The following is a 57671-nucleotide window of genomic DNA, read 5'->3' as shown; positions in this document are numbered from 1 at the left end:
ACAATTTCCCTAAGTGTAATGTAGCCGAGATGATGGCATTATCAATTTCATTTTTGTAATGGATATTTTGAATAAATAGTTTATCTATTTTGATTGTGTCGGGTTTAAATTGACGTATCGAAGCAAGTGAGGCATAGCCTGTACCAAAATCGTCAATGGCAATTCGTATACCCATCTCTTTTAGCCGTTGAATAATGGAGTAAGTTCCTATTTCGGAATTTACTATCGTATTTTCAGTAATTTCAAATTCAAGAAATTGTGGTTCAATTTGATACTTCTCAATTTGAGCTTTAACAAAATCAAATAAATCGGTTTTCATAAATCGAATTGGTGGAATATTTATAGCAATCGGTTTAAGGGGCAATCCTTTTTCCTTCCACTCATGTAAATAAAGACAGACTTTTTCAATGACCCAATCGGTAATTATATTAATCATATGGTTTTCTTCCGCAAGTGGAATAAATTCTCCCGGAGAAATCATACCCCACTCTTTATGATTCCAGCGTATTAATGCTTCAGCTCCATATAGTTTTCCATGTTTCGGTTCAACTTGCGGCTGAAAGTATAATTCAAACTCTTCATTTATAATTGCTTTACGCATGTCACGATCTAAAACATATTTTTTATAAGAAGAAATGTCCGCTAAATGAGAGGAGAGTTGATAGGTGTTTCGGCCTTCTTTTTTGGCTTGATAGAGGGCTGTATGTGCATTTTCCAATAAAACATTTTTCTCTTTACCTTCCTCTGGGAAAAAGGTAATGCCAATACTGGTAGAAATATTTATTTCATAGCCTTGAATGATAAAAGGCTCGCAAATTTTATGGATAATGTTTTTGGCTAACTCGTACACGTTTTCTTTGTCGTCATAATTTTTAATAATCATTATGAAATCGTTACTGCTTAAACGTGCTAAATAGCCGTCTTTCGGCAACAGTTTGCCAAAGTTATTGGCAATAAACTTCAATGCCTGGTCACCGATTGAATAGCCTAATGAACCGTTAATAATATTAAAGCGATCTAAATCTAAACAGAGAACTGCAAAACCTTCATCATATTTACACATATTATCGAGTTGTTCAAAGAGTGATTTCTGATTGGGAAGTCCTGTTAGTGCATCGTAATTTGCTAAATAATCTAGTTGTGCTTTCAGTTCCATTTCTTGAGTAATATCTGTAATTAGTCCAAAAACATTTGAAATTTCCCCGTGTATATTGATTTCCGGGACCACTTCTTCCAAAAGCCATTTAATTTTGCCGCTTCCACTAATAAATTGGTATATAGTTTGTAAACTTTCTCCAGCCTCTACTTTTTTTATCGCACTATCTAGTTGGGAAACAGAATTTGGATGGACCATTTCATACCAAGTTTCCGGATTATCGTACAATTTAGAGATTGGAATATCGACTATAGTTTCCAATCCTTTAGAGGCAAATACAAAACTCCCGTCACTGGCATCGCGAACCCAAATACCCGATGAAAGATTATTGAAGATTTTTTTGTAGTTTTCGTTTTGTTTTACTATTTGATTTTCCAGTTCAATTTGCTGAGTTATATCCCTAATAACACCGATAATTTTATAAGGTTTTTGATCCTCAAATAATACTTCAGCACGAACTTTAATAAACTTTATCTCGTTAGTCTTACCGTGATAAATCCTAAATTGATTTGTATAGTTTTTTCCAAATTTAATTGCTTCATTAATTTTTTGATAGGCATGTTCGTAATCATCTGGATGAACTAACATATAAGGATCACCCATATGCATATATATATCAGGTTCTAGTCCAAAGATATGATAAAAGTTTTCTGAACAAAATAAATGATCGTTTTCAATTAAATACTCCCAGCTTCCTATTTTTGCAATCTGCTGGGCATGCTTTAAATGATTTTTATGTGATTCCAACTGTTCCGTTAAAATAATCTGATCCGAAACATCAATAGCGCTTAAATAAACTCCCTCTACTACTTGATCAATTGTTATAGGGATTAAAGTTAGGGCTAGCCTTGATTTTTGATTGTTATTATTTTTTATTTCAATCATGCACTTTTCGGAATTGCCACTTAATGTTTGTTTGAAAACATCCGATAAAATTTTAAATGTAGGTTCAGTTAAAACAGTTTGGAAATCCTTTAATGTATTTACCGTTTTCCCAAAAAAAGAACTTACTCTTTTATTATCTGAAGTGATTATTTCTGCATTATTTGAAAAGATAAAAATAAAGTCAGGATGATTATCTACAATAGACGTAAAGTAATTTAACAGCTCATTATTTTCCGTTTTGATATTAGCATAATTTTGGATAGACTCACTCTTAGTAAAAAATTGTTTAAATTTATTTATTTTATTATCATTATTCATAAAATCCCCCTTTAAATTCTTGATTTAACGATACGACCTGTATACAAATAGTATTGATAAAAAACTCTGTGATAAAACGAATTAATATGCCTGTTATTTATTAAGTATATGTACATATAAAAATTCAAAAATTCAACTGTCTAATAGGCTTTCATTGATAATTACGGGACTATTGTATTAAGACTATGTATTTAGAACAAAATATGTATATTTTAAATACCCGTTTTTTTTTATAAATAATCACATTTGGTAAAATTAAATTTGTTTTTAAATGATTCATTAGATTATTAAATCAATGACGATTCAAAAGAAGTTTTTCCAGTTTGAATAATTACCTGAAAGTTATGATAATGTACTAATAGGAAGAAATAGTGGGGTGATGTGGATGAAAAAAAATATTGGAATCGGTATTATTTTAGTGCTTGTCATCACAATGCTTGGCACTTACATAAAAGCTGAAATCAATCAAAGTACGGCAATCAACGAAAATGCAATAGGAAAAGAAGTTGAACTGGGCGAAGAAGTGGGCCTCCAAAAAGGTCAGTTTGCACCGGATTTTACATTATATAATTTACAAGGCGAGCCACTGACACTTTCTGAGCTGAGAGGAAAGCGGGTCGTGCTGAATTTCTGGGCAACGTGGTGTCCGCCTTGCGAAGCTGAAATGCCGCATATGCAAAAATACTACGAAAAATACCGTGAAGAAGACAATGTGGAAATTGTCGGTGTCAATATGACGTATGCAAACGAAAAACTGGAGCGTGTGGAGCAGTTTTTAAAAAGCTATGAGATCACATTCCCGATCGTACTAGAACAAACAGAAGCAGTCGCCTATCAATATGAAATTATAACAATGCCGACAACGTACATGATTGATACAGAAGGGAAAATACAAAAGCAAATCATTGGCCCGCTGGATTTGGATGCATTGCGTGAAAATGTCATGCAACTAGATTAAGCTTGGAGAATGCGCAGACCGGCATCTTAAATATCTTCATTTTGTGACGTTTAAATTCGACTTTATAAGTATGATTCTTTCATTCACTTCATAAATTTTATGGAACGGAGGAGAATTCGTGCGGAAAAGTCGGATTTTTTTATTAATTGTTGTAATGGTGTGTATCGGTGTAATTGTTTATGGTGTTATGAAAATCAAGGCGCAGCCAAAAGAGGAACAGGCGGGTTTTGCGGTAGTCAATGAACTGCATGAGTTAATTACGAGCGAATCAGTTTATGATGTCAACTCTGAAAAATTGGTGGAAGGTGCACTGCGAGGGATGGCAAATGCAATAAATGACCCCTACAGTACTTATTATTCGGAGCAAGAAGCAGCATTACATAAACAGACGCTCGCAAGTGAACGAATCGGCATTGGTGTGGAATTGGCAGAAGCAAATGGTAAGATTATCGTCGTAGCTCCTATTAAAGCATCGCCTGCAGAAAAAGCGGGTATTCGACCATTGGATGAGCTTATACAAATTAATGAAGTGCGACTTGACGGAAAATCTATGGGGGAAGTTCGTAAGCTGATGTATGGTAAGGAAGGGGAAGCTGTGGAGCTTGTCATTTATCGACCGGAAATGGATCAGCATTTAAAGTTAGTCATGAAAAGAGAACGTTTGAAAAATGATACGGTGGAAGCTGAAGTTCTCGAAGTAGAAGGGAGAAAACTTGGCTATATAACGATCAATCTTTTTGGTGAAAAAACAGCAGACGAATGGAAAGAGGCTCTCGATGAGGTAATTAAGGAGGAAGTGGAAGGGTTAATTATTGATGTGCGGGACAATCCAGGTGGCTATTTACATAGTGTTGCCCAAATGATGAGCATGTTCGAGCAAAAAGAAAAAATCTTTGCGTATATGCAAAATCATGATGGTGTAACAGAGCCACTGAAAACAAAGAAAGTGGAACAGTTCCAGCCTTACGCAAATTGGTTGCGTGACACGCCTTTAACTCTTATCCAAAATGAAGGAAGCGCATCAGCCAGTGAAGTGTTTGCAGGTGCCCTACAGGACTGGAAACGTTCGGTCATTATTGGAGTGACGAGCTTCGGTAAAGGAACGGTCCAACAAACATGGGATCTTCAAAACGGCGGAGAAGTAAAGTTATCAACGAACAAATGGCTTACCCCTTCTAAAAAGTGGATCCATGATGTAGGAATAGAGCCGGATGTCGAAGTGACACAGCATCCTCTATACAGTGTGGAAACAAAAATACTGAAAGGGCGCTATGAAGAGGGAGAATACAGTGAAGAAATTGCCTACAGCCAGCGTATTTTAAGTGAGCTGGGCTACGCTATCAGCCGGACAGATGGATTCTTTGATAAGGATACAGCTCAGGAAGTAGAAAGCTTCAGACACAAGCATGATATTGCAGAAGGAAGCTATATGGATGAAGTATTTTTCAATGAATTAACGAAAGAACTGCAAACATTCAAACAGTCTAAAGTTAACGACATGCAGCTGCAGATGGCGATTAGTTATATTATGCATCAGTTTGAATAAGGGATAGTGGAAAAGATATTGAAAGCTCGTTTCTTAACGAAATGGGCTTTTTTTATTTGATTAACATTTTATTTAAAAGCGAACTGAAAAAATTCCACCTTATTTACCTCCTCCATAAATCTCCGAATCTCTCACCATGCCTTTATTTCATTTCCGGTACAAATGGGACTACGCATTCCGTAAAGGATTTGGTACAATTATTCGTACGGTAGGTGAGAATATGGATGGAACAGTTTTGATTGAAATTTTAAAAGGGATTGGCCGATTTTTTATAAATCCTTTGTTTTATATCGCCATCATTTCCGCAGTTTATTTAGGATATCGCCGAGTGAAGCGCGAACGAAGGTATTTTAACCGACGGATACTAGGTGGCTGGTCCGAGCTGAAAAATATGCTTGCGATGGGCTTTATGCTGTCCGTTATTATTTCCTTATTTAGTCTTGTAATAGGCTTAACAGTATCACTCGAATTATTGACAATTGTATTTATTGTAAGTTTCGTAGGTTTGATCATTTATATGTATCAATTATTATCGCCGGCAATTGTTATGGCGGTTGCTTTTTGCGGGATCGTTTGGATGCAATGGCAAGATTGGTCATATACAATCGGAACTATTGAATTGGCAGGGAGAAATGTTACGGACGATCTTGTTATGACCGTTCCGATTATGACAGGACTCTTGCTGATGGCAGAAGGAATTTTAATTCGCCGGTATGGTGCCCGTTTTGCTTCACCGATTGTTGAGAAAACAAAGCGTGGATTAAATGGAATAGGCTATTTTAGTAAACAGCTTTGGATTTTGCCTGTCTTTACGATTATTCCAGGTGAAGGCATTCAAAATTTTGCGCCTTATTGGCCACAGTTTACGGTCGGAGCAGAACAGTTTTCGATCATCGTTTTCCCGTTTATTATCGGATTCCAGCAAATGGTGCGTCAAAAGCTGCCGATGAATGTTTATCCTCAAATGGGACGTTCAATTATTATGATCGGGCAATTTGTGCTGATCGTCGGATTGGCTGCATATTTTCTGCCGGTACTTGGTGCTGCTGCATTAGCATTAGGTGCGATTTCACGCACAATTATCGGCATTCATTATAGTCGTTCAGAAGACCGCAATAGTTATGCTGTTGTACGGAGTGATAAAGGTGTGATGATTGCCGGCATTTTACCGGATTCTCCTGCAGAGAAAATGGGACTTGTTGCAGGTGAGATTATTAAGCGTGTAAATGGACAAGATGTTTTTACAGAAGAAGATTTGTATAAAGCATTGCAGATCAATGCTGCCCATTGTCGTTTGGAAGTGCTTGATCATTCAGGCGAATTGCGTCTTGCCCAGCATGTTGTCCATCGTGATGATAATCACAAAATCGGGTTATTAGTTGTTAGTTAATTTCAAAAGAATCTCGGTAATGCGAGGTTCTTTTTTTTGGCTGAAACGGGTATAAACAAATTATGTTAAGATTAAATTGTACTAGACAGCATTGGATAACTTCAGGAATTTTTATCGTTTTTGGTAGGGGTGATTGATTTATGTTAGATTGGCTGACAATCGATAATTTAGAAACAATTGTAGAGAAATATAAGTTATTAGGTCCTTTTTTCGGAATTTTATTAACATTTTTAGAATCATTTATACCGATATTGCCGCTGTTCGTAATAATTATTGCCAATGCCGCAGCATACGGTTTATTTTGGGGATTTTTACTGTCCTGGCTTGGAACGGTAGCAGGATCATACATGTTCTTCCTCATGATTCGCATGTTCGGAAAGTACCGTCTCTTCCGCCGGATTAAAGAACAGAAACAAGTAAAAAAACTGATTAACTGGGTGGATATTAGAGGATTTACCCCATTGTTTGTGCTGCTGTGCCTGCCGTTTACACCTGTTGTCGTTGTCAATACGGTTGCTGGTTTATCCAATATAAAAAAGAAATATTACTTTTTGACACTCCTTATTTCAAAACCCATTTTAATCTTTTTAATTAGCTATTTAGGCAGTGATTTGCGTGATATTTTAACCTCTCCTGTAAAACTTATTATTTCAGCTGTCATTATTTTAATCATTTGGGGAATCGGAAAATTGATTGAACATATTTTAAATAAGCGTGTGGAAAGAGATTTGCGAGAGATTGGAAAGCTACGAAAACATAAATAAATTCTACGAGTCTTGTCTTTTAACAAATTGTGAAAAGACAGGGCTTTTTTGTATGATTGCAATTAATGCGCGAACATGTATTCTTATATTATAATAGAAGAAAGAAATAAAAGTGAGGTGGGATTTGTGACGTTACGAGTTATATCAGGACGGGCAGGCACGGGAAAAACAACATTGATTCACCGTGAGATTGTTGAAGATTTAAAAACAAATATATTTGGACATCCAATTTTTTTATTAGTTCCTGACCAAATGTCGTTTACAGCGGAATATGAGCTGACGACGAATTATGACATTGAAGGAATGATGCGTGCACAGGTAATGACATTCAAACGGCTTGCCTGGTTTGTGCTGCAAAATGAAGGCGGTATCGCCCACGAACGCATTGACGGCACAGGGTACCGCATGCTGTTGCGACGTATTTTGGAAGAACATCAGGAAGAATTCCTACTATTTAAACGAGCGGCAGGTAAACCTGGTTTTACGAAGGAAGTCGAGCAGATTTTAAAGGAATTCAGTCAATATCATATCGATGTGGAAACAATCGACCCGCTAATCGAATCATTAAAATTAAACGGTGCAAGTGAAGTACTGCTTCATAAATTGCATGATCTGAATATTATTTTAAAGCAGTTGCATGAGCGAATCGGGACAGATTATATTGATGGCGATGGCTATTTTCCACTGTTAATTGAGCGCATTCCGAAAATGGAAAGCTTGCGCGATACCCACATCTATTTGGATGGGTTTGTTTCATTTAACGGACAGGAATTTGCCATTTTAAAAGAGCTTCTTATTTATGCAAAGCGTGTCACAATTGTTCTCCCGATGGAAAACCCAGAAATGGATTTACTCGAAGGATCGGTATTTTACAGAGCTGCGGTGACGTACGACAAAATAAAGAATGAGCTGCAAAAATTACGTTTCGAACGAGGAATTGATATTGAAGAGGAGGCGCGTGTTCATTTAGAAGTAAACTACCGTGCGACAAATCGGGATTTACTGCATATTGAACATTGCTTCGACAAAATTACGGATACACCAGTCGAATCAACGGGACATACGAAAATATTGGAAGGTGTAAACCCGCGCGCAGAAGTGCAAGGTATTGCCCAGGAAATTAAACAGCTCGTTCTGGAAAAGGGGCTTCGCTATAAAGATATCGGGATAATGTACCGCCAGGCGGATGTATATGATGCGATTATTGGAACGACCTTTACCCAATACGAAATTCCGTTTTTCTCAAATGAGAAGCGTGCGATGCTTTACCATCCGCTTATCGAATTCAGTCGATCCGTACTGGAGATTATTACGACAAACTGGAAATACGAGCCGGTTTTCAGAAGTATTAAAACCGATTTGTTTTTCCCTTACGGAGCCAATTTAGTCGCAATGCGTGACAGAGCGGATATTTTAGAAAACTTCGTCATCGCAAAAGGAATTGTCCATGACCGCTGGATGAAAGATGAAGTATGGCATTATCGCCGTTTTAAATCACTGGAAAAAGTAAATGCCGTTCAGACAGAGGACGAGCTGGAGCATGAGCAACTTTTAAAATCCGTCCGTGACTTAATCCGGGAGCCGGTACTGGCATTGCAGAACCGGTTGAAAGGCAAAAAAACAGGCCGTGAAATTGTAGTGGCACTGTATGAGTTTATGGAGCGGCTTGATATTTATAAGAAGCTGCTAAAAATGCAGGAACAGGAAGAGCAGGCCGATTCACTCCATCAGTCATTGGAGCATGAACAGGCTTGGAATGGCTGGATCCATATTTTGGAGCAATTTGACCTTATGTTCGGTGATAAAATTATGCCGTTGGAAGAAGTAGCGCAAATTTTGGATGAAGGCTTTGAAACACTTGAGTTTGCAAGTGTCCCGCCGACATTGGATGAAGTGACTGTTTCGACTGTCGAGTTTGCACGTTTTGACAATAAAAAGGCAATTTTCGTAATCGGTGTTAACGACGGAGTATACCCGATGCGTATGGAAGCGGGAGGACTGCTGTCTGATGACGAGCGTGAAACATTTGAGAAAATCGATGTGGAATTGGCCCCGGGTATAAAAAGCAGGCTTCTGCAGGAAAGTTTCCTATTTTACCGGGCGATTTCTTCATCGACACAATATTTATATATTACGTATGCAAATGCAGACGAGGAAAGTAAAAGCAAGCTTCCATCGCTTTATATTAACCGCCTGCACAGCATGTTTGAGATTACCGAAAACCAGGGTACCCCCGAGGAAAAAACGGTTCGCACACTGCCACATCGGCAAATTGCAATGGACCCGCTTGATGAACTCCAAAAAGATAATGTGCTCAATTATTTACAGCATCCGTCACCGGCAATCGGCTTCTTAATGACCCAGCTGAAGCAGGCACAGCACGAGCGACGTCCGCTTACCGAAGAATGGGCGGCGTTAAAAGCATTTTATGAACGGGAACAGCGATGGAAAGATGTACTGAATATCGTGGAAAAACCTTTGTATACGACGAATGAAGCAGAACCGCTAACGGAAGACGTAGCGACAGCATTGTACGGGGAAGACTTTTTGGCAAGTGTATCGCGTATTGAGCGCTTTTACAGCTGTCCATATTCACATTTTGCATCCTATGGACTGAAACTGCAGGAGCGTACGGAATTCAAGCTGGAAACATTCGCGATGGGCGATCTGTTCCATGAGGCAATCCGGACAATTTTATCCGAGAAAGAGCCATCGATCCCGCTTACGACATATGTAGCGTGCTATAAAAAGGCGGATGAAACCATTTCAAAACTGGCGGATTATTTCTCGTACAGTATTTTAAAAAGCAGTCACCGCTTTGAATATATTAAAACGAAACTTGTGAAAATCGTGGCACGTACAATTTATGCGCTCATTAATCAAAGTGAGCTGTCGAAGTTTAAAGCGATTGCCCATGAAAAGCCGTTTGGGAAGCGCGACGACAAAAATACGGAACAGGATGACCGCAACCCGCTGGAAGCATTGAAAATCGATCTGGAACATAACCGGAAAATGTATGTACGCGGGCAAATTGACCGTATTGATGCATATAAAGATGCGGAAAATCTGTATTTGCGTGTTATTGATTATAAATCTAGCGGTCGCAAGCTTGATTTTACCGAAGTATATAACGGGATTTCGCTGCAGCTGTTGACATATTTAGATGTAGCGATGAAAAATATTCCGATTATCGCACGTGAAGGAAAGTTCATCCAGGACTTATCGGAGCTGGAGAATATCATTGTCCAGGCGGCTGGGATGTTCTATCTGCATGTGCATAATCCGCTAATTCCTACAGAAGATTATGAGCAGTATGATCGCGTGGAAAGTTTACGTCAGGAGAAGTTCAAGTTAAGCGGCTATATGGTAAAAGATGTGGAAGTGGCACAACTGATGGACAAGTCACTTGAGCCGAGTAAAACATCCATTATCGTACCGGCAGCGTTTAAAAGCGGAGAGAACCCTGAATTTAACAGCCGTTCCTCAAAAGTGATCGAACAAGACCAGATGGAAAACCTGCAGGAATTTGTACACTATAAATTCCGTCAGGCGGGCAATGAAATTTACCGTGGTAATACAGAAATTAAGCCGTACAGCCTGGGTAATCAAAAAGCTTGTACGTATTGCAGTTTTAAATCGGTTTGCCAGTTCGACCAGTCTGAAACAGGCAACAGCTTTAATGAAATCAAGAAACAGCCGGAACAGGAAGTATTTGAAAATATTAAAAAGGTGGTATGTGCAGATGACAATTCCAGAGAAGCCGAGTGATGTTCAATGGACAGATGTGCAGTGGAAAGCCATCTACGCAACCGGTCATGACATATTAGTATCCGCAGCGGCCGGTTCAGGAAAAACGGCGGTATTGATCGAGCGACTGATCCAAAAGATATTAGCGCCTGAAGACAAGCGCATAGATGTTGATGAGCTGCTCGTCGTAACGTTTACAAATGCCTCGGCTGCGGAAATGCGCAACCGTATGGCAGAAGCGCTTGAAAAGGAGCTTGCCCAAAATCCGAGCAACCAATTTTTGCGCCGTCAGTTAAGTTTATTGAACAAAGCGCAAATATCCACGCTTCATTCATTCTGTTTATCAATTTGCCGTGAATTTGCATACACCATTGATTTGGACCCGGGTTTCCGTCTGGCAAGTACAGAGGAAGCTTCGTTATTGCAGGATGATGTGCTGATGGATGTGCTTGAAAAGGCATACAGAGGCGATATGGATACTTTGTTCTCGAAAGAGGAACTTTACACATTAGTCGACAGCTTTGCATCTGACCGCAGTGACCAGGCAATTGAACTATTGCTGCAGGAAATGTATAAAGTATCGCGTGTACAGCCAAACCCGTATGAATGGCTGCGCGCATTGCCGGAGAAATACGATATTGATCCGGAAAGTCCGATTGATGCCCTGGTTATTGCGCAGGAAGTCCGACCGTTTATTATCGGAAGCCTGAAAGAAATCTCCACTCGTCTTGAAAAAGGGTTGCAAATTGTGTCTGTTACACCTGTTTTAGAGAAAAACAAGCCATTGTTTGAAGCTGAATATACAGGGGTTAAGCATGTACTTGAAGCAATGGAGGGAGGCTCATGGGAACAGGCATATGAGCTGATCCCTGCAGTTGAGTTTGGACGTATCAAGCCGTTGGCGAAAAAGGATACCGAGGAAGATAAGCAATATTATGCGTTAGCGAAAAATCATCGTGATACGGCAAAAGAAATGCTGACGGATTTGAAGGAAACATTTTTTGCGCGTCATCCGAAGTTGTATGTCCAGGAAATGGCGGCGACGAAGCCAATTTTGGAAACGCTCGTAAAACTGACGATTGAATACAGTGAAGCTTTTAAAAAGGCGAAGCAAGAGCGCGGCCTGCTTGATTTTTCGGATTTGGAGCATTATGCACTCGAAATTTTGACAGATGAAGAAAGCACCTCAACACCACCCCAGCCATCTGATGTGGCATTGAATTTCCAGAAGCGTTTCAAAGAAGTGCTTGTTGATGAATATCAGGATGTCAATTTCCTGCAGGAAACAATTTTGCAGCTTGTGAAAAACGGCGGTGAGCAGGACGGGAATATGTTTATGGTCGGTGATGTAAAGCAATCAATCTACGCGTTTCGTCTTGCAGAGCCACGTCTTTTCCTTGATAAATATAAGCGCTTTGAAGAGGACCCGTCCGGAACAGGGATGAAAATTGATTTGAATGCCAATTTCCGGAGTCGTTCGGAAGTTCTGGAAGGTACGAACTATGTATTTGAGCAAATAATGGACGAAGAAGTCGGCGAAATTGCGTACGATGAACAGGCAAAACTTAAATTCGGGGCGAGCTATGATGAGCAACAAGTACCGATTGAATTAGTTTTACTGGAAGGTGATTCAAAAGCGCAAATCATTCCGGGAAGCGAAGATGGTTCCGAGGAAGAAAGCATCAGCGCGGCACAGCAGGAAGCACGTTATATTATTCAGCGCATCCGTGATTTAGTCGATCATGGCGGACAAGTGTACAATCCGAAAACGAAATCGATGCGTCCTGTCAGCTACCGCGATATTGTCGTATTGATGCGTTCTCGCACATGGTATACGACGTTTGCAGAGGAATTCAAATTGGCCGGCCTGCCGCTCTATGCTGAAACGGACGGCGGTTATTTTGAATCTCTTGAAGTGATGATTATGATCAACACATTAAAAGTCATCGACAACCCGTATCAGGATATTCCGCTCGCTTCTGTACTGCGTGCACCGTTTATCGGTTTAACGGAAAACGAACTGGCGAAAATCCGTTTAATTAACGGAAAAGTACCTTTTTATGAGGCATTGAAGCAGTATAAAGAAGAAGCAGCGGGTGACATGCCAATCGAAACAGAGGCTAAGCTTGATAAGTTCTTTACGATGCATCAAAAATGGCGCCAGTTCTCCCGTCACGGGGCATTGGCCGATTTAGTATGGCAAGTGTATTTAGATACGAATTATTATGAAATGGTCGGTGCAATGGCGAACGGCAAGCAGCGCCAGGCGAACTTACGGGCACTGCATGACCGTGCATTAAGCTATGAAAAATCGTCATTCCGCGGATTATTCCGCTTCCTGCGATTTATCGACCGCATGAGTTCACGTGGAGATGATTTAGGAATTGCGAAGTCGACGAGTGAAGCAGACGATGTCGTCACATTGCTCACAATCCATAAATCAAAAGGATTAGAATATCCAGTCGTATTTGTAGCGGGCATGAGCCGTACATTCAATACGAAAGATTTAGGCAGCCGCTATATTTTCGATCAGGATTTCGGGTTGGCAATTAAATCGGTGAATCCGGATTTAAATATTATTTCGACTTCTTTACCGCATTTATATGTGAAGGAGAAAAAGCTTGCGAAGATGAAGGCAGAAGAAATGCGCGTCTTATATGTGGCGATGACCCGTGCAAAAGAGCGTCTCATTTTAGTCGGCTCGATTAAAGATTGGGAAAAGCAGAAGGAAGAATGGGCATTTTATCAGGAACTGGAGGATACAGTGCTCCCTGCATACATTCGTTCAAAAGCGAACAGCTATTTAAGCTGGGTCGGTCCAGCTGTTGCACGTCATAATGATTTCCTGTTTGCCAATTACGGCTATTCGAATGAAGCGGCAACAACGAAAGAATGGACTGTACGCATCATTCCAAATCGTGACTACTTGCTTGCCAATGAAGCGGAAACGGTGGAGCATGAAATGGTTGAACAGGCAGTGAATGAAGATATGGTTCAGCTGCTGGCGAAACGTTTCACGACACCGTATCCATATGCAAATGCGGTTACGAAGAAATCAAAAACGTCGGTATCGGAGCAGAAGCGTCTTGAAAGTTTGCAGCGGATGGAAGAAGAGCAGCTTTACAATATGGAAGCGAAGCGCTATGTAAAAACCGATGTACCAAGCTTTATGCTGAAAGGGAAAAAAGAACGCAAGCTTTCGGCAACCGAAGTCGGTACAGCTGTCCATGCCGTTATGCAGCATATCCCGCAACAAGGGTTTACAACGATTGAAGAGACGGAAAGTTATATCCAATCGCTTGTAAAACGTAAGCTGTTGCAGCAAATTGAAGCTGATGCAGTTTCAGCGGAAAAAGTATTTGCCTTTTTCCAAACAGAAGTCGGTGAGCGTTTTAAAAAGGCCAAGCAAGTACTAAGAGAAGAACCGTTTACCCTTAGTTTGAAAGATCAGGAAGGGGATGCCCAAATTGTACAGGGGGTCATCGACTGTATTTTTGAAGATGAACAGGGTAATTGGGTACTTCTGGATTATAAAACGGACTATATCGAAAAGTATTTATTAGGCGATTTTGAGAAAATTAAACAAAAAATGACAAAGTCGTACCAAATTCAATTAAACTATTATCAGCATGCTGTCCAATCAATTAAGCGTATTCAAATAAACGAACGCATTTTATATTTATACAGTATTGGACAAGAAGTGAAAATAGATTAGGGGGATGGACGGTGGATTTTCGCCCAGTAGGTACGAACGAGCGTGTTGCAACACTCGATATATTGCGCGGGGTAAGTTTACTCGGCATTTTATTAGTTAATATGTTTGGGTTTTATTTACCGATGCCGCATATAACCGATTTGAGCAGCTGGTTTAATGAAGTTCAGGATATAATACTCCAACAGCTTTTGGATATTTATGTACAAAGCAGCTTTTATCCGTTATTTTCTATGCTGTTCGGGTATGGATTAGCAATGCAATTTGTAAAAGCAAATGAGACGGGCGCCGATTTTTACCGATTTGCGCCAAAGCGTCTAATTTTATTATTTTGCATTGGAATGTTTCATGCGATTGTCATTTGGTGGGGCGATATTTTGGCCACGTACGCATTTTGCGGAGTATTTTTAATCGCGCTAATTCGTATTAAGGCAAAATGGCTCCTGCTTGTGGCGGTTGCGGTGAATGCTTTGTATCATGGTTTTAATTTAAGTTTATATGTCGCGGCAGGTTTTTTTTCGGCATCAATGGATAGTTTCTCTGTCGATATTGAAGCAATGCAAAGGGCCTTAACAGCATATGGTATCGGGAACTGGACGGATGCATTTATGCAGCGTCTTGATGATTTATCGATTCAGATGAGTGTCATGATGTGGATTTCGTCTTTATTTACAATATTACCTTATATGCTGTTTGGCGCAGCACTTGCAAAATGGCGTATGATCGAGCGGGCAAAAGAAAAAATCATAGTTTGGATCATTTTGGCTGTTGCTGGTATAGGCGGCGGACTTTATATGAAGAGCTTGCCGATATCAGGTGACCAAACATTGGGCAATGAATACTTGCAAGTTTATATCGGCGGACCGCTGCTTGCGATTGGCTATATGGCAGCCATAACATTGCTGACACAATTGCCGGTCATAGTAAAACTGCTGACGCCGATTGCAAAGGCTGGCCGTATGTCTCTCACGCTTTACCTGATGCAGTCCGTTATTTGTACGGTGCTGTTCTACAATTGGGGCTTCGGTTTATACGGAAAAGTGGATGTGCAAATGGGGATTTATATGGCGGTCGGAATTTTCGTTATCCAAGTACTATTTGCGGAAATCTATTTCTCGAAATATAAACAAGGACCGATTGAAGCATTACTGAAAAGATTTACTTACGGCAAACCTGCAGAACGTAAAACGTGAACAAAGATGCACCGAAAGCTTAGTTTTACGAATTAAGCCCCTTTTTGTCAGAAAAGTAAGGCAATTGTTTATATTTTAATGTATGATGTAAAAAAACAGAAGGAGTGCTCCACGTTATGAAATTGTTATCATTTAAAGTAAACGAACAAGTAAAGTTTGGCCCAAAAGTAAAAAAAGAAGAGGCAGTTTGGGATGTTATCGAAATCCAAAACCAACTTAATGTACTAAAAGACTTTCCGAAAACAATTATTGACGGGATTGCACATGGCTATGAATTTGTTGAGCAAGTTCGTAAATTAGTAGAGGCAGCTCAGAATCATGAAGGTGGAGCTCAGTTCAAACTGGCTTATTCTGATATTGAATGGCTGTCGCCAGTTCCTCGTACACCGAAAAATATTTTATGTGTTGGTAAAAATTACAGTGATCATGCCCGTGAAATGGGTGCAGAAAAGGCACCGAAACATATCGTTGTCTTCACAAAGTCACCAACTGCAATTGCCCCGGATGAATCAACATTACCTGTGCATGCAGAGGTGACGGATTTTCTTGATTATGAAGGAGAGTTGGCTGTTGTAATCGGCAAGCGCGGAAAAAATGTTCCAAAAGCAATGGCATTTGACTATGTGTTCGGCTATACAATTGCCAATGATCTTACAGCCCGTGATGCACAGGAGAAGCATAAACAGTTCTTCTTAGGCAAGAGCTTGGAAGGCAGCTGTCCAATGGGGCCGTATTTAGTAACAAAAGATGAAATTCCTGATCCGCATACCTTATCGATTGTGACGAAAGTAAATGGTGAAGTACGCCAAAATGGATCGACGAAAGATATGTTGTTCTCTGTTTCCGAAATTATTGAGACAGTTTCAAAATATGTAACGTTAGAGCCGGGTGATGTTATTTTAACAGGTACGCCTGCCGGAGTCGGAAAAGGGATGAACCCGCCGCAATTTTTAAAAGCAGGCGATGAAGTGAAAATCGCAATTGAAGGAATCGGGACTTTAGCAAATCGATTTGCTTAATTAAATTAGGATATTCATAGCTGCAGATTGCTAGATTCGCTTTTAATAGGCAGTAGATTTTCTGGTAGAAGGAAAATCTACTGCTTTTTTGCGGAAAAGTTTCGTTGTTTTATGACAACTCATAGAACACTTGGCAGATTCCATTGAATTTATAGGGCTTTACATGGTAGGATATTTCCTGTAGAGAATAAATAGAAGAGGTGGAAAATTCGTGGATTTCTTAACTAGTACGACGCATATGCACATCACGACTTGGGTAATAGCATTAATATTATTCTTTATCGCTGCATTATCCAGCAAAAAGATGAAAGCAGTACACATGATCTTACGTGTAATGTATATTTTAGTAATCGTAACAGGGTTGTCTTTATTCCTGGAATGGCGCGATAAGATTACTGAAAGCGGCATGAACTATGATATGAAAGTGTTATTTGGTATTTTAGTAATCGGCTTTATGGAAATGGTGCTAGTACGCAAAAACAAAGGCAAATCTGTCAATATGTTCTGGGTACTATTCGGTATCGTTCTATTAATCACATTATACTTAGGCTTAAGCATGGGTATCGGTGTAAACTTCTAATAAAGGTTGAAGCGTGTAAAAAGTGGAGGTGGCTTTTTACACGCTTTTTTGTATGGAGAAGGGAGGATTCTACTTTTAAGGGGATTCGTTCTACTTTTGTAGTGTTTTGTTCTACATTAGGGGAGAGGTGTTCTACTTTTTGGTTTCCTCTTTCCACATTACAACCTGAAAGTTCTAATATCTCCGGGTGTTCTACATTCAGATGCATATGTTCAACTTTTGAGGAGAGACGTTCTACATTAGGTCGTCAGTGTTCTACTTTCCTGACTCAACGTTTCACATCACCTACAATGTTCTAATATCCCAGAAGTTTCTATATTCGCCAATATTCGTTCAACTTTTGGAGTAAATTGTTCCACATTAGATTCAGGTTGTTCTACTTCATCCCCCTCAACGTTCCAGATTCCACCTGAAACCTTCTAATAAAACACAACGCGCCGTCAATACCTAACCATATCAAACACTCTATACACATTTCTGACACGTATTTGTTGAATTTCCTATAAATAACTATTTAAGCTAGCTACATTTATACCTTTTTTGGTAAAATGACGATGGACTGTATATGAAAGAGAGGGAAATGAATGGGATTTAATAAATGGTTTCGTACATTAGCTGCGGGTGTGCTGCTTTCGACTTCATTGTCAGTTGCTGCTGTTGCAAATGCGGAAGAGCGTACAATTGCAGATGAAAGTATATATGATGTTTTAGTGGACCGTTTCTTTAATGGTACCGGTAAAAATGATGATGATACAGTAAATGCGCAAGACCCGACGATGTTTGCTGGCGGGGATTTCAATGGATTGCTGAAGAAAATTGATTATGTTGCAAATATGGGCTATACGATACTGTCAATTGGCTCTGTATTTGAGACTGAAAAATATGATGGGTCGATGCCTACGAGCTATACAATGTTCGACCACCGTTTTGGAACAGCAGAGGAATTTAAAAACATGGTCGAGGCTTATCAAAAACGTGAAATCAAAATGATGGTTGATTTCCCGATTTCCAATGTTAGTCCAAACCATGAACTTGCTGAAAAACAAGGATTTGTGGCATCTGAAAATGATGGGAAAATACAGTGGGACTTAACGAATGAAGAAGTACAGAATGAGCTCATCAACAGTGCTGTACAATTTGTAAATACATATAAACTAGACGGGGTTCGATTGACGAATATTGAACAAGCCGATATTGCTTTTTTAAATCGCTTTATTGAGCAGTTAAAAGCAGCAGGTGCCTATGTTATTACGAATGCAGAAAGTGATGCAGATTTTGACGCGAAATTTTACAGTGATACTGCTGCCAACTTTACGAATGCATTTAAAAATGTTGATTTAAATACGACAGTACTGGAGCCTCATATCGAGGAAATGCTTTCAGGGACTCCGGTATTATCGATGACCGATACTATCTGGTCGAACCGCTTCACATTGTCGGCAACAGAGGAAGGCATGTATCCACCGACACGCAGTAAAATTTCCATTGCGAGCACGCTTTTACTTCCAGGTGTGCCAATCGTACAATATGGATCTGAAATTGCGATGAATGGGGAAGCGGGTGTTGAAGCACACCAGTACTACAATTTTAAAACAGACTCGGAATTAGCCGATTATGTCGGGAAGCTCCAGTCATTAAGAAATGATTCCGATACTTTGCGTAACGGGGAATTTAAATGGCTAGAAAATAAAGACGGCTATGTTGTATTTGAACGCAAATCCGATGAAGAAACATGGATCGTAGTCATTAATAATAGTAGTAAAACAAAACGTGTGCATATTCCTGTTGCTGAGCTGGGTGAGGGGAAAGAAGTTCGCGGAATGTTCAACAGTGAAATCATCCGTGAAAATAAGGACGGCAACTATGCGATTATTTTAGACCGTGAAATGGTCGAAGTGTACCAAGTAATTGAAGCGCGTGGCATTAACACCTCTTATATTGTGGCACTTGGATTGGTCGTTGTTTTATACACAGCATTTATGATTGTGATTATGAAGCGCGGAAAAAAACGCCGTGCGGAGAATTCAGCGCACTAAATAAAACAGCCTGAAGAAGCAGACAACATGCTTTTCCAGGCTGTTTATATTTTATTATAGTTTTAATCGGTCCTGCAAAAATTTCCCGATGCCGTCTTCGTTGTTCGATAGCGTAATTTCATTGGCGATTGTTTTCAAGTCGTCAATACCGTTACTCATCGCAACGCCAACGCCTGCGTATTCAATCATTTCCAAGTCGTTGTCCTCATCGCCAAATGCAATGATGCGTTCACGGGGAATGCCCATTTCTTTTGCAATATAGTCGATGCCTACTGCTTTACTTAAACCTTTATGGACAATTTCAATAATCGGGAATGGAGCTCCCCAACGTCGGTGCTCGATCAGTTCAGCGTGAACATCCTGCAAATGTTTGCGGATAATCGGTGTATTCACATCATCGGCTTGAATAAGCAAACTTGTCGGGTCTTCTTTTAATGTATTTTTCAGATCGCCTGTTAAAATATTCGGGTTGCCCATGTGCAGCAACTGAAGCACACCTTCATCTTCACGATGGAGATACACGTCATCCATTACTTCGGCGATTAAGTTGTCGTATTCATATTTATGAACAGATTCTACAACATCATGGACTACACTTAAATTGACTGTTGTATGAATCGTTTTCCACATCGGATTTTTAGGGTGGTGGATGAGGGCTCCGTTGAAATTGACAATCGGAGTTGTTAAACTCAGCTCCTGGTAATAAAGCTGACTCGCACGATACGGACGTCCTGTCGCGATCATCACCTGATGACCTGCTTCTTTTGCTTTCAACAAAGTTTCCTTTGTCAGCGCAGAAATTTTTTTCTCGTCCGTCAATAAAGTGCCGTCTAAATCTAATACAATTAAATGTTCGTTCATAAGAGTAAGCCTCCTTTAGCCTGGGTATAATTGTAACGTGCAAAAATAGCATTCGTCAAAGTTTTGAAACATTGACCAATTTTTGCTAATGTAAACAAAGAGGTGAGAAATTTGATAGTTGACAAAGAACAATGGAAGTCCATTCCATTACTGCATGTATATGATGAAACGATGGATGAGCAAACACCGGTCGTTATTTTTCTTCATGGTTTTTTAAGCGCAAAGGAACATAATTTACATTACGCTTATCAGTTTGTGCAACAGGGTGTTCGCGTTATACTACCGGATGCGTTAATGCATGGTGAGCGCTCGAATCAATTGACGGAAGACCAGATGAACTTTAACTTCTGGAAAATTGTATTAAAGTCAGTGGAAGAAGTACATACTATTTATGGAGAATTGAAGCTGAAAAACTTGGCAGGAAACAAGGTTGGGATTGCCGGAACTTCAATGGGCGGAATCGTCACTTCAGGCTGTTTAGCGATCTATCCATGGATTGAAACGGCAGGTATTTGTATGGGTACAACTAGCTATACGAAACTGGCCCTCCATCAAGTAGAGGATCTAAAGCAAAAAGGCGTAACATTTCCGTTGTCTGAAGAACAGCAAACAGGCTTGCTTCAAATGCTGCAAAAATTTGATATGGAGCAGCATGAGGAATTATGGGCAAACAAACCGATTATTTTCTGGCATGGTGAGCGCGATACGGTCGTTCCTTATCATATGAGCCGAGATTATGTTGAACAACTGGAAAAAGAAAAAAAAGCGGAACATATTACTTATTTGGCAGAACGAAAAGCTGGGCATGCGGTATCGAGAAACGGAATTTTGCAAGTCACGCAATTTATGGCGCATTGTTTGGCATAAATCATGCGTTCTGCTATGATTAACATTAACACCATGGCGAAAGGGGAAATTTAAAATGGCAATTGATCACGATATGAAAGAAAGTATGTTAGGTGCATTGGAAAACGTAATTGACCCTGAGTTAGGCATTGATATCGTCAACTTAGGCTTAGTATATGAAGTAGATTTAACAGATGAGGGCTTAGCAATCGTTACGATGACATTAACATCAATGGGCTGTCCGCTTGCTCCAGTTATCGTTGACCAAGTAACAACTGCACTTAGCGAATTACCGGAAGTAAAAGAAGTAAAAGTAGATATCGTATGGCAACCGGCGTGGTCTAAAGACAATATGTCCCGCTATGCAAAAATGGCATTAGGCATTCGTTAATTAATAAGTGAATAAATGAATTGAAATTCGGTCATTTTGCGTATAGGCAAAGTGATCGTTTTTTATTAGGATCTTTGCGAAGGAAACAGAGCTTAATTATTTGTTGTTTGACCAACTTTGACTTATAATTAAATTAATCAAAAAAGGTCAAACTAAATGAAAGGGTGCACTTTATGCAATTTAACCAAACACAAGATAATCGTCCTCCATTAGAGCAATTTGGACGAAACTTAATTGAACAAGTAAAAAACGGTAAGATGGATCCGGTTATTGGACGAGATGAGGAAATCCGGAACGTCATTCGTATTCTGTCACGTAAAACAAAAAACAATCCGGTCCTCATCGGTGAGCCAGGTGTTGGTAAAACAGCGATCGTCGAAGGGCTGGCACAGCGTATCGTAAGACAGGATGTTCCGGAAGGATTAAAAGATGCGGAGCTTTATGAACTGGATATGAGTGCACTAATTGCCGGTGCATCGTATCGCGGGCAGTTTGAAGAGCGGCTGAAATCGGTATTAAAGCAAGTGAAAGAATCAGATGGACGTATTATTTTATTCATCGATGAGATCCATACAATTGTCGGTGCAGGCAAAGCGGACGGAGCAATGGATGCAGGAAATATGCTGAAACCAATGCTTGCACGTGGTGAACTGCATTGTATTGGAGCAACAACATTGGATGAATACCGTATGTATATCGAGAAAGATCCTGCATTGGAACGCCGCTTCCAGCAAGTAATGGTGAGAGAACCTTCTATTGAAGATACGGTTTCCATTTTACGTGGAATAAAAGACCGTTTTGAAGAACATCACCGTGGTGTTCGCATTCATGACCGCGCGATTATTGCAGCGGCCCAACTGGCGAACCGTTATATTACAGATCGCTTTTTACCGGATAAAGCAATTGATCTTGTCGATGAGGCATGTGCGATGATCCGCATAGAAATCGATTCAATGCCACAGGAACTGGATCAGTTAATGCGCCGCCTCACACAGCTGAAAATTGAGCAGCAGGCACTGAAAAAAGAAAAAGATGATGCAAGTAAAAAACGTCTTGAAATAATTACAGATGAAATTGATACATTGGAAGTTTCAATTAAGTCAATGAAGGAACAGTGGGAACTCGAGAAAAACGGTTTACAGATTGTACGCGATAAAAAAGATGAACTGAAAAAAATGGAAGCCGAGCGCGACGATTTATTTATTTCAGGCAGTAATTTAGCACGGGCAAGTGAGCTTCAGTACAGTAAAATACCACAGCTTGAAAAGGAAATCGCCGAACTAGAACTGCAGTTGAAACAGTCGGAAGGTAACCGGATGCTGCGTGAAGAAGTGACTGAAGAAGAAATCGCTAAAATTATTTCACGCTGGACAGGGATTCCGGTAACGAAGCTTGTTGAAGGTGAACGCGATAAACTGCTCCGTTTAAAAGATACATTGCATGAAAGGGTAGTCGGTCAGGACGATGCGGTAACTTATGTAACGGAAGCAGTTTGGCGTGCGCGTTCCGGTATTAAAGACCCGAATAAGCCGATTGGAAGCTTCCTGTTCCTTGGTCCAACCGGTGTCGGGAAAACGGAATTGGCCAAAGCATTGGCCGCACAACTTTTCGATTCGGAAGACCATTTCATCCGTATTGATATGAGCGAGTATATGGAGAAGCATTCTGTATCTAGACTTGTCGGAGCTCCTCCAGGCTATATTGGCTACGAAGAAGGTGGTCAGCTGACAGAAGCGGTACGCCGCAATCCGTATGCTGTAGTACTAATGGATGAAATCGAAAAGGCGCATCCGGATGTCGCGAATATTTTACTTCAAGTACTTGATGATGGCCGCATTACCGATAGCCAAGGACGGATTGTCAATTTTACGAATACCGTTATCATCTTGACATCGAATATCGGCTCACAGTTTTTACTGGAAGCATCAGAAGAAGCGGAACAGCTTGTTCAAGCCGCATTACGCCAGCACTTTAAGCCGGAGCTGTTAAACCGGATGGACGATATTATTATGTTCCATGCATTATCGAATGAGCACTTCCATAAGATTGCCTGGAAATATGTAAAGCAGCTTCAAGATCGGGTCGCAGAACAGGAAATTACGCTGTCTGTTGATGGGGAAGTTGTGGACTGGATTGTGAAGCACGGGATTGACCCGCAATTTGGTGCACGTCCGCTCAAACGCTTTGTCCAACGCCATTTGGAGACGATTGTTGCCCGTGAACTGTTAAAAGGGGAAGTCACAGCAGGTGGAAGTTTATCGATTGCATTGGAAAATGGAGAGTTAGTAATAAAATTAAATTAAGTTTGAAGACAGCTTGTGCGTGAATGCGTACAAGCTTTTTTTGGTGGTTTGAAATGTTCTAATAAGGATGGTTAAAGTTCTAATATAAATGAAAAAGTACTAATAAAAGCCCGAAATTTTAATATAAATGTCACTTGTGCTAATAAGAGGTGCTACTGTTCATATAAATGTGGAGACTTTTCTAATATCAAGTATAAAACTTCTAATATGTATTGAATTTATCTAATAAAGTCAGCGCCCCCCACAAAGTGGGCGTAGATAACAAGGGGCTGTCCAGTAGTTTTACCGGACAGCCCCTTGTTATCTATTAATGATGCTCTGCTTCTGCTTCTGGAGTTGATTCGTTTGGAATGATTGCAGCGATAATAATAACTAAAACGCTGAATACTAATGATACGATTACGCCATTCATGAAGTTAAAATCTACACTTAATACAGAACTTACTACATAGTTTAGCATTGAAACTAATAAGAATGACCAAAAGAACGTAATGATATATTGCATCAAATTCACCTCATTGAACTTATTTATAACGTTATTGTGAAATTACATCTTCAATATCATACCACAAGCATTCATCAAATTAAAAGGGCGAATCAAATTATTCTTCAAGTTGTCATAAATGCTTGTTTTTATTGCTTTTTTAAGTAGGAATTAACACGGAAAAAGAGAAGATTAGCTCGAAGTTGTTTGTCTAATAATGGAACGTTTTTTACATTCGCTCCTTAAAAGTTTAAACGTAAGAAACGAACGAATACTGCTGTCCGTTATTCAATTTTCATCCAGATGTTTTATTAATCATTATAGCCATTTTAATTGAAAGAAAAACAAGAATAAATCCCCAATCCCTCTTTTTCCGGAAATTTTAATTGTGTTAAAAATAATTATGTTCTATAATTAGTACCAACTACTAATAATTAGTTATATTTTTTGATTCATGAGAAAACAAGGGGGCTATTATATGAATGCCGGTATTATAGGGATGGGGAAATATGTTCCGGAAAAAGCTATAGCAAATAAGGATTTTGAAAAAGTTTTAGATACATCAGATGAGTGGATTCGTTCTCGGACAGGTATTGAAAACCGTTTTATCGCTGAGAATGAAGAAACATCGGATTTAGCATATAAAGCAGCAGTGCAAGCTATTGAAAATGCAGGTATAACACCAGATCAAATTGGTCTAATCGTTGTTGCGACGGTTACACAGGATCAGAATTTCCCGAGTGTAGCGTGTCAAATTCAAGAACGACTTGGAATATCGGGATGTGGCGCAATGGATGTGTCCGCTGCATGCTCAGGATTTATTTATGGAACGGCTATTGCAAAACAATTTATTGAGAGCAATAATTATGAATATGTATTAGTAGTAGGTGTTGAAAAACTGTCGAAAATTGTGGATTGGGATGACCGCAACACAGCTGTCCTATTTGGCGATGGTGCAAGTGCGGCTGTTCTCGGCAAAGTTTCGGAAGGCCGCGGAATTCTTGCGTTCGAACTTGGAGCTGACGGAACAGGCGGAAAGCATCTTTATTTAAATCCTAAAAACCATATTGCGATGAATGGTCGTGAAGTATTTAAATTTGCAGTTCGTCAAATGGGCGAATCAGCAGTAAATGTAATCGAAAAGGCAGGCCTGACGAAGGAAGATGTCGATTATTTGGTACCGCATCAAGCGAACATCCGCATTATGGAAGCCGCGAGAGAGCGTCTTGACTTACCAGAGGAAAAAATGTCGAAAACAATCCAGAAATACGGCAATACATCAGCCGCTTCAATCGGTATTTCAATCGTTGAAGATTTGGAATCAGGAAAAATCAAAGATGATGATATCGTTGTTTTAGTAGGTTTCGGCGGTGGCCTTACATGGGGAGCACTTGCATTAAAGTGGGGTAAATAAGCACGTTGATTGGAAGGTTGGGGAGGATGGAACGAATACTAAAATCGTCACCGACATCGTATTGGCCAAAGACCCGAAATGAAATCAACCTTTAAATAGGGAAAAGAATTTAACTTAGAAAAGGGTGTTAAATAATGGAGAAAAGAAGAGTTGTTGTTACAGGAATCGGTGCAGTATCGCCAGTAGGAAACAGTGCAGAGCAAGCATGGGAAAATGTAATTGCAGGCAAGTCTGGTATTGGACCATTAACACGTGTAGATGTGAGCAAATTTCCAGTCTCTGTAGCCGCTGAAGTAAGAGATTTTAATATAGAAGAATATATTGAAAAGAAAGAAGCACGTAAAATGGACCGCTTTACACATTATGCGGTCGCTGCTTCAATGATGGCTGCAAAAGATGCCAACTTGACGATTACCGAAGAAATGGCACCGCGCGTAGGTGTTTGGATCGGTTCTGGAATCGGCGGAATGGAAACACATGAACAGCAGTTTCTAACATTCCAGGAGCGCGGTGTTCGCCGTGTAAGTCCATTCTTCGTACCGATGATGATTCCGGATATGGCATCTGGACAAGTATCGATTTATCTAGGGGCAAAAGGAGTAAACTCTTGTTCTGTAACGGCTTGTGCATCAGGAACAAACTCGATTGGGGATGCGTTCAAAGTAATCGAACGTGGAGATGCGGATGTCATGATTACAGGCGGAGCAGAGGCACCAATCGTAACAATGGCGGTTGCCGGCTTCGTTGCAAACACAGCGTTATCGTTAAATCCGGACACGGCAACTGCATCACGTCCATTCGATAAAAACCGTGACGGCTTCGTTATTGGTGAAGGCGCAGGGATTTTAATTTTGGAAGAGTATGAACATGCAAAAGCGCGCGGTGCGAAAATTTACGGTGAAGTTGTTGGATATGGTTCAACTGGGGATGCCCATCATATTACAGCACCGGCTCCAAACGGTGAAGGTGCAGCACGTGCGATGCAAATGGCAATCGATGATGCACAAGTATCGCCTGACCAAGTTGGTTACATTAACGCACACGGTACGAGTACACCATATAATGACTTATTTGAAACACAGGCAGTTAAGACTGTTTTTGGTGACCATGCCTATAAATTGGCGATGAGCTCAACGAAAAGTATGACAGGCCATTTATTAGGTGCAGCAGGCGGTATTGAGGCAATCTTTACGGTACTTGCGTTGAAGGAAGGTATTTTGCCGCCGACAATGAATTTACACGAGCCGGATCCGGAATGTGATTTGGATTATGTACCAAATGCCGCAAGAAAAGCGGAAGTTGAATATGCGTTAAGCAATTCACTCGGTTTCGGCGGACATAACGCTTGTTTATTATTTAAAAAATTTACAGATTAATAAAATGACAAAAAACGAACGTGCTTCTTCTATCGCACGTTCGTTTTTCGTATAGTTGTACGAAGGATGGTGTTTTGACACGTTTCGTACTTTTTTTATTTTTTTATGGGCTCAGTGTCATGTCGATCAGTAATATGATTTTATACTTGAATTACCGCACGCTCGGTTATTCATGGCATGCTGTATTAATGTACATTGTACACGGAGCAGAGTTGTATATGCTGCTTGTTGCTATTGGCGGGATGTTTAGCGTCGTTTACGGCCTAAGCCCATCGCGTTCTCCATTTTCTTGAGTGTTTTAGAGGCAATGGCATTCGCTTTTACTGCACCCTCATCCAAAATTTCATCAAGTTCAGGTGAGTCAATCAGTGCATAATAGCGTTCTTGAATTGGTGTTAAGTGGTCAATAACAGCCTGTGCTACTCCAGCTTTAAAATCACCATAGCCTTTGCCTTCATACTTTGCTTCTAAATCTGCAATTGCTGTTCCGGATAAGGCAGATTCAATAATAAGCAAGTTTGATACACCTGGTTTGTTTTCAATATCAAATTTAACGATTCCCTCAGAATCCGTTACAGCAGATTTGATTTTCTTCTCGATCTCTTTTGCTGTATCAAGCAGGCGAATCGTCGCTTTTGAGTTCGTATCCGATTTGGACATCTTTTTAGTCGGCTCTTGCAATGATTTGATACGTGCGCCTTCTTTCGGCAACTGAATATCAGGAATCGTTAATACGTCATTGTAGCGCTTATTAAAACGCTCAGCTAAATCGCGTGTTAATTCAATATGCTGCTTTTGGTCTTCGCCTACTGGTACGATGTCTGTATTGTAAAGAAGAATATCGGCAGCCATTAACGGCGGGTATGTTAATAGTGCGGCAGAAACGGACTCTTTACCTGTTGATTTGTCTTTGAACTGTGTCATACGCTCTAATTCACCTATTGAAGCGACGCATTGCAGCATCCAGCCGGCTTGGGCGTGGGCAGGGACTTCTGACTGAATAAATAAAATTGATTTTTTCGGATCAATGCCACATGCAATATACATAGCTGCCAAAGAGCGGATATTTTTACGCAACTCCAGGCGATCCTGTGGCACAGTAATTGCATGCTGATCCACGATGCAATAAATGGCGTTGTTGTTTTCCTGTAAAGCAGGGAATTGTTTAATCGCTCCGATATAGTTCCCTAAAGTAATAGTTCCTGTTGGTTGTACACCTGAAAAGATTGTTTTCATTGGGTGTTCCTCCTTAAAATCAAATGAAAATAAAAAAACATCATGCGTCCTCTATTCGAAAATAGAAGGGACGAATGATGTTAAAATCCGCGGTACCACCCAGCTTGCCTAAATCGGCCACTTTGCTTCGTAACGTGAAGGTGACGAGCTGGACTACTAATAGAAACGTTCATCAAGCTAACTCGGAAGTCCATTCCATTTAACGAATGATCTGTTTACACCAACCACAGACTCTCTAGGCATTCTCATTAAATGTACTACTCTTCGTCATCGTTTTTTATAATCTTGAAAGGATTATAACTTAATCATTGAAAAGAAAGCAATCGTTTTATTTTAAAGAAACAGGAATAAAACGAAGTGAAAATGGAAATAGTAGTAAATAGATGATTGTATTATATGAAATGACATTGTATTTTCTGATTTTTTTCTCAATTACATTTTGTTAAATGAGAAAAAATATCGAAAATCAGGACGTTTTATTTTTCTATTATACGGGTAAAATTTGTTATGGCACAAAATTATAGAAAGTGTGCCTATTAGAGAGAAATACGTAATAAAATTTATTACGTAAGTTGAATTATTTGTTGACATTGTATATTCAAACATGGGTTATTCATGTATAATGGGAACAGAATCTTAAATTAAATTAATTCTAAATTGAGTTTTACTTATACATTTGTGCTTCTTTAATAACAGGAAGCAACATCTAGCAATTGAATTGAAATCAATTAGAGAGGGAGTGAGCCAATGTTAGTAACATTATTTACTTCACCAAGTTGTACTTCATGTCGAAAAGCAAAAGCATGGTTAGAGGAACATGATATCCCATATACAGAACGTAACATTTTTTCCGAGCCACTTACAATTAGTGAAATCAAAGAGATTTTACGAATGACAGAAGATGGTACAGATGAAATTATCTCAACGCGTTCGAAAATTTTCCAGAAGTTGAATGTCGATGTTGAAACATTGCCGTTACAACGATTATATGAGCTTATTCAGGAATATCCGGGACTATTACGTCGTCCGATTATTTTAGATGAAAAACGTCTGCAAGTTGGTTATAACGAAGATGAAATTCGTCGATTCCTGCCTCGTAAAGTACGAGCATACCAGTTGCAAGAAGCACAACGCATGGTTAACTAAATAGACCGCTCATGATGTTACGGATGCATATTGTGCAATTGTAGCATCTTTTTTTTATTTTAGAACATATTAGAAAGACACCTTAATTACTTGATTTAAATGGAGTGGTGCAATACAATTTCAATTATTCAAATTATTTATCCTGAATAATGTTTTTCCTTTTCATTTTAATCCATTCCATCATACAATAGAGTTATAGATACTTCTAATATTTAAAAGTATCTCAGTTCCGATGCAATAGAACGCCATATTGTATGCCACTTGGAAATAAAGCGACGTTCTATACAATGACTGTGAAGGGGGTTGAGGTCTAATGGACATCGAACGCATTAATGAAAATACGCTAAAATTATTTATTACGTATAGTGATATCGAGGACCGCGGTTATACTCGTGAAGAAATATGGTACAATCGCGCAAAAGGTGAAGAGCTTTTCTGGGATATCATTGGTGAAATAAATACAGATGATTATTTCGATTTAGATGGTCCAATTTGGATTCATATTAACGCTTCAGAAAGTGGATTGGAAGTCGTTGTTACACGCGCGTCTGTAGGTAATGACTCCGAAACTTCTTCAATGACAGGCAACTTTGAAGATGACCTTCATATATCAGATCAATTAAATGAAATGGAAGAATCGATCTTCAATGCGATTGGCAAAGCTGCAAAAGAAGAAGAACAATCGCTTGAAAATGCCCGATTCCGATTTAAAGATATTGACGAACTAGTACCTCTTGCAAAACGCGCAGCACCATTAGGATTAGAATCTGTGTTGTATAAATGGGAGGATTGCTACTATTTATATGTAGATTTGAAAGATTTGGAAAGCCAGGAAGCGAGAAATATCATCGCTTTATGTACTGAATATTTAGCTGCTTCCAAAATTACAGCGCACCGCCTTGAAGAGTACGGGGAAACAATCATTGCTGAAGACTGCTTCGAAACAATCATTACGTATTTTGATTAGGACAGCAGTTTACGAAAGTCACCTGATTTCAGGTGGCTTTTTTGTGTTTGTGCTGGGGGATATCTGGTTGGAGGAAGTAGAATATAGAGGGGCAAAAGTAGAATATTGGTTGAGGAAAGTTGAATATAGTGCGTGTGAAGCAGAATAGGGCATCGAGAAAGTAGAACCTTGTGACGGAAAAGTGGAAAGTTCGTCTATAAAGGGGGACGGCAATCAATAAAAGTAGAAATCCATTGAAAAAACCAGTTTCCAATAGTTACTATTTACAAGTTGAAAATGAATATGCATTTCATTAAGATGGTTAAAAAGGAGTGGAAGCAAATGCTGGTCGCAATGACCGAACAACAGCAATTATTCCATTTAACGTCGAAACTTCCGCTGGATGAATTACAAAGAATAAAAAAGCAGCAGTCCTTTTTCTGCCCTCAATGTAAAGAACAGCTTTTATTAAAGGCTGGACAAATAAGAATTCCCCACTTTGCACATCAAAAAAACAGTGAATGTGATTCCTTGTTTTCGGAAGGGGAATCTGCCGAACATCTCCTTGGGAAACAACACCTCTTTGAACTTTTTATGAGCCTTCAGCTACGTCCCGTCCTTGAACCGTATTTGCCGCAGCTTCAACAGCGACCGGATATTCTCATCACAATAAAAAATCATCAATATGCAATCGAATTTCAGTGCAGTCCAATCGCGCATCCATCTTTTCAACAGCGTACTAGAGGCTATTTGCAAGCAAAAATAACGCCGATATGGATTTTGCATACTCCCGATAAATTCAAAGGTACCGGTATCGTAAAAGTTTCAATCAATCATACACATTCCCAATTTATGCAACAGTATAAAGAACAGAAATTCCTCATCACCTATGATGTAAAAAGCAAAACCTTCTACTATATTAGCAATTTAATTCATCTTCATAAATGGCAGTATTTCGCTGTTGTTAAGCCATTGCCCCTTAGTCAACAACGTTTTCCGCTGTTGGTTCCTGAAAAAGTATCAAAATCCCAATTTCATCTGCTCCTGAAAAACTACAGGAAATATCGGGAATACTATATCCATCCCCGTCTTTTATTAAGCAAAAAAGGGGTAAACGATCAATTTTTCCGTTCAATTTATGAATTAAGGCTAACGATGACGGAGTTCCCGATTTTTTTGGGGATTCCTGTTTACAATACGCATGCTTTTAATCAATTTTGTATAGAATGGCAAGTAGGGCTTTTTCATTTTATGGACTACCATGCGCTCACTCCCAAAACGATGAATGTACATGCAATTCCTTATTTTTTCAAATGGAGTCAATTGAAGTTGACGGATGAGCGAAAAGCGGCGGTGGAACACTATTTAGCAATTTTAAGACATCTCAATATTAAGCAACTGGGTGAGAATATAGCCGAGGAACAACTTTTTAATGTTCTGTACGACGAATTGGTTGCATTTGGATGTTGAAATTGTTTAAATAGATTTATAATTTCGAATATCGGAATAGTAGGAGGCAAATAAATGGCAAAGCAAATTTTAACGCGTGAAGAAGTACCTGAGCAATTAACATGGGATTTAACAACAATTTTTGAATCCGATGAAGCTTGGGAAGCTGAACTGAAAGAAGTGGAACAATTATCAAAAAAAGCTTCGGATTATAAAGGGAAAGTAGCAGATAGCGCGGAAAGCTTATACAATACATTGCAGTTCAGTGATGCATTATACGAGCGTCTGAGCAAGTTATATGTATATTCTCATTTGAAGCATGATCAGGATACGACGAATAGTAAATACCAGGATCTTGATGGTCGTATTCGCTCTGTTCTTACAAATGCAGGAGCAGCGTGGTCATTTATTACACCTGAAATTTTAGCATTGGATGAAGCGACTTTAAACAGCTATGTGGAAAGCTATGAACCACTTTCACTATATGAACAAAGCCTAAAAGAACTAAACTTGGGCCGTCCTCATATTTTATCTGCTGAAAAGGAAGAATTGCTGGCACAATTTTCTGAAGTGACATCGACAGCTGGCAAAACATTCAGCGCTTTAAACAATGCTGATTTAGAATTCCCGAAAATCATAGGGGAAGATGGAGAAGAAGTACAAATTACGCACGGTAACTATATTACAATGCTTGAAAGCGATAATCGTGAAGTACGTGAGGCAGCATTTAAAGCCGTTTACAAAACTTACGGCCAATATAAAAATACATTTGCGACAACTTTAGCTGGGAATGTAAAAGCGCATAATGCTAATGCAAAAGTTCGTAATTACAATTCTGCTCGTCATGCAGCACTTAGCAATAACTTCATTCCTGAAAAAGTGTATGACCAGCTTGTTTCAACAATCCATGATTACTTACCGGCATTACACCGTTATGTAGAGCTTCGCAAAAAAGTACTTGGTGTAGATGAGCTGCATATGTACGATCTGTTTACACCGCTTGTTAAAGAAGTGAAAATGGAAGTAACATATGACGAAGCAAAGAAAACGATGGTAGAAAGCTTCGCGCCACTTGGTAAAGAATATCAGGAAATCGTTGAAAAAGGTTTGGAAAGCCGTTGGGTAGACGTGCTAGAAAACAAAGGGAAACGCAGCGGTGCCTATTCTTCGGGAACGTTCGGTACAAATCCGTATGTCTTAATGAACTGGCAAAATAATGTGAATAACCTTTATACATTGGCACATGAATTCGGCCACTCGATGCACAGTTATTATTCACGTGCCAACCAGCCGTATCAATATGCAGATTACTCGATTTTCGTTGCGGAAGTGGCTTCAACGTGTAACGAAGAACTATTATTTGATCACTTAATGAAAACATTGGATGATGATAAGCAGAAAATCTATTTATTAAATCAATGGCTGGATGGTTTCCGCGGTACGGTATTCCGTCAAACAATGTTCGCTGAGTTTGAGCATATGATTCACGAATTAGATGCAAAAGGCGAATCAATCACATCGGAAAAATTAACATCGATTTATTACGATTTAAACAAACAATACTTTGGTGATGCAATAACAGTAGACGAGGAAATCGGTCTGGAATGGGCGCGTATTCCACACTTCTACTACAACTATTACGTATATCAGTATGCAACAGGTCAATCAGCGGCAACAGCATTATCTAAACAAATTTTAGAAGAAGGCGAACCGGCAGTTGAGCGTTATATTAACAACTTCCTAAAAGCAGGCTGCTCGGACTTCCCGATTGAAGTATTAAAAGCTGCAGGTGTAGATATGGAATCTCCGGAACCGATCGCATTGGCATGTAAAGTATTCGAAGAGAAGCTAGAAGAGCTTGAAAAATTATTATTGAATAATTAATAGTTTGTGAAAACGCATCTGTTTCAGGTGCGTTTTTTGCTTGAAAAAATGGAAATTTACTTTGTTTTGGTGAAGTTAGATGAGGATGTTTTAACGGTTATATTTAGAAGAAAAGGCTTTCTGAGTGTTGATATATCGGCGTTTAAGGCAGATAATTAAAGAAGAATTTATGACATTTTACTTTAAACCTCATTACTTCGCTTGGAAACGCTTACTATATGACGAATTTGTGAAATTGTGAAAGATACATTGCAAGAAATATTATTCCATGATAGAGTAATACTCGTGAAATAAATCACATAACAAACATACACCCCTTTGTTTGAACGTGAACATTTCTCCCATCCCCTTTGTGAAAAAGAGGCGTCTTATTTCTCGAGAATAAGGCGCCTCTTTTGTTTTTGTTCTCCATTATTCGATTCGGGTTTAATGGGGGAGGGCGTTCTACTTAATCAGGCAAGTGTTCTACATTCCGATGAAAAGTTTCTACATACTAGGAGAAACATTTTACTTTCACCTCAAAAGATTCTACTTTTCCAATCCAAACGGCGAATAAAATAAAGATTACTGCACTTCATCCAAAACGCCTCTAAATCCCTCACAATTGCTTCCGCATTCCTCCTGACTTAGGCTAGCAAGTTCTCCTTTCACGACGGCCTGAACGAACACAGGGGCAAATTTACCTATGTCTATCCTCATATCATCAAAAAACTCTATTGTACTTATTGAATTTCAAATATCTTGCAGAAAACATAAAAAAACCAGCCTGCATGAATGCATAGCTGGTGAAAATATTGTATAAGTGCGTTTTATAAATTATTTAGTAGGTCGTGCGTTCTTTTGCACGCCATAGTGTAATTTCATCGGTCATGATGCGTTCTACTTTTTGCTGTAGCATACGTTTCTTTAATTCGCGTTCTGCCAGTTGTTCATTAATTGAGTAGATTTCGGCTACTTCAGCTGTTGTAAGGGTGCTGAATCGATCGAATAACTCGTCTAATGCGGGAACCGGTTGGCGAATTAATTCTTCTCCTAGCAATTCTGCTAAAATATGCTCGTAAACTTCATAATTATAAGAACCGCTTACTTTCAGGCCTTCATCTTCAATGCACTCATTGAAAAATACGATGCTTGGAATTTCTTCAACTTCCATTTCACGTGTTAAGTATAAATCACATTGGAAGGCGCGAGCTGCTTCTTTTGAACCAAAGTCGGACACGAACTCATCCATATCCAGGTTAACTTGCTGTGCGATTTCAATTAACGTCGCATGGGAATTGATATTGCGTGTATTAAGTGTCGCTACTTCCTGAACTTTGTTTAAATAGCGGAAACCTGCTCGCTTTCCTTGAAGTTCAGCCGCTTTAATTGCAATTGAAGGTAATGCTGGATGTGTAATATCCAATTCCGCTCCGGAAACACAGCCTTTCATCCGGCTCGTCATGCTGTTGAGAGCAGAGAGTTCCGTACTAAGGACATATCGACATGTAAAGTAATGACCATATTCTACTTGCAGTTTACGCATTGTCGTTTGAAGAGATAATGCTTTTTCGCAAAGGGGGTCAATAAAAATGTAAAGCTCAATCGGTTTATTACATGTGGATGGTGCAACAGGTTGCTGTAAAAGTTGGATATTATTCACTCAAATCCCTCCTCATCATTTGGGGCGTTGACCATATGGTGAGCAGTCATTACGAGACGCTTATAGTAAACTTCACGGAATTTCCCGTCCAAGCCCACTTCGTCCATCGCCTCTGCCATACATTCAAGCCATGCCTGGGCACGATCGGGTGTAATTTTAAAATGCATATGTCTAGCACGCATCATTGGATGACCATGTTCTTCAGAGAAAAGGTTAGGCCCCCCAAGATACTGCGTTTGGAATTGTATTTGTTTACGAATTGTTTCCGTCAGATCTTCAGGAAAAATAGGAATTAATAAAGGATGCTTCGCCACTCGAGAGTAGAACGCGTTAATTAATTCAGAAAGCTTTTCAGCACCGAGTTCCTCATAAGGAATCGTATATTTTCGATTCATTAGTTATACTCCTTTGTGTCTTTCTTTGCCAGTATATGAAATATGAATGTCATGTAAGTAATGTAAATTTCATTTAGGCGATACAATCATTCTAGCAACGTAGGGCCATTTTAACAAATAAAGTGCCCTGCCAAAAAATTTGAAGGGCGTTTCACATCTATTATCAGAACGGTGGAATTGTTGATTTAATAGGTGTTCACAACGATTTTCCAACTAATCCAAAATACAGCATTTCAGGAGCATAAACAATAAAATCTCAAAATCCCTTTTGGCTTTCGTCTTCAAATTTTCACGACAAGTTCATCGCTATTTATAAATAATTTACACATTCATATAGTTCATTATTTTTTTGACATAGTTTTGAGTTTCTTGGAAAGGAGGGATTCCCCCATATTTTTTTACATTTCCAGGACCTGCATTGTACGCAGCAAGCGCTGTTTCCACATTATTATCAAACTGGTCGAGCATTTGGCGTAAATATTTTGCGCCACCCATAATATTTTGGGCAGGGTCAAAACGATCAGACACCCCTAAATAGCGCGCAGTTGCAGGCATGAGCTGCATTAAACCGGATGCACCGGCAGCACTAGTGGCAGATGCTTTAAAGTTCGACTCCTGTTTAATAACGGAAGTAATCAGTTTTTCAGGTAAATTGTATTTCTTAGCGGCAGCAGCAATTTCTGCTTGATAAGTTTCAGCACCGGCAAAGAAATTTGCTACATCGGTCTTTCTTGTAAAATCCGTCATATACTGTTCAATTGTGGATGTTTCATTACTTGCTGAAAGGCTGTTGAATGTACCCGGTAAATTCGTTAAGTTAGTTGAATTATTCAACAAAAATGTTGCGATATAGTTTTGAGCAGCCGAGTTTTGCTGCTGCGAATTAGAAGTTTGTTCGGAATCCGTTAACTGCTGGAAAGTGCTAACATCACCAAGTCCAGTTAGCGAACTTGATAAAGATTGTCCGCCTAAAATGTCGCTCATTAAATCGGAAAATAAAGTCGACGTAGATGATGATAATACACTTGCGCTTGACTGATTGGATGTATTTAAATTCTGCATTGCCTGAAGTTCAAGCAATGTTTTCATTGATGAAATATCCATCACAGCACCTAGCCTTTCTGATTGTTTAAAGCCGTCATAAAGCGCACAATTTTCTTTTGCGCAGGCTGTGGCTCAATTTCATGATGTGCCAAAAATTCGGAGAAAATTTCCTTTCCGACTGCTTCATCATGTGTCTCATATTCTACCTCATAATCGTCGCAGTGCAAATAGAAAGAATGGTCAAACACGAGCAAACCACCTTTATAGGGGATTTCCACACGGTCGGTCGTCAATGTACCGTAACAGTGCAAATCGCCAACCGGAATATTAAATAACGCCAGTCTTTCGCTTACAGAATACGGGGGCACTCCATCACCGGCCAGCATACGATCTGCTTCCTCACGTGCTAAATAATCTGTCGTTTCTAGATGCTGGTGTTTGGAAGCTTTTTCTTTTAACGTAAATTCAATCGAATCTTCCACGACACGAATTCGAAGAGCGCTGTGAATTTGTTTTAGATGGTTTTCTTTTGTATCAAAGTAATGGTTAACTTGACGAATAATTTGTTCGCTTTTTATGGAGAATGTTTCAAGAAGCTGTTCATACTGTGACTTTGTTAGTATATTCTTGAATTCTATTTCAATTTGCTGTGTCATTTTCATCGTCCTTTTTAGTAATAGTTTTCAATTAAATCCAATGGCTGAAAGAATTAAACGTTTCTGCACCAAATGAGTGTCCTATGGTAAAATGTGAAGGGTAGATGAATCATCAATTTTATCAACCGACATTTTCCGGTGATGAAAAGAAAAAGGAGATTAATTCATTGCGAAACGTATATTTAATTGATCATGTTGAAGTAGTACATAATGAAATCTATTTTATTTTAAATGAAAAGAAACAACTTAGCCAATTGCAATCGACAGGGCAAGTAATCGTCGATTCGGATAATGAGGCGTTTCTTTATATCATAGAAGAAAATGAGGCATACAGTTATATTAGCTTTTCAAAAAATGTATGGCCGCAACTATTACAAATGTTATTGGCAGAGCAAAAAACATACTTGAAAGTGGAAGATGGTCTGCTGCCGCTTCAACAATTTGCTGATGAATTACAAGGATTGCTTTATAATATTGAAGGCAACAGCAACTATGGAGATCAATTTGTTGATAATATCGAAAAGGCATTTGCCGAATTCTTGAATAAATAGTAATAAACTTAATTATCACAAGAAAAACGGTCATTTCACGTGATTTAGGTGTGAAATGTGTATTTCTCGTCTACAAGAAGTATAATTGTTTGAAACAACGTGTTGATGAAATAGTGTGACAGGTATGAACTATTTCTAGTTGGGGGGTTTTTAAATTGGGGCAGTGGGAAGTATTTTTGAGTCCATATCGACAAGCTGTGGATGAACTTAAAATAAAATTAAAAGGAATGCGTTCGCAATTTGGTATTATGAGTGCCAATTCGCCGATTGAATTTGTGACAGGTCGTGTAAAACCACTTGCTAGTATATATGACAAATCGCTTGATAAAGGGATACCATTCGAACCGACTGCGCGTTTAGGAAATGAATTGCAAGATATCGCCGGTGTACGGATTATGTGTCAGTTCGTTGATGATATAGCAACAGTAACCGAACTGATCCGTCAGCGTAATGATATGAAAGTTATCGAGGAAAAAGATTATATTACACATAGTAAACCGAGTGGCTATCGTTCACACCATATGATTATTGAGTATCCGGTAGAAACGATTCAAGGTCGCATCGTAGTTGTGGCAGAAATACAAATTCGTACATTAGCGATGAACTTCTGGGCATCAATTGAACATTCCATGAACTACAAGTATAAAGGGATTTTCCCTGAAGAAATAAAAAATCGATTGCAAAGCGCAGCTGAAGCAGCATTCCGATTAGATGAAGAAATGTCCTCAATTAGAAGTGAAATTCAAGAGGCACAGGCATATTTCAGTGAAGTGAAAGAAGCAACGAATACAGCTATCCATAAGTCAACTGACAAAGAGGAGCGTGACAAATAATGAAGTTTTCAATACAATCACGCAGAGATGACCAATCAAATGAATTGATGGAGCTCGCAAAATCTTATTTAATTGATTTCGGTTTACAATTTGATGAACAAGAGCCGGAAATTGTTCTTTCGATTGGCGGCGATGGAACATTATTGCATGCTTTCCACCGCTATTTGCACCGTTTGGATAAAACAGCATTTGTCGGGATCCATACAGGCCATTTAGGCTTTTATGCCGATTGGAAACCTTCAGAGCTAGAAAAGTTAGTATTGTCGATTGCCAAAAAGGAATACAATGTCGTGGAATATCCGTTATTGGAAGTGCAGGTTCATCGCCAGCATTCCGAATCCAGTACGTTTCTTGCACTGAATGAAGCAACGATTAAATCGCCGGACGTAACGCTTGTAATGGATGTGGAACTGAACGGCGAGCATTTTGAGCGCTTCCGTGGAGACGGCTTATGTATTTCGACACCGTCGGGCAGTACAGCATACAATAAGGCACTGGGTGGAGCGATTATTCATCCGACATTGCAGGCTTTGCAAATAACAGAAATGGCATCGATCAATAACCGCGTTTTCAGGACGGTCGGATCTTCTTTAGTATTGCCGGCACACCATAACTGTGTATTAAAACCCGTACATGAGCAGCAATTTAATATGACGGTCGATCATATTAGCATGACGGAAACCGATGTAAAATCGATTACTTTTAATGTGGCAAATGAAAAAGTGCGGTTTGCACGTTTCAGACCATTCCCGTTTTGGGAACGTGTGCACGATTCATTTATCTCGAATGAATAGAATGAGGGTATATGGATAAACAATTTCAATTACAATTTATCAATACGGTCGATCAGGAGCTTTTGCGAGATGCAATTGCTCACTGGGGCATTTCAAAGCGTGCATTAACCGCCATTAAATTTGATGGTGGGGCACTTTTGGTTAACGGAGAAGAAAGAAATGTGCGGCATCGTTTGGCAGAAGGCGATGTTGTGACGATTATTTTCCCGGTAGAAGAAGCAAGTGAAGGACTGATTCCTGTAAAAGGAGAATTAGCTGTTGTGTATGAGGACGAGGCAGTGCTTCTTGTCGACAAACCGGCCTTCATGAGTTCGATTCCTTCCCGGGAACACCCGAATAATTCGCTTGCAAACCTTGTATATGGCTATTTTGAACAGCAGCAGCTTGCTTCCACTGTTCATATCGTGACAAGACTTGACCGCGATACATCCGGGTTGATGCTTATAGCGAAGCATCGTCATATCCATCATTTAATGAGTGAACAGCAAAAAAAGGGACAAATTCACCGTGAATATGAAGCAGTTGCAGAAGGTATCATTGAACAAGCTCAGCAATCCATCATTGCTCCGATCGGACGGAAAGATACGAGCATTATTGAGCGTGAAGTACGTCCAAACGGGCAATTTGCCCATACGGATGTAACTGTGCTAACACGCAAAAATAATATGACACATATTCGCCTGAAGCTCCATACGGGAAGAACCCATCAAATACGTGTTCATATGGCTTATATTGGCCATCCATTAGTAGGGGATGAATTATATGGAGGTAATCATACATTAATTAACCGCCAGGCACTCCATTGCCGCTACATTGAATTTGAACACCCGTTAACGAAAGAAAGAGTACACTTTGAAAGCAAGTTGCCAGAAGAGATTTCTACATTGATTAACTAATGCAAGATGCCAAGATTTCATTGGCATCTTTTATTTTTAGGGAAATTGGGAATATACTGTTGAGAAGGAATTTACGTGATACGAAAAAGTTATGGTAAAACGTAATTAGCCTTGACTAGGGATAGCAATTAATCATAAAATAACTCGTTATGAAAAGTCGAAAGGAGGGGGCAAGCATGATAGAGGAAAAAAATGATGAAGTCCAGTACGATGAAGCGTTTTTACGAATGCTGCTTGATGAAGAAAACATCGAGTCGTTCCGTGAACATTTCCTTGTACTCCATCCATATGATCAAGCACAGTTTTACGAAGAGGTGGGCCCGGATATACGGCAAATTATTTATCGTTACTTGTCTCCTCAGGAAATGGCCATCATTTTTGAAACAACTGAAATTGAAGACGATGAATATAAAACTTACTTAGATGAGATGGATCCATCATACGGTGCGGCCATGTTCGGCTTCATGTATACCGATAATGCGGTAGATATCCTTAATGAATTGGATACCCAGCAACGGGAAAATTACTTGGATATGATGGATGAAGAAACCGTCGATGAAATTAATGAGCTTTTAGGCTACGAAGAATATACAGCCGGTGCCATTATGACGACAGAATATGTATCGGTCGTTGAAAGCGCAACGGTTCGTGAGGCAATGCGAGTGCTGCGGCAGGAAGCCCAAACTGCCGAAACGATTTATTATATTTTTGTAGTGGATCAGGAACATCGATTACTTGGTGTCATGTCTTTAAGGGAACTGATTGTTGCTGAAGGGGATTTGTATGTCCGAGACATCATGAGTGAACGTGTCCTAGCTGTAAAAGTGACGGATGACCAGGAAAATGTCGCGAACTTGATAAAGGACTACGACTTATTGGCAATTCCTGTTGTCAACGAGAGCCGTGAACTTCAAGGGATTATTACGGTCGATGATATTATCGACGTTATTGAAGAAGAAGCAGAGGACGACTATTCCAAGCTGGCAGGTATTGCGGATATGGATGATAATGATGCAGGTCCTTTACGGGCGGCAGGAAAGCGTTTGCCATGGCTCATTATTTTACTGTTCTTAGGTATGCTGACATCGGGACTTATGGGGATATTTGAAGCAACGCTCGACAAAGTCGCCTTGCTTGCAACATTTATTCCGCTTATTTCAGGTACATCCGGTAATAGTGGCACCCAGGCATTGGCTGTAGCGATACGAGGGATTGCAACAGGTGATATTGGCGGGAAAAGTAAATTCAGGCTGATCCTGCGGGAATTAAGTACAGGGCTTATTATGGGAGTGGTAAGTGGTGCCATAGTTGTCGGAATCATATTCTTCTGGAAAGGTACATTGATAATCGGTCTGCTTGTCGGGGCATCGATTTGCTGCTCGATTATTGTCGCGACACTGGCTGGATCGTTTATTCCGATTTTAATGCATAAGCTGGGTGTTGACCCTGCAGTTGCATCAGGACCTTTTATTACAACGTTGAATGACGTCACAAGTATTATTATTTATCTTGGCCTAGCATCGACGTTTATTAGCCGGATTCTGTAAGTCACGATTTGAAAAGACTTTGCATATTGTATGAAAAAGGATGTGGAATGTGGAAATTCACCCATTACTTTTTATTGCAAGTCCGGTTTATATACAAGAAAAACGAATCGAAATAGAGGAAGAAAGTACATCAATTTATGTACGACCTACTACTGAAAAAATTGAAAATGCCCTTATTGCACGACAGCTCCATTATTTTTCGAAACCGGCGAAAGAGCCAAGGGTATTGGTATTTATTTTGCAATCAGGTGAAAAAATACACGGATCAATCGATAAAATAATTGGTAGTCAAGTATTGCTGAATTACCAAGATACAAAACGCTGGATAAAAGCTAATGAGATTGTGTTAATTCATAATACGTTATAAAAAAGAGGAGCCAAATTAATGGCTCCTCTTTTTTAGTTCTTTCATGAAAGAAAATACAGCATCTCGCGCTATATGCGCGAGATGTGTTTTTCATATGAATTAGTCACAAATGCCAAGGTCCACATCATCGATACATTGAACAGCACAGAAGCAATCTAAATCAACTGTGATACAGCTGTCTGAAGCTTCAAATTGTGTCACTTTACATACTTGACGGAAATCAATACCTGTTCCGTGATCATTTAGTAAATCAACTGTATGTTCTTTGTCATCTTGTGGTACAAGAACACGTAATGTTGCACAGCAGCCATCAAATACATCTTCAACACGGAAATAAATCGATACACAAGGACAATCATGGCCATCTGCTGTAGTGAATGTAGCGAAGAATGGAGAACCATCCTTGTTTAATAAAGTAAATACACGTGTGTCGACATTGTTACGAGCCGGGTTAACAATTCCACCAAGCGGCTCTAGGAAACAGTTTGTTGTACAGCGACTGCATTCATCCTGTACTGCTGCATTTTGAATTTCTAAAATCGCACGGACAACCTCACAAACACAACCACGTGATTGGTGATGTTCACCTGCTCCACCTACATCATTATTACCTCTTCCACAACCCATTATTTTTTCACCTCCGGTTTACTTAACTCTTACTAATAATATGAACCGGTTCTCAAAAGAATCGGGCTAATGAACAGGTTTCACCAAACTTCTTTGGGCGATGAATAATTCAAAATACGACAGGTTATACTTGGAGAAAAATGGACAAAAGGGGGGACTGCTATGTGGAAAGCACTTATGACATTGAGTTTGCTTTTAATTCTTGCAGGCTGCAATGACCGTGAGAAAGTTGTGACGTATGAGCTGACAGATAATGTACAGAATCAGCAGGAAATAAAAAAGCTTTTAAAGGAAGATGATGCAATTGAACAAGCGAATCTGTTAGTAATTGAAGATGAATTATTTGTCGCAATGCAATTAAAACCGTTGAAAAAATGGAACCGCGAAAAAATTGAGCAAGATTGGAAAAAGAAGTTGGAAGATAAATTTTCCGATAGTAAAGTCAATGTTTCCGCAGATTTTAAAATGTTTTGGGAATCGACTAAATTAATGGAAGAAAAAGACCAGAAAAAAATGCTGAAAGAATTGCATGCATTAAAAAAGCTTGCTAAGGAGGAAACGTAACTTGAAAGAGCAACAATACAATACATTAAAAGATCAAATTACACCGAAAACGCCTCTTGCCATCAATTGTTTAAAAGCATTTGTTGTTGGCGGTGTCATTTGTTGTGTAGGACAAGCGATTTCCTTTATTTATATGATGTTTTTTGATTTTACGGAGAAAACTGTGGGTAACCCAACAGTGGCAACAATGGTGTTTATCGCCATGCTTCTGACTGGGTTCGGACAATATCGTAGACTAGGCCAATTTGCGGGAGCTGGAAGTGCAGTTCCGGTAACGGGGTTCGGTAATGCTGTTGTTTCTGCAGCAATTGAAGGGAAATCGGAAGGACTTGTATTAGGTGTCGGCAGTAACATGTTCAAGCTTGCCGGCTCGGTTATTTTATTTGGAGTAGTCTCGGCCTTTTTTGTAACCTTGATTAAATTAATACTAGTATCGGTAGGTGTCGCGGCGTGGTAATTGTTTTTCAGTCAAAGCCATCCATTCTTTCTTCAGGTGTTGTAGTAGGGCCTTTGGAAAAACGGAGTGTCTTTCAAACGTATTTTGACAAAATATCAACCGATGAACGGTTGCAAAAAGATTCGAATGAAAAAGGGAATGCCGTTCTCATTTCAGATGCATGTCAGACAATATTAAAAAAATCGAATTTAAATAATTTGGATATTGATTATTTACTGGGCGGAGACTTAGTTAATCAAATGACACCCACAAACTTTGCGGCACGGGAACTGGCTGTTTCGTTTATCGGTCTCTTTTCTGCCTGTGCAACATCTGTCTCTTCTATAGTTATTGCTTCTTTATTGACAGAACTGGGTGCCAGCGATTTTTCCATTGCAGGTGCTTCAAGCCAGCATAACTCGGTCGAACGCCAGTTTCGCTATCCGGTTGATTATGGAGGTCAAAAACCTGCAACTGCTCAGTGGACTGTAACAGCAGCAGGATTTGTATTAGTTGGTAAGCATCAGCCGAAACTTCCATATGTAGAAGCCGCAACAATCGGAAAAGTAATTGATTACGGAGCAACAGATCCATTTCATATGGGTGGAGCAATGGCACCGGCAGCATTTGATACGATTCAGGCACATTTAAAAAAGCGTTCGCAAACAATACAGGATTACGATGTCATAATGACAGGTGATTTAGGGAAAATCGGATTGAAAATTTTAATTGCGATGTTTGCCCAAAGTGGTGTGAAAAAGGAAGATTTATCAAGATTCCGTGATGCCGGTGCAGAATTTTACGGTGAAGATACAGCATTTTTGGCAGGGGCGAGTGGTGCGGGTTGTTCTGCTGCAGTCTATAGCGGCTATATGATGGAACAATTTAAAAGTGGTCGTTACAAGCGCGCATTATTAGTGGCGACAGGTGCACTTTTATCGCCGCTTTCTTTTCAACAAGGTGAGTCAATTCCGTGCACAGCACATGCAATTGAAATCGGGATGGGGTGAGTACAATCGGCTTTACATTTTTAGTGGCATTTGTCGTTGGTGGATTAATTTGTGTAATTGGTCAGTTATTAATGGATGTAGGAAAGCTGACACCTGGTCATACTTTATCCATTTTAGTTGTAGTAGGAGCAATTTTAGATGGACTTAATTTATATGAAGCCTTAATAAACTTCGCCGGTGCCGGTGCGACAATTCCAATTACTTCATTTGGAAACTCATTGACACATGGAGCAATGGCTGAAGCTGAAAAGCACGGCTGGATTGGCCTCTTGACAGGTATGTTCGAGGTGACAAGCTCTGGAATTAGCGCTGCGATATTGTTTGGCTTTATCGCGGCATTAATATTTAAGCCTAAAGGAAAAGTAGATTAGACGAATACCCTCCTTTTTTTTGAGTGTTTGCATACACTACAAAATAGAAAGGGGGGTATAAGTATGTCTGGATATGGTTGGCAGCAGCAAGGTTGGCAGCAAGGTTGGCAACAAGGTGGTTGTGATTATGGTTGTTCCCCAGGCTATGGCGGTAATAACAGTATGACATTCGTATTGATCGTTGTACTCTTTATTTTACTTATTATCGTTGGTAGCGCATTTATTTAAGGGAGGTAAGTAAACATTATGGATCGTTCGTTTTTTAAAAAAGTGGAGCGCAAAACCGGCGTTGATTTCGATGAAATTATGACGCTTGCAAATGCATTAACGTATGCAGATTTCTCGGATGAAAAACAAGTTCGAAAAATCGTAAAAAAAGTGAGCCGTCTTGCAAATAAACCGATTACGAGTGAACTTGAAGACAAAATTGTCCAATCAATCATTCAAGACGGTAAATCTTTGGATTTTTCGAAAATTGAGAAAATGATGAAGTAAGTCGGAACTTAAAAAGTGGCGTAACAATACGAAAAACATCCATTTTCTTTGGCGGAAAATGGATGTTTTTCTACTTTTATGAGATTAAAAGAATTAGATTTTCTTCTCCATAGCGCGATGCGGAATGCCAGCATCCATAAATTCCGGGGAAGTGACAGTGTATTCCAGTTTTTCATAGAAAGGAACTGCATAGCTTTGGGCATTCAATTTAAGCTTTTCAAAAGCTGCATTCTTTGCGTATTGTTCAACAGCTTCCATAATTAATGCACCAAGTCGTTTACCGCGATAGTTGTTCAAAACGCAAACGCGCTCCACTTTTCCTACTTTCGGTTCTACTTCCCGAAGCCGTGCTGTAGCAATTGAACTTTCACCTTCATTTACTAAGAAATGAATGGCTTTCTCATCGTATTCATCTAATTCCAGACTTAGTGGAACTCCTTGCTCTTTAACGAACACTTCTTTACGTAACGCAAATGCATGTTCGCGATCTTCTTCAGTTGTAACTAGTTTTACTTCAAACACGTATTACTCAGCTCCAGTCAATTTGTATGTTTCATAAGTTGTCCATGAGCCGTCTTCCAATTGGTAAAGCAAGTGGAAACGATCGATCGAATCTTTTTCATCTACTCCAACCATACGCAACTGACCATAAATATCATCATGCTCCGAAGCGCTCATTTTTTGTGCAATTGTAATATGCGGCATAAACACATGCTTTGGCGCACCCAAGTTGATCTTTTCCTGAATTAGTTTTTGAATATTTTCCAACTGTGGTGTTGGCTCAATTCGGAAGTAAATGGCATTCGTCGTCGGGTAAAATGAACTGATTCGAGAGGCATGAATTTGTAAAGGTGCAAACCTTGATGCCACTTCCTGCAAATGCTTGGAGATTTCTCCGATTTCAGATTCACCCGCATCAAACGCATCCTTCAGCGTAAGATGAGGTGTGATTAAAGCATAATGCGGGTCATAGCGTTTGCGATAAGTGTTCGCTAAATCTTGTAATTTTTTAGATGGAAAAGCAACAATACCGTATTTCAAATTCATTACCCCCTAAAAATAATATAAATAATTTCATATAGCACCGTGCTAAATGATTGTGAGACGTCCTGTAAATGGCATAAAAAAATCTAGATACAGCCACACCAAGGCGTAATTGTTTTAATTATAACAGAAAAATTTGTGAATAAACATTTCCAGCATACCGTATTATCCGAAAATTTCAATTAGTGCACGTTTTAGATCAGGTTTCCAGTAAGTCCATGTATGATTTCCATTGAATTCTTCATAGAATGTATCAATACCATGTTGAACGAACATTTGATGCAGCTCACGGTTCGGTGTTAACAGATCTTTTACAGTACCATCCTTTAATGCCACTTGATCTTCCTGGAGGCCGATAATATGGTACAACGAAAGAATATTGACATTTTTCGCATCTTTAACAGCCTGCAATACAAGCTCATCTACATAAGGTGATTGTAAAATAGCTTTACCGAAAATATTTGGATAATGGAATGCAGTCATTAATGAAATGGTTGCAGCCATAGAATCACCTATTAATGCACGCCCACCGCCGACTTGTGTAGTTGAAAATTCATCATCTAAATAAGGCACGAGCTCATGTGCCAAAAATCGCATATACGCTTCAAATTGATCCCCTGCTGGTGTATATTTTCTCTTTCGATCTTCATAATTTTTGTATGGCACACCAACAATAATTGTATTTTCAATTAAATAGTCATCGATCAGTTCATCTGCAAGACGCGGAATGCCCCCTAGCTGAAAATAGTCTTTACCATCGGATGCGATTAAAATGTTATATTCATATAATGGTGAATAATTTGCTGGAATATAAATTAGTAATTCTAACTCTTCGTTTAATGCATTGCTAAAAAAAGTAACATCTTTTACTGTGCCTCTCTCCAATGTTGTCACCCCTGTATTTTGATGTATGTAAAATTGTATCATATAGTAAAATAAAGGTGTAATATATAAAGAAAGCCATAAAGTGAAACCTAAATCAGTGGGGAGTTTTTCCATCCCCTGGTTAGCAGGAACACAAGCTAATACTGGAAGCTGACTTTTACTGGTATTTTTACTATCCGTTAATGCGGGAAAAATGAGTGCTTAAAATAAACTGAAGTGAGGATTTCTTATGCATAATAAAAATATTCGTGTACATTCAGACGAAGTGACAAAAGCTACGTATAACGCGTTGGAACGACGTCATGTAACAATTGAAGATATTGCTGAAATCGTGTTTACGATGCAATCACCATATAATGAAGGCTTAACAATCGAACACTGTATTCAATCGGTTGTTCGTGTATTAAATAAACGTGAAGTGCAACATGCTGTACTAGTAGGAATTGAGCTTGACGAACTGGCAGAAAAAAGACTGCTGTCGGCACCGCTTCAAGCAATTATCGAGGCAGATGAAGGATTGTTTGGTGTTGATGAAACTTTGGCATTAGGGTCAGTATTTACGTATGGAAGTATTGCTGTAACAACTTTCGGTCATTTGGATAAGCAAAAAATCGGGATCATTGAAAAGCTTGATACAAAAGCGGGCGAATCGGTAAATACATTTTTAGATGATCTAGTCGGGAGCATCGCAGCTTGTGCAGCTTCACGATTGGCACACCGTATGCGCGATTTAGAAGAAGAAGGCGGCACATTCGCAGATATTCCACCGGTAGAATTAGGACCAAATCCTAAGTCAAACACGGACATTTAGAAAGGATTTTAATATAAACGATGAAATTAAAAGATGTAAAAACACTAATTACGAGCGGTACTATTATTATTGCAGTAGGTTTATACTTAGCATTTAGCGAACCTAAAAAAGATACGGAGCAAACAACTTCCCCTGCCATTACGGAACAAAATACAGAATACAAACTTACAACTGATGTTGCGATGGACAAAACAGGCAATCAATTAATCGACGTGAAATATTTGAATGCCAATGATGGCGATACATTCAATGTCGAAATAGATGGTAAAAAAGAGCGTGTACGTCTTCTTATGATTGACACACCTGAAATGAACTATAACAAAGGCGAACCTATGCCATACGCAGAAGAGGCAAAGGAACGTACGATCGAACTGATGGAACAGGCGGAATCCGTTCAACTTTTATTCGATAAAGGCCCCGAGACAGATAAATATGACCGATTATTGGCATATGCTTTTGTAGACGGTGTTAGTTTACATGAAATTTTATTAAGTGAAGGTCTGGCAGCAGTGCGTTATGTCAATAAACCGAACGATACTCTGGAAGATGAGCTTTTGGAAATTCAGCAACAAGCTGAAAAGAAAGAGCTGAACATTTGGGCTCATGACAATTATTTACAGCGTGACGGTTTTCATCCGGAAGAAGTAAGCAAGTAATTCTGATACAACTAAAAATTTGTTAATAAACCGGACTTGAAAATAACTTTTCAAGTCCGGTTTATTACGTTTTGCCTCATAAAGGAAGATTTTGTTTCCCTTTTAGCTCATGTTGAAGAAGCAGGTTGTATATGAAACGATGGGATTGGTATGATGGTATGGCAAGAATCTTTAGGATTTAAATTACTTATATCTTTCGAAAGTATATTTATTTTAAGGGGGAAGAATGATGACAAAGATTTTAATGTTGCACGGTGTTAACCACAACATGTTCGGAAAACGCGATCCTGAACATTATGGAAAGATAACTTTAGAGGAAATTAATCAAACGATTCAGGAACTGGCGAACGAGCTAAATGTTGAAGTAAAGACTTTCCAGACAAACCACGAAGGTGAATTTGTGGAGAAAATTCACGAAGCGTTCCTTTCCGGGATTGACGGTATTGTTCTAAATGCTGGTGCCTGGACCCACTACAGTTATGCAATTCGAGATGCTTTAGATATTTTTACAGGTCCAACCGTTGAAATACATATGTCCAATATCCATGCACGTGAAAGTTTCCGTGAAAAATCTGTGTTTGCGGATATAGTGACTGGTCAAATCTCTGGTTTTGGCAAAGAAAGCTATTTGCTGGGTATTCGTGCAGCAGTACAAGCAATAAAAAACAATTAATAATGAAAATACTAAAATTATTCAACATGTTTCGGATAAACTATTAAGCGATTTCTATTAATGGAAATCGCTCGAATCCCTTGATATCTATATTGCCTACAGGGCATCCTTCCCATTCCAACGCATTGCCTTTTTATTGGAAATATATGAAATGTAATATTTTGTTAAGTTGCAAAAACGACAAATTAATGAAGTTTGCCATCAAAAGAAGTAAATTTATTATAAATGAGAATATCATCAATTGAGAAACAGGTAATTTTATGGCATGCTATATAGTGGTATTGAGAAATATTCTCTATTAGGAATTGAAATAATTTATAGAAAAGGAGGAGAAATGGTGTGAGAAAAAGTTTCTTCATATTTTTTGCTGCTCTTTTTTTGGTAGCGTTTACTTTACCGAATAATTCATCTGCAGCAATTGCTGATGGTACATATGATGTTAGTTATCAAGTAAATAAACCCGGGAGCAATTCGGCATCTATGGCGAATGACTATTTTTTAAAGCCAGCCAAATTAATTGTAAACAACGGAAAAATGACAATGCAGCTAACGATTAAAAACAGTAGCTGGGTTACACAGTTTAATCCTCCGGGTGGTGCGAAAGTAATCAGCTCAAGTGCAGACCAGCGCACAGTGCAATTTCCTGTTTCCAATGCAAATTTAGTGACTATAGCGATGAAAATCGACATTGATGATATCGATTACCATCATAGCTATAGTGTAGATTTTGTATTTAATAGCGGGGGGTTACCTGAAACAAAAGTCGAGGAACCTAAAGAAACAGTAAAGCAGGAACCGGCAAAAACAGCTCCGGCACCTAAGGAAACACAAACAAAGTCGTCAGGAAGTAATACTTCTTCAAATACACCAGCACCATCAACTGAAAAGCAGAATACAGGTTCATCCGATCAGCAAGCGACAACAGAAACAACAAAGACAGATGATTCAACAAAATCTGATGAAGAAATTGCGTCTGAAACGAAGCAAGCTGAAGATTCTGAGGTAGTAGAAAATCCAGAGACGAGCGATGAATTACCGTTAATGGCGATTATTTTATTTTTCATAGCTGCCGTTGTATTCATTCGCACTAAGAAAACAAAAACTATATAGACAGATAGGGGAAATAAAGAATGGCTAACAAATCAAAAGCAACTAAAGCAGTATTAGCATCATTACTTGCTACATCAGCTATCGTACCAGCAATGGCAGTATCTGCTGACACAACTACAGAAACGAAGGCAACAGAAGCGGCAATTTCTACAGCAACTAAAACTATTGACTTCAAAGTTGACGCGGAAGATGCACTAAAACGTTTTATCCCAACTACAGGTGAATTAGTTGAGCGTAATGGTCAGCAATTTATCAATATTGAATTATCAGATGCGGTACTAGCAATGGTAAATAGCGTAACAGTGGCAGGACAACCTGCAATGGCTGAATATAATGGTAAAAAACACATTAACATTCCAGTAACTGCAGATTATACTCCTGTAGAAGCTACTCTAAATATGACAATTACTTTCGTTGGTAAAGATCCGGTTGATTATAAAGTGACGTTAACACCTGACGCAAAATCAATTAAAGAAGTAACGGAAACAACAAAGCCAGTTGAAGAAGTGAAAGAAGAGAAAGTATATACACCTGGTAAAACTTTTGAGTCGGTGGCGGATGGTACTTACGATATTGTTTGGGATGCATATAATTCAGAAAAAGTAGGTAACTACAAAGCAATTACGAACCACTTCACACCTAAAGCGAAATTAATCGTAAAAGACGGCAAATATTCTGTAGAAGTATCTGTAGCGGCAACTTCAAAAGAAATGGTAGCTGGATTTAAAATTGCGGGTAAAGAAGCAACCGAAAAAGATGGCGTTTATACAGTAGAAATTCCTTCAATTAGTGAATTACATGAAGCAGGTGTACATGTTGTTGTTCCAGCAGCGAAGATGGATAAATGGTATGACTTCGGTTTCGCTATCGAAACAGCTGACCTGGAGTTACCAAAAGCTGAAGTAAAACCTGCGCCTGTTGAATCTGTAAAAATGGATGTTACAGCATTAAAGAACGGAACTCAGGAATTGTCTATTATGCACAATAAATATTTAGACGATGAGGTAACAGTGACAACAACTGAAGGGGGCTATGATGTAGAATTAACATTCCCTGAAGGTCAACACTTATTAGGCTTCGATGTTGAGGGCGCAACAGTTGCATTAAAGTCAGAAGAAAAAGTTGGCAATAATACAGTAAAAATCTACACGTTATCAGTTAAAGATTTAGAAAAAATCTATACAGCAACAGCAGATTTAAAAGTAGTTCTTAATGGGAATGTATTATATGAAACTGCACATGACTTCCAAATGAAGTTTAGCGATAAGAACTCAACAACTGTTCCATTTAAAGATATCGAAAACAACGGTAACAAAGATGCGATCATTAACCTTTATAACAAAGGGATTTTCAAAGCTGCAGACAAGTTCAACCCTGGAAACAACTTGAAACGCTCTCAATTCGCATTAATGCTAAACCGTGCATTAAAATTGGATGTACCAGCAAAAGCGAATTTCTCTGATATCGCAAAATATGATGCTGAAACAAAAACAGCAATCAATGCATTAAACGGTTACGGTATTATTAACGGTAAAACAGCTACTTCATTTGCACCTGGACAAGATATAACTCGTAAACAAGCGGCGTTAATGATTTACCGTCTATTAGAGAAAAACGGCTATAAAGCATCAGGAGAGGCAGCAAAATTCTCTGATATGCCAAAAGAAGTTGAAGCATCAAAAGCAATTTCTGAATTAAATAAATTAGGTATTATTTCTGGTTTTGAAGGGAAATTCAATCCGGAAAACAAATTAACACGTTCTCAAATGGCAAAAATCTTAAACAATACATTAACTGTTGTTGACGGTTTAAATAAATAATTTAATGTAATGTGAATGGCTTATAACAAACAGCCATTGCTAATACTATTTTAGGTAGGGGTGTGTTAAAAGCTGAGGCTTTTAATACAGCCCCAATCCTATTTTTAAGCAACGACAGTTAATACGCTACGCTTAAATTGAACTAAACTTCCATCTAGTACGGGATGAAATTTTACTTCAGTTTAAACAGCTAGGAGGAAAATAAATGAAGAAGTGGTTAATCGGACTCGCATTGAGTATGGCGGTACTTGCGGGATGCGGAAATAGTGAACAGAAAGCAGCGTCATCCACTAACGGAGATGTTAACACTGCATCAGAACAGGCCCCGGTTGTTGAAGAGGAGCATCGTATTATCGCTGGAACAGTAGTCATTGCACAAATTCTGGACCGGCTGGATCTTGATGCGGTCGCAATTCCGGATACGGTGAAGGATTTACCGGCACGATTTGACGATCTGCCGAATATCGGGAATGCGATGGATCCGGATGCGGAAATTATTAAATCGCTCAATCCTACTGAAGTGCTGTCCGCGTCAACATTGGAATACGATTTAAAGGATAAATTTGAGCAATTGAAAATTCCGGTCGATTTTGTTGATTTAACAAGTATTGAATCGATGATAGGCGAAATTACAGCACTTGGTGAACGCTACAACCGTGTGAACGAGGCAAAAGCTTTAAATGATGAATTACAGGCAGAAATTGATGCGGTAGAGGTTGCAGCAAGTAATGAAGAAAAGCCTCGCGTACTCATTTTACTTGGAGTGCCTGGCAGTTATTTAGTGGCGACGGAAAATTCATATGCAGGTGATTTAGTACGTCTTGCAGGCGGTGAAAACGTTATGGCTGGTCAGGATGCAGAATACTTGCCATCCAATACAGAACATTTATATTCATCAAACCCTGACATTATTTTACGTTTATCGCACGGTATGCCGGCTGAAGTTATTGAAATGTTTGATGAGGAATTTGCCGAAAATGATGTTTGGAAACATTTTAATGCTGTCAAAAATGGACAAGTATATGATTTAGAAGAAGAACTATTTGGGACGACAGCCGCATTGAATGTACCGGAAGCTCTCAATGAGTTAGTAGAAATATTTTATCCATAAGACCTCTGCCTTCTAGACTTAAGAAGGGAGAAGAGGATATGCGGGACATAAACTCCCCGTTCTCGTTATCAATAACAATGTTGGAAAAGCAAAGTCTTGAGGGAGGTTTTGCTTTTCATCATATAAAGGATGTTTTCTGTGACCAAAAAAATTTTTAGCTTTATCGCTGTCACTGTATTGCTTGTTATAACAATCATTTACGCAGCGACAACAGGAAGTATACAGATGTCGTTTATCGACTTTATCACGAATTTCTTCAATGCCGATAATGCGGATATGGCTGCGATTAAGGATTTGCGTTTTCCAAGAATCATCGTAGCGATATTTGCCGGAGCGGCTTTATCGGTTGCCGGTGTTTTATTGCAGGCAATTATGCGAAATCCATTAGCGGATGCCGGGTTCATCGGAATATCCGCGGGGGCTGCATTTACAAAATTATTTATCGTAAGCTTTGTACCGACACTATTTTTCTTCACACCACTAGCAGCATTTATCGGAGGAGCGCTCGCATGTTTCTTTGTTTTCCTGCTTTCCTGGAAGTCAGGGCTGAATCCATTAAAGTTAATTTTGGTCGGGATTGCGATCAATGCCATGTTCTCTGGGCTTACAGAATCGATGATCAGCTTTGGTGCTTCGGCAACAGGTGCGATTACATCAAATCTTTCCTTAAAAACTTGGGATGATGTATCGCTGATTGTTACATATGGTTCGATTGGTTTACTTCTTGCTTTTATTTTATACGCTTCATGCAATGTGCTCGTGTTATCTGATAAAACCGCAAAAAGTGTCGGTTTTAATGTAACAGGTGCACGCATCCTCATTGCGACGGTTGCTGTAATGTTAGCAGCTTCATCTGTTGTAGTGGCAGGGGTCATTTCATTTGTCGGAATTTTAGTGCCGCATATCGCACGTCGACTTGTCGGTTTTGATCATAAAGTGTTAATTCCGTTTACGGCACTACTGGGCGCATTTATTATATTATTGGCTGATACACTTGGACGTACAATGTTCAGCCCGATGGAAGTACCGGCATCAACGATTATGGCCATTATCGGAGGACCATTCCTCATATTCCTACTTAGAAAAGAGTGACAACCAATATGGAAATTAAACAAGTAGTCGTTTCCCATGACGGGACGACCCGTCATTTAAATGCAGTATCGACCGCTATTCCAAAAGGGAAAGTGACGACAATTATAGGACCGAATGGCTGCGGAAAATCCACCTTGCTAAGTGTCATGTCACGAAACAACAAACCGCTCGAAGGTCAGGCGATGCTCGAAAATCGGGACTTGGTGGAATATAAGCCGAAAGAGTTTGCGAAGAAATTGGCGATTGTATATCAGCAAAACGATATTCCATCAGATTTGACGGTGGAGAAGCTTGTTATGTACGGACGGATGCCGCATACTTCATTATTCAAAAAGAGAGCGGAAGAGGATGAGGAGGCCGTTACATGGGCGCTTACTTGTGCGAATCTGCTTGAAAAACGGCATAATGATTTATCGGCACTATCCGGTGGGGAACGCCAGCGTGTATGGATTGCAATGGCACTTGCACAAAAGTCTGAAATACTGTGCTTGGACGAGCCGACAACGTACTTGGATATATACTATCAGCTGGAACTGCTGGAGCTCGTAAAGCAGCTGAATGAACAGTACGGCTTGACGATTGTTATGGTGCTACACGACATTAATCAGGCGATTCGTTACAGCGAACACATTATTTTGATGAAAGCCGGTACAATTATCGCTGAAGGTGCACCACGAGATGTTATTACAAAAGAAGTAATTAAGGAAGTATACGGGGTCAATTCCGTGTTTCATGAAGATGAGCAGCTCGGGTTATATATGATGCCGTTAAGTATTTAATATGCGTAAAATTGTTCAAATTTTAAGTGGCATCGTGATGATTATTTGTGCAGGGATTATTATCCGTTATTTTTTTAGCTATGAGAAAGTGGAAAAAGAGCTTGAAAATGCTCAGCAAATTGTCGAACAAAGTGAGCTTGCCGCACTTCAACAGCAAAACGATCATATTATCGGCTGGCTCACACTGGAGGATACCCGTCTTAATAATCCTGTTCTGCAAAGGGATAATAACGAATTTTACTTAACTCATAATTATTCGGACGAGAAAAGTCGCGGCGGGAGCATATTTGCCGATTTTCGAAATGAGGTAATGGAAGACCGGCATACGATTTTTTACGGGCATGTTTTACGCAATGGTACGATGTTCGGAGATTTGCCTAAGTTTAGCGAGCAGGCATATGCAGAAGCCCATCCTGTTTTTTACTATGAAACAAATGACAAGCGCTATGCATTGCATGTGTTTGCCGCCTATGAAACAACGACCGACTTTTATTATATCGAAACACAATTTACAGACTACACGTATACGCAGTTTTTAGAGGAAGTTCAACGACGTTCCGATATAAATTTGCCAGTTCACGTAACGGCTACCGATAAAATCGTTACATTGTCGACATGCACGACATCCCAAAATGACAAAGAGCGTTTCGTCGTTCATGCAAAAGTAGTCGAACTAGAAAATAAGAGGTGAATTATGATGAAAAACAGTAAAAAATTAATGACTGCTTTACTTGCTGTTTCTGTATTGGCAGCATGTGGGCAAAAAGAAGAAGAAAAAATAGCAGAGCCTGTAGAACAGCAGGAAACAACGATTGATGTCAGTGCAGAAGCAGAGCAGTTTAAATCGCTTTCAGCAGGGCAAATGGACAGCTTTGTAACAGATACTGAGCTTTTAGCAAGTGCTATTAAAGAAGGTAAGCTGGAAGACGCACAGAAGCTGTATCCGTTAGTAACGATGTATTATGAAAGACTACAGCCGCTAACTCCGAGTTTCCAGGAGCTTGACGAAAAAATAAACGGTGACATTGTTGAAGGAAAAGAAACGGACACAGCAGGTTTTCAACGTATAGCATATGGATTATTTGCTGAAAAGAAGACAGCAGGTTATGAAAAAATAGCTGATGAACTTGTTGCAAATGTAAAATCACTTCAAGCTGATTTTGCGACAATTGATGTGACGGAAAATAATGTACTTGCTTCAGCTGTAACTATGTTTCAGGATATGACCAATACCAGACTTACTTCACCGAGCATTGCAGGAAATGAAGTATATGCAGTGAAAGCACAAACAGAAGCAGCCGAAGATTTAATGGAAGTTTTTGTACCACGTGTTTCAACTGAAAGTGCGGATGCTGCATCCAAAGCAATTACAGCATTAAATGAAATTGTTGCGTACTACGAAGTGGGAAAGGAAGATTACGTAAACTATACTCTCTTTACGACAAAACAAGAGCAGGAACTCATTACAGCAGTAAAAAATGTCGAAAAGGCATTACAGCAAATGAATGATTCGATTAAATAACGGGATAAACAGACATAAAAATAAGGCGGTTCAAAATTTACATTATGTAAAGTTTGAACCGCTTTTTATATTAAGGATTTTTAATCCAAATGCTCATGCTTTATATATTGTGTGGCTGACTGGGGAATGTCTTTATACGAAATTTCATTGAAAGTAACTAGTGCCTCATCATCAAAAGTGACAGTTAGAATTTCCGTATCTTTATTTTTTACAGGCACAAACCATTTTAATGTAATATTATTTATCTCTTCCACGTGCTGGATTTCGTTAAGTAAGTTATAACTATCTTTCAGCAATGTT

At 39.3% G+C, this 57671-nt stretch carries 54 protein-coding genes and 1 other annotated feature (2 of these 55 cut by a window edge); of the genes, 41 read left to right on the top strand and 13 right to left on the bottom strand.

Annotated features, from left to right (window positions below; genetic code table 11):
* Positions 1-2359: the 5' portion of an EAL domain-containing protein gene (locus tag ACQKN3_RS10555; RefSeq protein WP_427711214.1), read on the bottom strand. It extends 611 nt beyond the left edge of the window; the window shows 2359 of its 2970 coding nt (coding positions 1-2359); it begins with the start codon at positions 2357-2359; its stop codon lies beyond the left edge, outside the window.
* Between the two features lie 385 nt (positions 2360-2744).
* Between ACQKN3_RS10555 and ACQKN3_RS10550 the strand changes: the two genes are divergently transcribed.
* The 10 genes from ACQKN3_RS10550 (at position 2745) to ACQKN3_RS10505 (ending at position 19304) form a co-directional block, all read left to right on the top strand.
* Complete coding sequence (locus ACQKN3_RS10550; protein WP_427711212.1) at positions 2745-3317, top strand: peroxiredoxin family protein; 573 nt, start codon at positions 2745-2747, stop codon at positions 3315-3317.
* Positions 3318-3435: 118 nt separating this feature from the next.
* Positions 3436-4863, top strand: a complete 1428-nt coding sequence (locus ACQKN3_RS10545; protein WP_427711210.1) for a S41 family peptidase — start codon at positions 3436-3438, stop codon at positions 4861-4863.
* Between the two features lie 220 nt (positions 4864-5083).
* A complete protein-coding gene (locus ACQKN3_RS10540) occupies positions 5084-6253 on the top strand; it encodes a PDZ domain-containing protein (protein WP_251689736.1) in 1170 nt (389 codons plus the stop codon).
* A gap of 140 nt (positions 6254-6393) precedes the next feature.
* Positions 6394-7017, top strand: coding sequence for a TVP38/TMEM64 family protein (locus ACQKN3_RS10535; protein WP_251689734.1), 624 nt, complete (start codon positions 6394-6396; stop codon positions 7015-7017).
* 126 nt (positions 7018-7143) lie between these two features.
* Positions 7144-10785 carry a helicase-exonuclease AddAB subunit AddB gene (addB, locus tag ACQKN3_RS10530; protein ID WP_427711208.1) on the top strand — a complete coding sequence of 1214 codons (3642 nt, stop codon included), beginning with the start codon at positions 7144-7146 and terminating at the stop codon, positions 10783-10785.
* Positions 10760-14479, top strand: coding sequence for a helicase-exonuclease AddAB subunit AddA (gene addA, locus ACQKN3_RS10525; RefSeq protein ID WP_427711206.1), 3720 nt, complete (start codon positions 10760-10762; stop codon positions 14477-14479). The genes addB and addA overlap by 26 nt, the downstream gene beginning before the upstream one ends.
* Positions 14480-14490: 11 nt before the next feature.
* Positions 14491-15669, top strand: a complete 1179-nt coding sequence (locus ACQKN3_RS10520) for a DUF418 domain-containing protein (protein WP_427711204.1) — start codon at positions 14491-14493, stop codon at positions 15667-15669.
* Positions 15670-15785: 116 nt separating this feature from the next.
* The gene (locus tag ACQKN3_RS10515) at positions 15786-16688 is read left to right on the top strand and encodes a fumarylacetoacetate hydrolase family protein (RefSeq protein ID WP_427711202.1); all 903 of its coding nucleotides are present in this window, start codon (positions 15786-15788) and stop codon (positions 16686-16688) included.
* Between the two features lie 211 nt (positions 16689-16899).
* A complete protein-coding gene (locus tag ACQKN3_RS10510) occupies positions 16900-17268 on the top strand; it encodes a YisL family protein (protein ID WP_427711200.1) in 369 nt (122 codons plus the stop codon).
* 584 nt (positions 17269-17852) lie between these two features.
* Entirely contained in the window at positions 17853-19304 is a 1452-nt protein-coding gene (locus tag ACQKN3_RS10505; RefSeq protein WP_427711198.1) for an alpha-amylase family glycosyl hydrolase, read from the top strand.
* A 54-nt stretch (positions 19305-19358) separates the two neighbouring features.
* On the opposite strand, the gene ACQKN3_RS10500 is transcribed toward ACQKN3_RS10505, so the two are convergent.
* Positions 19359-20165, bottom strand: a complete 807-nt coding sequence (locus ACQKN3_RS10500) for a Cof-type HAD-IIB family hydrolase (RefSeq protein ID WP_251689720.1) — start codon at positions 20163-20165, stop codon at positions 19359-19361.
* A 111-nt stretch (positions 20166-20276) separates the two neighbouring features.
* Between ACQKN3_RS10500 and ACQKN3_RS10495 the strand changes: the two genes are divergently transcribed.
* From ACQKN3_RS10495 to ACQKN3_RS10485, 3 genes are all read left to right on the top strand, one after another.
* Positions 20277-21032 carry a prolyl oligopeptidase family serine peptidase gene (locus tag ACQKN3_RS10495; RefSeq protein WP_427711195.1) on the top strand — a complete coding sequence of 252 codons (756 nt, stop codon included), beginning with the start codon at positions 20277-20279 and terminating at the stop codon, positions 21030-21032.
* Between the two features lie 61 nt (positions 21033-21093).
* Positions 21094-21402, top strand: a complete 309-nt coding sequence (locus ACQKN3_RS10490) for a metal-sulfur cluster assembly factor (protein WP_039966323.1) — start codon at positions 21094-21096, stop codon at positions 21400-21402.
* Between the two features lie 173 nt (positions 21403-21575).
* Positions 21576-23705: an ATP-dependent Clp protease ATP-binding subunit gene (locus tag ACQKN3_RS10485; RefSeq protein WP_427711193.1), complete on the top strand. Its 2130-nt coding sequence runs from the start codon at positions 21576-21578 to the stop codon at positions 23703-23705.
* A 307-nt stretch (positions 23706-24012) separates the two neighbouring features.
* Here ACQKN3_RS10485 and ACQKN3_RS10480 read toward each other — a convergent pair whose 3' ends face one another.
* Positions 24013-24210 (bottom strand): YjzD family protein, encoded by a 198-nt coding sequence (locus ACQKN3_RS10480; protein WP_008403579.1) that lies wholly within the window; start codon positions 24208-24210, stop codon positions 24013-24015.
* A 457-nt stretch (positions 24211-24667) separates the two neighbouring features.
* Between ACQKN3_RS10480 and ACQKN3_RS10475 the strand changes: the two genes are divergently transcribed.
* Together ACQKN3_RS10475 and fabF are read left to right on the top strand one after the other, a co-directional pair.
* Complete coding sequence (locus ACQKN3_RS10475) at positions 24668-25603, top strand: beta-ketoacyl-ACP synthase III (RefSeq protein WP_251689714.1); 936 nt, start codon at positions 24668-24670, stop codon at positions 25601-25603.
* A gap of 134 nt (positions 25604-25737) precedes the next feature.
* Complete coding sequence (fabF, locus tag ACQKN3_RS10470) at positions 25738-26979, top strand: beta-ketoacyl-ACP synthase II (RefSeq protein ID WP_251689712.1); 1242 nt, start codon at positions 25738-25740, stop codon at positions 26977-26979.
* A 246-nt stretch (positions 26980-27225) separates the two neighbouring features.
* Here fabF and trpS read toward each other — a convergent pair whose 3' ends face one another.
* On the bottom strand, positions 27226-28215 hold the full coding sequence (gene trpS, locus ACQKN3_RS10465) for a tryptophan--tRNA ligase (RefSeq protein ID WP_014824616.1): 990 nt from the start codon (positions 28213-28215) through the stop codon (positions 27226-27228).
* A gap of 63 nt (positions 28216-28278) precedes the next feature.
* Positions 28279-28495, bottom strand: a binding site (T-box leader).
* 467 nt (positions 28496-28962) lie between these two features.
* On the opposite strand from trpS, the gene spxA reads away from it, so the two are divergent.
* The 4 genes from spxA to pepF all read left to right on the top strand — a co-directional run bounded on the left by spxA (position 28963) and on the right by pepF (position 33640).
* A complete protein-coding gene (gene spxA, locus ACQKN3_RS10460) occupies positions 28963-29361 on the top strand; it encodes a transcriptional regulator SpxA (RefSeq protein WP_008403575.1) in 399 nt (132 codons plus the stop codon).
* A gap of 313 nt (positions 29362-29674) precedes the next feature.
* Entirely contained in the window at positions 29675-30328 is a 654-nt protein-coding gene (mecA, locus tag ACQKN3_RS10455; protein WP_427711190.1) for an adaptor protein MecA, read from the top strand.
* 321 nt (positions 30329-30649) lie between these two features.
* Positions 30650-31777 carry a competence protein CoiA gene (locus tag ACQKN3_RS10450; protein ID WP_427711188.1) on the top strand — a complete coding sequence of 376 codons (1128 nt, stop codon included), beginning with the start codon at positions 30650-30652 and terminating at the stop codon, positions 31775-31777.
* 54 nt (positions 31778-31831) lie between these two features.
* Complete coding sequence (pepF, locus tag ACQKN3_RS10445; protein ID WP_427711186.1) at positions 31832-33640, top strand: oligoendopeptidase F; 1809 nt, start codon at positions 31832-31834, stop codon at positions 33638-33640.
* An 820-nt stretch (positions 33641-34460) separates the two neighbouring features.
* On the opposite strand, the gene ACQKN3_RS10440 is transcribed toward pepF, so the two are convergent.
* The 4 genes from ACQKN3_RS10440 to ACQKN3_RS10425 all read right to left on the bottom strand — a co-directional run bounded on the left by ACQKN3_RS10440 (position 34461) and on the right by ACQKN3_RS10425 (position 37377).
* Positions 34461-35282, bottom strand: a complete 822-nt coding sequence (locus ACQKN3_RS10440) for a DsbA family protein (protein ID WP_008403571.1) — start codon at positions 35280-35282, stop codon at positions 34461-34463.
* A complete protein-coding gene (locus ACQKN3_RS10435) occupies positions 35279-35677 on the bottom strand; it encodes a hypothetical protein (RefSeq protein ID WP_008403570.1) in 399 nt (132 codons plus the stop codon). Before ACQKN3_RS10435 ends, ACQKN3_RS10440 begins: the two co-directional genes overlap by 4 nt.
* 321 nt (positions 35678-35998) lie before the next feature.
* A complete protein-coding gene (locus ACQKN3_RS10430) occupies positions 35999-36781 on the bottom strand; it encodes a lytic transglycosylase domain-containing protein (RefSeq protein WP_285848815.1) in 783 nt (260 codons plus the stop codon).
* An 8-nt stretch (positions 36782-36789) separates the two neighbouring features.
* Entirely contained in the window at positions 36790-37377 is a 588-nt protein-coding gene (locus ACQKN3_RS10425; protein WP_251689705.1) for a CYTH domain-containing protein, read from the bottom strand.
* 104 nt (positions 37378-37481) lie between these two features.
* Between ACQKN3_RS10425 and ACQKN3_RS10420 the strand changes: the two genes are divergently transcribed.
* The 6 genes from ACQKN3_RS10420 to ACQKN3_RS10395 all read left to right on the top strand — a co-directional run bounded on the left by ACQKN3_RS10420 (position 37482) and on the right by ACQKN3_RS10395 (position 42365).
* Positions 37482-37928, top strand: coding sequence for a hypothetical protein (locus tag ACQKN3_RS10420; protein WP_427711183.1), 447 nt, complete (start codon positions 37482-37484; stop codon positions 37926-37928).
* Positions 37929-38083: 155 nt separating this feature from the next.
* Positions 38084-38761 (top strand): GTP pyrophosphokinase, encoded by a 678-nt coding sequence (locus tag ACQKN3_RS10415; RefSeq protein ID WP_251689702.1) that lies wholly within the window; start codon positions 38084-38086, stop codon positions 38759-38761.
* Complete coding sequence (locus ACQKN3_RS10410; RefSeq protein WP_079524781.1) at positions 38761-39555, top strand: NAD kinase; 795 nt, start codon at positions 38761-38763, stop codon at positions 39553-39555. Before ACQKN3_RS10415 ends, ACQKN3_RS10410 begins: the two co-directional genes overlap by 1 nt.
* A gap of 11 nt (positions 39556-39566) precedes the next feature.
* A complete protein-coding gene (locus tag ACQKN3_RS10405) occupies positions 39567-40451 on the top strand; it encodes an RluA family pseudouridine synthase (RefSeq protein ID WP_251689700.1) in 885 nt (294 codons plus the stop codon).
* 176 nt (positions 40452-40627) lie between these two features.
* Entirely contained in the window at positions 40628-41998 is a 1371-nt protein-coding gene (gene mgtE, locus ACQKN3_RS10400; protein WP_427711181.1) for a magnesium transporter, read from the top strand.
* 49 nt (positions 41999-42047) lie between these two features.
* On the top strand, positions 42048-42365 hold the full coding sequence (locus tag ACQKN3_RS10395; RefSeq protein WP_427711179.1) for a 4-diphosphocytidyl-2C-methyl-D-erythritol kinase: 318 nt from the start codon (positions 42048-42050) through the stop codon (positions 42363-42365).
* 99 nt (positions 42366-42464) lie between these two features.
* Here the strand turns inward: ACQKN3_RS10395 and ACQKN3_RS10390 are convergent, their stop codons facing one another.
* On the bottom strand, positions 42465-42992 hold the full coding sequence (locus ACQKN3_RS10390) for a CotY/CotZ family spore coat protein (protein ID WP_427711177.1): 528 nt from the start codon (positions 42990-42992) through the stop codon (positions 42465-42467).
* 162 nt (positions 42993-43154) lie between these two features.
* On the opposite strand from ACQKN3_RS10390, the gene ACQKN3_RS10385 reads away from it, so the two are divergent.
* The 6 genes from ACQKN3_RS10385 to ACQKN3_RS10360 all read left to right on the top strand — a co-directional run bounded on the left by ACQKN3_RS10385 (position 43155) and on the right by ACQKN3_RS10360 (position 45868).
* Complete coding sequence (locus tag ACQKN3_RS10385; protein ID WP_251689692.1) at positions 43155-43556, top strand: YhcN/YlaJ family sporulation lipoprotein; 402 nt, start codon at positions 43155-43157, stop codon at positions 43554-43556.
* A 1-nt stretch (position 43557) separates the two neighbouring features.
* Positions 43558-44013 carry a stage V sporulation protein AC gene (gene spoVAC / locus ACQKN3_RS10380; protein WP_427711175.1) on the top strand — a complete coding sequence of 152 codons (456 nt, stop codon included), beginning with the start codon at positions 43558-43560 and terminating at the stop codon, positions 44011-44013.
* Complete coding sequence (locus ACQKN3_RS10375) at positions 44007-45002, top strand: stage V sporulation protein AD (RefSeq protein ID WP_251689688.1); 996 nt, start codon at positions 44007-44009, stop codon at positions 45000-45002. Before spoVAC ends, ACQKN3_RS10375 begins: the two co-directional genes overlap by 7 nt.
* The gene (gene spoVAE / locus ACQKN3_RS10370) at positions 44999-45373 is read left to right on the top strand and encodes a stage V sporulation protein AE (protein WP_079524798.1); all 375 of its coding nucleotides are present in this window, start codon (positions 44999-45001) and stop codon (positions 45371-45373) included. Before ACQKN3_RS10375 ends, spoVAE begins: the two co-directional genes overlap by 4 nt.
* Positions 45374-45436: 63 nt before the next feature.
* On the top strand, positions 45437-45601 hold the full coding sequence (locus ACQKN3_RS10365; protein WP_285848814.1) for a YjcZ family sporulation protein: 165 nt from the start codon (positions 45437-45439) through the stop codon (positions 45599-45601).
* A gap of 18 nt (positions 45602-45619) precedes the next feature.
* Complete coding sequence (locus tag ACQKN3_RS10360) at positions 45620-45868, top strand: stage VI sporulation protein F (protein WP_008403555.1); 249 nt, start codon at positions 45620-45622, stop codon at positions 45866-45868.
* A gap of 93 nt (positions 45869-45961) precedes the next feature.
* Here ACQKN3_RS10360 and ACQKN3_RS10355 read toward each other — a convergent pair whose 3' ends face one another.
* The 3 genes from ACQKN3_RS10355 to ACQKN3_RS10345 all read right to left on the bottom strand — a co-directional run bounded on the left by ACQKN3_RS10355 (position 45962) and on the right by ACQKN3_RS10345 (position 47797).
* The gene (locus ACQKN3_RS10355; RefSeq protein WP_251689687.1) at positions 45962-46390 is read right to left on the bottom strand and encodes a GNAT family N-acetyltransferase; all 429 of its coding nucleotides are present in this window, start codon (positions 46388-46390) and stop codon (positions 45962-45964) included.
* A 3-nt stretch (positions 46391-46393) separates the two neighbouring features.
* Entirely contained in the window at positions 46394-46909 is a 516-nt protein-coding gene (locus tag ACQKN3_RS10350; protein ID WP_251689685.1) for a YjcG family protein, read from the bottom strand.
* A gap of 168 nt (positions 46910-47077) precedes the next feature.
* On the bottom strand, positions 47078-47797 hold the full coding sequence (locus tag ACQKN3_RS10345; RefSeq protein WP_427711171.1) for an alpha/beta hydrolase: 720 nt from the start codon (positions 47795-47797) through the stop codon (positions 47078-47080).
* A 229-nt stretch (positions 47798-48026) separates the two neighbouring features.
* On the opposite strand from ACQKN3_RS10345, the gene ACQKN3_RS10340 reads away from it, so the two are divergent.
* The 10 genes from ACQKN3_RS10340 to ACQKN3_RS10295 all read left to right on the top strand — a co-directional run bounded on the left by ACQKN3_RS10340 (position 48027) and on the right by ACQKN3_RS10295 (position 57371).
* Entirely contained in the window at positions 48027-48608 is a 582-nt protein-coding gene (locus ACQKN3_RS10340; RefSeq protein WP_251689681.1) for a phosphatidylglycerophosphatase A family protein, read from the top strand.
* A gap of 20 nt (positions 48609-48628) precedes the next feature.
* Complete coding sequence (locus ACQKN3_RS10335; protein WP_251689679.1) at positions 48629-49264, top strand: thermonuclease family protein; 636 nt, start codon at positions 48629-48631, stop codon at positions 49262-49264.
* A 229-nt stretch (positions 49265-49493) separates the two neighbouring features.
* A complete protein-coding gene (gene aroQ / locus ACQKN3_RS10330) occupies positions 49494-49937 on the top strand; it encodes a type II 3-dehydroquinate dehydratase (RefSeq protein ID WP_427711168.1) in 444 nt (147 codons plus the stop codon).
* Positions 49938-50276: 339 nt separating this feature from the next.
* On the top strand, positions 50277-51047 hold the full coding sequence (locus ACQKN3_RS10325) for an NEAT domain-containing protein (RefSeq protein WP_427711166.1): 771 nt from the start codon (positions 50277-50279) through the stop codon (positions 51045-51047).
* 20 nt (positions 51048-51067) lie between these two features.
* A complete protein-coding gene (locus ACQKN3_RS10320) occupies positions 51068-52867 on the top strand; it encodes an S-layer homology domain-containing protein (RefSeq protein WP_427711164.1) in 1800 nt (599 codons plus the stop codon).
* A gap of 205 nt (positions 52868-53072) precedes the next feature.
* On the top strand, positions 53073-53978 hold the full coding sequence (gene isdE, locus ACQKN3_RS10315) for a heme ABC transporter substrate-binding protein IsdE (protein ID WP_427711162.1): 906 nt from the start codon (positions 53073-53075) through the stop codon (positions 53976-53978).
* Between the two features lie 138 nt (positions 53979-54116).
* A complete protein-coding gene (locus ACQKN3_RS10310) occupies positions 54117-55070 on the top strand; it encodes a FecCD family ABC transporter permease (RefSeq protein ID WP_427711160.1) in 954 nt (317 codons plus the stop codon).
* Between the two features lie 8 nt (positions 55071-55078).
* A complete protein-coding gene (locus ACQKN3_RS10305) occupies positions 55079-55849 on the top strand; it encodes an ABC transporter ATP-binding protein (RefSeq protein WP_427711158.1) in 771 nt (256 codons plus the stop codon).
* 1 nt (position 55850) lies between these two features.
* Complete coding sequence (gene srtB / locus ACQKN3_RS10300) at positions 55851-56540, top strand: class B sortase (protein ID WP_427711156.1); 690 nt, start codon at positions 55851-55853, stop codon at positions 56538-56540.
* Positions 56541-56546: 6 nt separating this feature from the next.
* Complete coding sequence (locus ACQKN3_RS10295) at positions 56547-57371, top strand: imelysin family protein (RefSeq protein WP_427711154.1); 825 nt, start codon at positions 56547-56549, stop codon at positions 57369-57371.
* Between the two features lie 80 nt (positions 57372-57451).
* Here the strand turns inward: ACQKN3_RS10295 and ACQKN3_RS10290 are convergent, their stop codons facing one another.
* Positions 57452-57671: the 3' portion of a hypothetical protein gene (locus tag ACQKN3_RS10290; protein WP_251689660.1), read on the bottom strand. Its footprint extends 209 nt past the window's final position; only the last 220 of its 429 coding nucleotides appear in the window; the start codon falls outside the window, past its right edge; it ends in the stop codon at positions 57452-57454.

Source organism: Solibacillus sp. NPDC093137 (assembly GCF_050280445.1).
Lineage (GTDB): Bacteria > Bacillota > Bacilli > Bacillales_A > Planococcaceae > Solibacillus > Solibacillus isronensis_B.
This window is presented reverse-complemented; position numbering and strand designations above follow the sequence as displayed.

Coding starts and splice junctions, on each gene's coding strand:
- mecA (WP_427711190.1), top strand. CDS start 29,675: ATGGACATCGAACGCATTAATGAAAATACGCTAAAATTATTTATTACG.
- ACQKN3_RS10340 (WP_251689681.1), top strand. CDS start 48,027: ATGCATAATAAAAATATTCGTGTACATTCAGACGAAGTGACAAAAGCT.
- fabF (WP_251689712.1), top strand. CDS start 25,738: ATGGAGAAAAGAAGAGTTGTTGTTACAGGAATCGGTGCAGTATCGCCA.
- ACQKN3_RS10505 (WP_427711198.1), top strand. CDS start 17,853: ATGGGATTTAATAAATGGTTTCGTACATTAGCTGCGGGTGTGCTGCTT.
- mgtE (WP_427711181.1), top strand. CDS start 40,628: ATGATAGAGGAAAAAAATGATGAAGTCCAGTACGATGAAGCGTTTTTA.
- ACQKN3_RS10535 (WP_251689734.1), top strand. CDS start 6,394: ATGTTAGATTGGCTGACAATCGATAATTTAGAAACAATTGTAGAGAAA.
- isdE (WP_427711162.1), top strand. CDS start 53,073: ATGAAGAAGTGGTTAATCGGACTCGCATTGAGTATGGCGGTACTTGCG.
- ACQKN3_RS10430 (WP_285848815.1), bottom strand. CDS start 36,781: ATGGATATTTCATCAATGAAAACATTGCTTGAACTTCAGGCAATGCAG.
- spxA (WP_008403575.1), top strand. CDS start 28,963: ATGTTAGTAACATTATTTACTTCACCAAGTTGTACTTCATGTCGAAAA.
- ACQKN3_RS10295 (WP_427711154.1), top strand. CDS start 56,547: ATGAAAAACAGTAAAAAATTAATGACTGCTTTACTTGCTGTTTCTGTA.
- ACQKN3_RS10425 (WP_251689705.1), bottom strand. CDS start 37,377: ATGACACAGCAAATTGAAATAGAATTCAAGAATATACTAACAAAGTCA.
- addA (WP_427711206.1), top strand. CDS start 10,760: ATGACAATTCCAGAGAAGCCGAGTGATGTTCAATGGACAGATGTGCAG.
- ACQKN3_RS10480 (WP_008403579.1), bottom strand. CDS start 24,210: ATGCAATATATCATTACGTTCTTTTGGTCATTCTTATTAGTTTCAATG.
- ACQKN3_RS10405 (WP_251689700.1), top strand. CDS start 39,567: ATGGATAAACAATTTCAATTACAATTTATCAATACGGTCGATCAGGAG.
- ACQKN3_RS10485 (WP_427711193.1), top strand. CDS start 21,576: ATGCAATTTAACCAAACACAAGATAATCGTCCTCCATTAGAGCAATTT.
- ACQKN3_RS10385 (WP_251689692.1), top strand. CDS start 43,155: ATGTGGAAAGCACTTATGACATTGAGTTTGCTTTTAATTCTTGCAGGC.
- ACQKN3_RS10435 (WP_008403570.1), bottom strand. CDS start 35,677: ATGAATCGAAAATATACGATTCCTTATGAGGAACTCGGTGCTGAAAAG.
- ACQKN3_RS10390 (WP_427711177.1), bottom strand. CDS start 42,992: ATGGGTTGTGGAAGAGGTAATAATGATGTAGGTGGAGCAGGTGAACAT.
- ACQKN3_RS10410 (WP_079524781.1), top strand. CDS start 38,761: ATGAAGTTTTCAATACAATCACGCAGAGATGACCAATCAAATGAATTG.
- ACQKN3_RS10320 (WP_427711164.1), top strand. CDS start 51,068: ATGGCTAACAAATCAAAAGCAACTAAAGCAGTATTAGCATCATTACTT.
- ACQKN3_RS10550 (WP_427711212.1), top strand. CDS start 2,745: ATGAAAAAAAATATTGGAATCGGTATTATTTTAGTGCTTGTCATCACA.
- ACQKN3_RS10305 (WP_427711158.1), top strand. CDS start 55,079: ATGGAAATTAAACAAGTAGTCGTTTCCCATGACGGGACGACCCGTCAT.
- ACQKN3_RS10450 (WP_427711188.1), top strand. CDS start 30,650: ATGCTGGTCGCAATGACCGAACAACAGCAATTATTCCATTTAACGTCG.
- pepF (WP_427711186.1), top strand. CDS start 31,832: ATGGCAAAGCAAATTTTAACGCGTGAAGAAGTACCTGAGCAATTAACA.
- trpS (WP_014824616.1), bottom strand. CDS start 28,215: ATGAAAACAATCTTTTCAGGTGTACAACCAACAGGAACTATTACTTTA.
- ACQKN3_RS10360 (WP_008403555.1), top strand. CDS start 45,620: ATGGATCGTTCGTTTTTTAAAAAAGTGGAGCGCAAAACCGGCGTTGAT.
- ACQKN3_RS10420 (WP_427711183.1), top strand. CDS start 37,482: ATGAATCATCAATTTTATCAACCGACATTTTCCGGTGATGAAAAGAAA.
- srtB (WP_427711156.1), top strand. CDS start 55,851: ATGCGTAAAATTGTTCAAATTTTAAGTGGCATCGTGATGATTATTTGT.
- ACQKN3_RS10500 (WP_251689720.1), bottom strand. CDS start 20,165: ATGAACGAACATTTAATTGTATTAGATTTAGACGGCACTTTATTGACG.
- ACQKN3_RS10335 (WP_251689679.1), top strand. CDS start 48,629: ATGAAATTAAAAGATGTAAAAACACTAATTACGAGCGGTACTATTATT.
- ACQKN3_RS10515 (WP_427711202.1), top strand. CDS start 15,786: ATGAAATTGTTATCATTTAAAGTAAACGAACAAGTAAAGTTTGGCCCA.
- ACQKN3_RS10540 (WP_251689736.1), top strand. CDS start 5,084: ATGGATGGAACAGTTTTGATTGAAATTTTAAAAGGGATTGGCCGATTT.
- aroQ (WP_427711168.1), top strand. CDS start 49,494: ATGACAAAGATTTTAATGTTGCACGGTGTTAACCACAACATGTTCGGA.
- ACQKN3_RS10365 (WP_285848814.1), top strand. CDS start 45,437: ATGTCTGGATATGGTTGGCAGCAGCAAGGTTGGCAGCAAGGTTGGCAA.
- ACQKN3_RS10475 (WP_251689714.1), top strand. CDS start 24,668: ATGAATGCCGGTATTATAGGGATGGGGAAATATGTTCCGGAAAAAGCT.